The following is a 56,319-nucleotide window of genomic DNA, read 5'->3' as shown; positions in this document are numbered from 1 at the left end:
GACCTCCGCTCCGATCCCCCACGGGCCTCTGCGCACATTCGGCCGCATCAAGTCGCGACCGGTGAAGCCGCGCCAGCAGGCCCTGCTCGACACCCTGCTGCCCGAAATCGCCGTACCCGAAGCGCCGTTCGAGCCGCGCGACCTGGCGCCCGAGACCACCGAGACCTGGCTGGAGATCGGCTTTGGCGGCGGCGAGCACATGGCCGCCCAGGCCGGCCGTCATCCGCACGCCCTGATCCTGGGCGCCGAGCCCTTCGTCAACGGCGTGGCCAGCGCGGTCCGTCACATCGAGGAGCAGGCGCTCAAGAACGTCCGCATCCACGAGGGCGACGCCCGCGACGTGATCGGCTGGCTGCCCGACGCCTGCCTGACGCGGGTCTTCATCATGTTCCCCGATCCCTGGCACAAGGCGCGGCACAACAAGCGCCGCTTGATCCAGCCGGCGGTGGTCACCGAACTGGCGCGGGTGCTGAAGCCCGGCGGTCGCCTGCGGTTCGCCACCGACTGGGCCGACTATGCCGAGTGGACGATCGAGCGGGCTCTGGCCGATCCGGCCTTCCGCTTCGAAAGCGAGACGGCCGACCGCAACGCCCCGCCCGCTGACCATGTGACCACTCGCTACGAGGAAAAGAAGCTCGGCGACTGCGCGCCGGTCTTCCTGGATTTCGTGCGGGTCTGATCGACCGCGCGTCTGCTAAGCTTGCCCCCGGCCCGCGTCATGACGGGCGGGGGAGGCGACCATGAACTGGATTGTCGAGCACTATCAGAGCGTTCTGGTGGTCAGCGGGCTGCTGACCCTGACCATGCTGCAATTTGTCTTCGCGCCGACCCGCTCGCAGCGCTCGACCTATGGCGAGGCTCTGGAAGGGCCATTGGCCGATGTCGTGGTGCGGGGCTGGGGTCTGCTGATCAGTCTGACCGGCGGCATGCTGGTCTGGGCGGCGTTTCATCCCGAGACCCGGCCGCTGGCCGTCGGCGTCGCGGTGATCAGCAAGGTCTTCTATATGGGATCGCTGGTCGCCAAGGGCGGCCGGTTTCTCAAGGGCTTCGGCGGCGTGACCGTGCTGGTCGACGCGGTCATGGTCGCCCTGCTCGTGACCGGCCTGATGGCCGGTCACGCAGGCTAGTTCAGACTAGTAGTTGTCGTCGTGGCGCTTGATCGCCGCGCGGATGATGTCGGCGGTTTCTTCCAGATCGGCCCAGCCGGTGATCTTGGTCGACTTGCCCTTTTCCAGGTCCTTGTAGTGCTGGAAGAAGTGGGCGATCTGCTCGGTGAGGATCACCGGCAGGTCGCGCCAGCTGTTCACGCCTGTATAGAAGGGGTGCAGCTTGTCGACCGGCACGGCCAGGATCTTTTCGTCCGAGCCGGCTTCATCGACCATCATCAGCGTGCCGATCGGACGGCAGCGGATGATCGCGCCCGGCACGACCGGGGTCGGACCCACGACCATGATGTCGGCGGGGTCGCCGTCATCGGCCAGGGTGTGCGGGATGAAGCCGTAGTTGGCCGGATAGAACATCGCCGTGTGCAGGAAGCGGTCGACCATCAGGGCGCCGCTGGCCTTGTCGATCTCGTACTTCACCGGTTCGCCGCCCTGCGGGATCTCGATGACAGCGTTGAGGTCGTAGGGCGGGTTCACGCCCGTGGCGATCTTTGAGAGGTCCATTGTGACTCTTCTTTGGGGGAGAGGTCCGCGGGGAGGCGGTCCTGCGCGGCGACTGTATAGGCTACAAGTGTTGCGCTGCGAAAGAGGCCGCGCGCGCCGGCCTGTCCCGAGGCCCCGTCGCGGGGGCTTCCAACGCCTCGCCTATCGCGCTATATAGCTCCTACATCGTCCGTCAGCGCTGAGTGCGCTTTCGAGCGGCGGCCCGAAAGGCTGCCGCTTTTTCTTTGGCTGTTTGGCGCCCGCGCCTGCCGGCCCTGTTTTGAGTTGAGAAATCCGTTGCGCGGCAAGACGCAGGAAGACCGTGATCTGATCGAAATTCTCGATCCCGTGGCCGAGACCGTCGGCTTCGAGATCGTCCGTCTGCGCCTGATGGGTGGGGCCGAGACGCGTCGCCTGCAGATCATGGCCGAGCGTCCGATGCAGGCCGACGGTTCGGGCGGCGACATGAATGTCGAGGATTGCGCCAAGCTGTCGCGCGCCGTGTCCGAGATCCTGGACGCCGCCGATCCGATCAGCGGCGAATATACCCTGGAAGTCTCCAGCCCGGGCGTGGATCGCCCGCTGACGCGACTGAAGGATTTCGACGACTATGCCGGCCTGGAGGTCCGCATCGAGCTGGATCGCGTCGCCGAGGGCCGCAAGCGCTTCAAGGGCGAGCTGGCCGGCGTCGAGGACGGCCAGGTGGGCCTGAACATCGAGGGCGAGGACGACACCACCGTCTATTTCCCGTTCGAATGGCTGGTCGACGCCAAGCTGGTGCTGACCGACGCCCTGATGAAGCGGGGCGCTGAACAGCGCGCCGCCCGCGTCGCAGCCGACGGCGAAGACGCAGACGAAGATGACGTCGCCGCCGACGGTGGAGACGCTGACTCCGAAGATCTCGGCGACGACGCCGAAGACGAAGATTTTGACCTGTCCGAAAGTGAAGAGGACTGACCATGGCCATCGGCATTTCCGCCAACCGGCTCGAGCTGCTGCAGATCGCTGACGCGGTCGCGCGCGAAAAAGGCATCGAGAAGGAAGTCGTCATCGAGGCGATCGAGGACGCCCTGCAGAAGGCGGCTCGCGCCCGTTACGGCGCCGAGCACGACATCCGGGTGAAGATCGACACCAAGACCGGTGAGACCTCGCAGAAGCGCATCATCACCGTGGTCGGGGACGACCAGGAGATCGAGGGCGAAATCGGTCAGGTCCAGCTGTCGATCGCCAAGCGCACCTGGCGCGACGCCGAAATCGGCAAGGTCTATGAAGAAGACCTGCCGCCGTTCGAGATCGGCCGCGTCCAGACCCAGATGGCCCGCCAGGTCGTCATGCACAAGGTTCGCGAAGCCGAGCGCGAGCGCCAGTACGACGAGTACAAGGATCGCGCCGGCGAGATCGTCAACGGCAGCGTCAAGCGCGTCGAATACGGCAATGTCATCGTCGATCTGGGCCGTGGCGAAGGCATCATGCGCCGCGACCAGTCGATCCCGCGCGAGAACTTCAACGTCGGCGACCGCATCCGCGCCTACATCTACGACGTCCGTCGCGAGACCAAGGGCCCGCAGATCATGCTGTCGCGCGCCCACGGCGGCTTCATGGCCAAGCTGTTCGCGCAGGAAGTGCCGGAAGTCTATGACGGCGTCATCGAGATCCGCGCCGTGGCCCGCGATCCGGGTTCGCGCGCCAAGATGGCCGTGATCTCCAATGACGGTTCGATCGACCCCGTCGGCGCCTGCGTCGGCATGCGCGGTTCGCGCGTGCAGGCGGTGGTGGCCGAGCTGCAGGGCGAAAAGATCGACATCATCCAGTGGTCCGAGGACGAGGCGACCTTCATCGTCAACGCCCTGGCCCCGGCCGAGGTCTCCAAGGTCGTCATGGACGAGGAAGACGAGCGCGTCGAAGTCGTGGTGCCCGATGAGCAGCTGTCGCTGGCCATCGGCCGTCGCGGCCAGAACGTTCGCCTCGCCTCGCAGCTGACCGGCTGGCAGATCGACATCATGACGGAAAGCCAGGAGAGCGAGCGCCGTCAGAAGCAGTTCACCGAGACCACGGCCCTGTTCCAGGAAGCCCTGGACGTCGACGAGGTCATCGCCCAGCTGCTGGTCACCGAAGGCTTCGCCGCGGTGGAAGACGTGGCCTATGTCGAGCCGCACGAGATCGCGGCCATCGAAGGCTTCGACGACGAGACCGCCGACGAACTGCAGACCCGGGCCCGCGAATTCCTCGAAAAGGAAGCCGCCGCCCTGGACGCCAAGCGCGTCGCGTACGGCGTCGAGGATGCCGTGCTCGAGATCGAGGGTGTCACCCTGGCCATGGCCGTGGCCCTGGGCGAAGGCGATGTGAAGACCGTCGAGGATCTGGCCGGTCTGGTGCCCGACGACATGCGCGGCTGGTTCGAAACCAAGGACGGCGCCCGTGTTCGCGAGCCGGGTATCCTGGAAAGCTTCAACCTGTCCCCCGAAGACGCCGAAGCGCTGATCATGCGCGCCCGGATCGTCATGGGCTGGGTCGAGGCCCCGCCGGAGCCGGAATACGAAGAGATCGAGGAAGAGGTCGAGTACGCCGAGGGCGAAGCCGAGACGGACGTCGAAGCCGAGGCTGAAGCTGAAACGCCGGCCGAAGCCGTCGAAGAGACGCAGGACTAGAAAACGCTTCGGCCCTTCCGGTTTTCCGGGAGGGCCGAGGTCTTTCAGAGCCACATGAACCCAGAGCCCCAAGATCCTGTCGCTGAGATTGACGATGTCCCCGTCGATCCCAACGCCCCCAAGACCCATGCCGAGGCCCTCCGCCTTCGCAAGGACGTCGTGCTGGGCGAGGCGACCGACGAGAGCAAGCTGATCCGCTTCGTCGAAGGTCCGGGCGGGATCGTGGTGCCCGATCTGGCGCGCAAGCTGCCGGGCCGGGGGATCTGGGTCGGCGCCGACCGCGACTCCGTGACGCTGGCGGCCAAGAAGGGCCTGTTCTCGCGTTCGGCCAAGACCAAGCTGACGGCCCCCGCCGACCTGGCCAACCAGGTCGAGGCCTTGCTGGCCAAGCGGGTTCTGGACGGTCTGGGCCTTGCGCGCCGGGCCGGAAACATTATCTCGGGCTTTGAAAAGGTCGTCGCCGCGCTGAATTCCGGCAAGACGGCCTGGCTGATCGAGGCGTCCGACGGCGCCGACGACGGTCGCCGAAAGATGCTGACCGCCGTCTACAAGGCCCCGAATAATCCCCGAATCCTCGGGATGTTCACATCCGACGAATTGGGTTTGGCCTTAGGCGGCGAGAATGTGATACACACGGCGCTTCTTGCCGGGCGCGGCACTGATCGCTGGACTTTAGACGTCGAGCGGTTATCAGGCTTCCGCCCGCTACTCCCTCCGACCTGGTCGGCGAGTTGGCGCGAGGAGCCCTAGGGCCTTTCGATTGAACCGGCATGGCCGGTCTGATCGCAAGGCTCTGGATATTTGAGGTGGCGCGACCCGTCAGGGTCGGGCCCGTGAGTGAAGGGTCGGGAAACGAGCTTCCTTCGTGGGAGTACGTCCAGGCCCCTTTCTCACATGGAACGAACGGTTTTTGGCCGGGTCCTCCCGGCGGAAGTACAAGCGAGCGCATGAGCGACGAGAACGATAACGGTCGGCCCGGCACCCCTGGTGGGCGCGCGCCCATCACACTGAAGCCCCGCCAGGGCTCGGTGAGCGCCGGCGTGGTGAAGCAAAGCTTCAGCCACGGCCGCACCAAGACGGTAGTGGTCGAAACCAAGCGGACCCGTCCGCACGCCGCGCCGGCCGGTAACCTGGCCGCGCCGTCCTCGGCCGAGCGCCGTCACACCAACGAGCCGCGCCCGTCCCAGTCTTCGGGCGGTGGCGGCGGTTCGGCAGGGGGCCTCTCGCAAGACGAGATGCGCGCCCGCCAACGCGCCATCGAGGCGGCTCGCGAGAACCAGGACCGTCAGGCGACGCAACGCGCCGCCGATGACGCCCGGGCTCGCGCCGCTGAAGCCGCGGCTCGCGACGCAGCGGCCAAGGCCGCCGCGGCTGCTGCGGCCGCCAAGGCCGCCGCCGAACCGGCCCCCGCGCCGACCCCGGCGCCGGCCGCTCCGGTCGCCGCCGCTCCGGCGGCTCCGGCTCCCGTGGCCCAGGCTCCGGCGCCCGTCGCGCCGGCGGTTCCGGTCGCTGCTGCTCCGGTCGCCTCGGCGCCCGCCGCGCCGCGCGCCGAGGCTCCGCGTCCTGCTGCGGCTTCGCCCAGCCAGACCCGGACCTACGAGCCCAGCCGCGAACGTCGCGACGACCGCACGTCGACCACCACCTATCGTCCGCCTGCCGGCGAGCGCCCCCCGCAGGGTGATCGTCCGCAGGGTGACCGGCCGTTCAACCAGCGCGCCCCGCGCCAGGACGGTCCCTACAACCAGCGCGCCCCGCGTCCCGACGCGGCGCCCCGCGCCGATGCGGCCCCGCGTGGCCCGCGTCCGGAAGGCGGTTTCCGCAACGATCGTCCGCAGGGCGACCGGCCCCAGGGTGATCGTCCGCAGGGCGATCGTCCGACCCAAACTGTCCGCTATTCGGCCCTGGCTCCGCGCCCGGCGCCCGGCGCCCGTCCGGGTCCCGGTGGTCCGCCGCGCGGTCCGCGTCCCGGCGTTCCCGCGGCCGCTCCGGCGACCCCGGAAGTCCAGCGCGCCATGCGTTCGGCTCCGCGTCCCGGCGGCGAAGTCAGCCGTCGTCCCGAGGACGACGATGATCGCCGCAAGGCCGCCGCCCCCGGCAAGGCCGTGTCGCGCGCCAAGGGCGCGCCGATCCGCCGCGAAGGCCGCCTGACGATCCAGACCGTGGCCGGCGATGGAGACTCCGCCGACCGCATGCGTTCGCTGGCCTCGGTTCGCCGGGCCCGGGAACGTGAAAAGGAAAAGCGTCGCGGCGGTCCCGCCGATGTGGTGAAGGTCAGCCGCGAAGTGATCATCCCCGACGTCATCACCGTTCAGGAGCTGTCCAACCGGATGGCCGTGCGCGGCGTGGAAATCATCAAGTTCCTGATGCGTCAGGGCGTGATGCTGAAGATCAACGACGTCATCGACAATGACACCGCCGAGCTGGTGGCGACCGAATTTGGTCACACCGTGCGCCGCGTGTCGGAAGCCGACGTCGAAGAAGGCTTCATCGGCGCCGAGGACATCGACGATCACCTGGAGTCGCGGCCCCCGGTGGTCACGGTCATGGGTCACGTCGACCACGGCAAGACCAGCCTGCTGGACGCGCTGCGCAAGGCCGATGTGGCCGGCGGCGAGCACGGCGGCATCACCCAGCACATCGGCGCCTACCAGGTTCGCCTGGACGGCGGCGAGAAGATCACCTTCCTCGACACTCCCGGCCACGCCGCCTTCTCGCAGATGCGGGCGCGCGGCGCCAACATCACCGACCTGGTGATCCTGGTCGTGGCCGGCGACGACGGCGTGATGCCCCAGACCATCGAGGCCATCAAACACGCCCGCGCCGCCGAGGTGCCGATCATCGTGGCCGTCAACAAGATGGACAAGCCGGGTTCCGACTCGACGCGGGTCATCAATGAACTGCTGCAGCACGAAATCGTCGTCGAAAGCCTGGGTGGCGACACCCAGATCGTCGAGGTCTCGGCCAAGACCGGCCAGGGCCTGGACGAGCTGATCGAACGCATCACCCTGCTGGCCGAAGTGCTCGACCTGAAGGCCAACCCCGACCGCGTCGCCGACGGCGTCGTGATCGAGGCCAAGCTCGACAAGGGTCGCGGCGCGGTTTCGACCGTGCTGGTCAAGCGCGGCACGCTGAAGCGCGGCGACATCGTCGTGGCCGGGAGCCAGTTCGGCCGGGTTCGCGCCCTGCTGAACGAGCGTAACGAGCAACTGACCGAAGCCGGTCCCGCCACCCCGGTCGAGATCCTCGGCCTGGACGGCGTGCCTTCGCCTGGCGACCCCTTCGCGGTCGTCGAGAACGAGGCCCGCGCGCGCGAGCTGACCGAGTACCGCATCCGCCTGAAGCGTGAGAAGTCACTGCATCCGGTCGGCGCGGGCGCCACCAGCATGGCCGACATGATGGCCAAGCTGCAGGACAAGAAGTACCGCGAACTGCCGCTGGTCATCAAAGCCGACGTGCAGGGCTCGGCCGAAGCGATCATCGGTTCGCTGGACGCCATGTCGACCGACGAGGTCCGCGCGCGGATCATCCTGTCGGGCGCCGGCGCGATCAGCGAAAGCGACGTCATGCTGGCCAAGGGCGCCGGCGCGCCGCTCATCGGCTTCAACGTCCGGGCCTCGGCCCAGGCGCGGGCGCTGGCCGAGCGCGAAGGTGTCGAGATCCGCTACTACGCGATCATCTACGACCTGCTGGACGACATCAAAGGCGTGCTCTCGGGCATGCTGGCGCCGATCCAGCGCGAAACCTTCCTGGGCAACGCCGAAGTGCTGCAAGCCTTCGACATCTCCAAGGTCGGCAAGGTCGCCGGTTGCCGCGTCACCGAAGGTGTCGTGCGCAAGGGCGCCAAGGTCCGGATCATCCGCAACGACATCGTCGTTCTGGAACTGGGCACGCTGCAGACCCTCAAGCGCTTCAAGGACGAGGTCCCCGAGGTCCCGTCTGGCCAAGAGTGCGGCATGATGTTCGCCGGCTTCCAGGACATCAAGGTCGGCGACACCATCGAGTGCTTCACCGTCGAGGAGATCAAGCGCCAGCTCGACTAGGGCCAGCCTTGAACTTCAAAACCATCGGAAAGGCGCGGATCGCAAGGTCCGCGCCTTTTTCGTTTTTGGTCGGTGAACTCGACGGAAAAGGCGCGGCGTGGCAAGATAATCGCCTGTTGGAGCCTGGACATGAACCAGATCACGGTCGGAACATGGGGTGAGGCCATGGCCTCAGGCGGCCTGCGTGACGCGGGGCGCGCCGCGGGCCTGGTCGATGGCGAGCGGGTTGAGATCGAAGCCAAGGACGGTGACATCGTCATTCGCCGCGCCAAAAAGGTCCCGGTCAAAGGCAGTCCTGAAGCGCTGGCGGCCGTCGAGAGGTTGATCGAGAACAGCCGTGGCGTGACGCTGGGCGATGCGACGATCCGGGAACTGATCGAAGAGGGTCGGCGCGGGTGATCTTGGTGCTCGACGCCTCGATGACCATGGCGGCGATCTTTGATGACGAAAACAACTCGGCTGCCCAAGACGTTATGCGTGCGGTCGGTCGGGAAGGCGCGATCGTACCGTCCTTGTGGCGTCTCGAAACGGCCAACGTGTTGAGAAACTCGGTCAGGCGCGGTCGCTGCGACGCCGCGTTCGCGGATCGTGCTTTGCAGATCCTGTCTGATCTTCCGATAGCCATCGATGCGGAGACTGACACGCACGCCTGGGGCGCGACGGTCGAGGTTTCGCGCGCGGAAAACCTGACCCTTTATGACGCCGCCTATCTCGAACTCGCGATTCGACTGAAAGCGACCTTGGCCACTTGCGATGCCGAACTGATCGCCGCCGCCGGTCGCCGTGGCCTCGACGTTCTCACAGGCTGAAACTCACTGGACTGGAATTCGCCCAATTCCGGCGCTACGCCTTCAGCATGCGTATCAAAGCCCTTCTCGTCCTGACCGTCGCGGCCCTCTCGCTGAGCGCCTGCGCCACGGCTGACCGCTATGACGCGGCCGGCGACGTCCATGCCCTGCTGACGGCGATCCGCGACCGCGACCGGGCGGCTTTCGACGCCCGGGTCGATCGCCAGGCGCTGAAATACGAGATCGAGGCGCGGCTGATGGACGAAGCCCGCCGGCGCAAGGCCGACAACAGCCTGATGGCCATCGCCGCCGCCCTGGCCGGTCCGGCCGCCGATATCGCCGGCGAGGCCCTGATCCGGCCCGAGACCTTCCGCGCCGCCGCGAACTATTACGGCTACACGCCCGACCGCCCGCTGCCGGGCCGCATCGCCATCGCCAGCGCCCTGCGCCCGGCCGGCGACGGCCGGGTCTGCGCCGCCAAGAAGGACGGCCCCTGCCTGCTGACCTTCACCCGCGACGGCTCGGTCTGGCGGCTGAGCGGCTTTGATCCGCAAGCGGCGAACCTGCATTTCAAGCGGTAGGATCTTGGCTTCTCAAAATCCCGCTCTCCCCGGCGAAAGCCGGGGCCCAGATCGAGCCCACGAGCGCTCGCGTTGGTGGCTGGGCCTGCGGGCGCGACATACCCAAACGCTCCGGATGAATCTGGGCCCCGGCCTTCGCCGGGGAGAGCGGATGTGGGGTGTGGCTATTGCCGTGCTGGCAGCCACTCTGGCCACGACCGCCCACGCCGAGCGGCGGATGTTCTCGTACGACCCGATCTCGGCCGACGCCAAACGGCTGACCGGGGCCGGGCTGACCGTGCTGTTCGACCAGGGGCTGATGGGCGCCAAACCCATCAAGGTGCTGGCCACCGGCGTTCCGGCCCAGGGCCTGCTGATCAAGGGCAAGGATCGCGATCTCGGCCCCAAGGGGCTGGCGGGTCTCGAGGGCGTCGACGCCGATGCGGCTCTGTACGAGATCGACCCCAAGGCCGAGCAGGGCAGGGTCTATATCCGCGCCTTCTGCCCCGGCGCGACGCGCCTGTGGCTGAGCTTTAGCCGTATCGCCGTGCGCCGCGACCTCCGGATTCAGGCCCTGGGCGACGACCCCAAGGCGACCGGCCAGGCCCGGGTGTGCGGCACGCTGGATTTTTCCTGGCGCGGGGAATGGAAACTGCCGGACGGTCATCGTCCCGACCCGATGGAAGACTGGACCGACAACCTGAACGGCGTTCGCTAGGGCCGCTAAAGCTGTCATCCCGGCCGCAGCGCAGCGGAGAGCCGGGACCGCAACAGGCTCGGCGTTTCCGGCGGTCCCGGCTCGGCGCGCTTCGCGCTTGGCCGGGATGACAACGAGAAGGATGTCGGCCAAGCTCACGTCCAACGACACGGGGGTGGAACGATGACCAGCGCGCTGGACGGCTTTACGCGTTTCGAATTCGATGACGGCCGGTGGACCCGCGAGGTCTACAGGATCGGAACCGGTCCCGCCGTCATCGTCATCCACGAGATTCCCGGCCTGCATCCCGGCGTGCTGGCCTTCGCCCGCGATGTGGCGGCGGCGGGCATGACGGTCTTCTGTCCCAGCCTGTTCGGCGAGCCGGCCAAGCCCGTCAGCACCGGCTACGCCCTGGGCGTCATCGCCAAGACGCTGTGCGTGCGCCGCGAGTTCACCGCCTGGGCGACGGATCGTTCCAGCCCCATCGTCGACTGGCTGCGGTCCCTGGCCCGGCAGGTCCACAAGGAGTGTGGCGGCAAGGGCGTCGGCGCGGTGGGCATGTGCTTCACCGGCGGCTTCGCCCTGGCGATGATGACCGAGCCGTCGGTGGTGGCCCCGGTGCTGTCGCAGCCGTCCCTGCCGTTCGGCAAGAAGGGCAGGGGTTCGATCACTTGCTCAGCCGTGGAGATCGCCTGCGCCCGAACCCGTTTCGAGACCGAAGACCTGTCTATGCTGGCCCTGCGGTTTACGTCCGACAAGCTGGTGCCCGATGAGCGCTTCGAGACCCTGAAGCGTGAGTTCGGCGACCGGGTCGAGACGGTGGAGCTGGCCGACGCCGACGCGGCGCCGGGCGTTCCCATGGCCCCGCACTCGGTCCTGACCCTGCACCTGAACCGCGCCGACCCGCTGGGCCCGACCATGCAGACCCGCGACAAGGTGATCGCGTTCTTCAAGGCGCGGACTGGGGCTTAGGGGTGGATGCTCCCCGTAAAGGGTGGGCGCCGCCTGTGGAACCACAACCAAAAAGCTGTCATCCCGGACAAGCGAAGCGCAGATCCGGGACCGCCGGAAGCGCTGAGTTCAGGCGTCGGTCCCGGATCGGCGCGCTGCGCGCTTGTCCGGGATGACAGCCGTTTTTGGTCACATGCAATAGCTCTCCCCCGGAGGGGGAGGATCACCCCGCGCTGGACTTATCGCCCCCACAAGCCTAGACACCGCGCCTTGATTTTCCCCCGCGCTCCGGTGTTCGATCCGCCGGCCGGGCTGTAAGGACATCGCGCCATGAAGCGCCATACCGACAAGACTCCCAAGCCGGCCTCCACGGGCCCGTCGCAGCGCCAGCTTCGCGCGGGCGAGCTGATCCGCCACGCCCTGGTCGACATCCTGCGCCATGAAGACCTGCAGGACCCGGCCCTGATCAATGTCTCGGTGACGGTGACGGAAGTGCGGCTGACCCCGGACCTGCGCCACGCGGTCTGTTTCGTCGAGCCCCTGGGCGCCGGCATCGCGCCCAAGATCGACCGCGAGGCCTCGTCGCCGTCGCGGATCGCCGTCGAGCTGGGCAGCCCCGAGGTGGTGGTCGCGGGCCTCAACCGCGTGGCCAAGTTCCTGCGCGGCCGGCTTGGCAAGACCATCGACATGAAGTTCACGCCCGACCTGAAGTTCATCCACGACGAGAGCTTCAACTCGGCCGCCTATATGAACCGCCTGTTCGACAACCCGGTGGTGCAGCAGGACCTGCGCCGCCTGTCCGATGTGGTCGAGGACGAGGAAGACTGAGCGTGGCCCGCCGCAAGAAGGGCGATCCCGTTTCGGGCTGGCTGTGCCTGGACAAGCCCTATGACCTGACCTCGACCAGCGCTGTTTCCCGCGTCCGCCGGGCCTTCAACGCCCAGAAGGGCGGCCACGCCGGCACCCTGGATCCGCTGGCCACCGGCATCCTGCCCATCGCCCTGGGCGAGGCGACCAAGACCGTTCCGTTCCTGGTCGACGCCGACAAGGCCTATCGCTTCACCATCCAGTGGGGTCGCAACACCACCACCCTGGACCGCGAGGGCGAGACGACGGGCACGAGCGACGTGCGCCCGACCCGCGACGCGGTCGAGGCCGTGCTGGCCGAGTTCGTCGGCGAGGTCGACCAGATCCCGCCCAACTATTCGGCCATCAAGGTGGACGGCGAGCGCGCCTATGATCTGGCCCGCGACGGGGTCGAGTTCGAGCTGGCGACGCGCAAGGTGACGATCCACAGCTTGCGCGTGCTGGACGCCCCCGACGTCGACCACGTCGTGCTGGAGATGGAATGCGGCAAGGGCACCTATGTCCGCGCCGTGGTCCGCGACCTGGCCGCCCGGCTGGGAACCTGCGGCCATGTCGACCAGCTTCGCCGGACGCGGGTCGGCCAGTTCACGGAAGACGCGGCGATATCGCTGGAAACTCTCGAGAATTTGAGCTATGAGGCCCGCCTGTCGGAGGCATTGCTTCCGGTCGAGACCGCGCTGGACGACATCCCGGCGCTGGCCGTGACCGATGAAGACGCCTTCCGGCTTGCGCAAGGACGCGCCATCGTTCTGCTCCCAAGGCAGGTTGAAACGCTGAAAGCCGAGCTCACGCCCGGCGATCGAACCGTTTCCGCCATGGTGGGAGAGAGGCTGGTGGCCTTGTGCGAGATGCGCGCCGGACGGCTCAATCCGGTGCGGGTCTTTCAACTCACCTGAGCGGAGACAGCACGATGTCGATCACTGCCGAGCGCAAGACCGCTCTTATCGCCGAACACGCCCGCACCGAGGGTGACACCGGCAGCGCCGAAGTCCAGGTCGCGATCCTCTCCGAGCGCATCGCCAACCTGACCGAACACTTCAAGACCCACAAGAAGGACAACCACAGCCGTCGTGGTCTGTTGATGATGGTTTCCCAGCGTCGCAGCCTCCTCGACCACCTGAAGAAGTCCGATCTGGGCCGTTATTCGGCTCTCATCGAAAAGCTGGGTCTGCGCCGCTAGTTCTGGCGCAGTCGGCCGCCTCGCTCACGCGGGGCGGCCGAACGCTTTTCTGGCCTACCGTTTCAAGACAGGCCGAAACGGAAGGTTGCTGCGGAACCGCCTCATGCGGCTCCGAACATGTAAGCCGGAGATCACGATCCCCGGACGCCTGTCGAACTGGATGAGGAATACTCGGGACCGCCATTCGGCCGCCCGCCCCTGTCCGTCCTGAAGGAAATGGGTCCTTCGGAACCGAAAGAAGCAAAAATGTTCGAAATCATGCGCAAGACGATCGAGTGGGGCGGCAAGACGCTGGTCCTCGAAACCGGTCGCATCGCCCGTCAGGCTGACGGCGCCGTTCTGGCCACCATGGGCGAAACCGTCGTCCTGGCCACCGCCGTGTTCGCCAAGAAAGCCAAGCCCGGCCAGGACTTCTTCCCCCTGACCGTCAACTACATCGAGAAGACCTACGCCGCGGGCAAGATCCCGGGCGGCTTCTTCAAGCGCGAAGGTCGTCCGTCGGAAAAGGAAACCCTGGTTTCCCGCCTGATCGACCGTCCGATCCGCCCCCTGTTCGTCAAGGGCTTCAAGAACGAAGTCCAGGTCGTCTGCACCGTGCTGCAGCATGACCTCGAGAACGATCCCGACATCGTCGCCATGGTCGCCGCCTCGGCCGCCCTGGTGATCTCCGGCGCCCCGTTCATGGGCCCCATCGGCGGCTGCCGCGTGGGCTACGTCAACGGCGAATACGTGCTGAACCCGACGCTCGACGAGCTGAAGGAAAGCAAGATGGACCTGGTCGTGGCCGGCACCGCCGACGCCGTGATGATGGTCGAATCCGAAATCCAGGAGCTCTCGGAAGAGATCGTTCTGGGCGGCGTCACCTTCGCCCACAAGTCGATCCAGCCGGTCATCGACGGCATCATCGAACTGGCCGAACACGCCGCCAAGGAACCCTTCGACTTCCAGCCGGAAGACACCGACGCCCTGAAGGCCGAAGTGAAGAAGGCCGTCGGCAAGGATCTGGCCGAAGCCTACACGATCCGCGCCAAGGGCGACCGCGTCGCCGCCCTGTCGGCCGCCAAGTCCAAGGCCGTCGACACCTTCGCCAAGAGCGACACCAACCCGGCCGGCATCGATCCGCTGAAGCTGATCTCGGTGTTCAAGGAACTGGAAGCCGACATCGTCCGTCGCTCCATCCTCGACACCGGCATCCGCATCGACGGCCGCACCGTCGACAAGGTCCGTCCGATCCTGGGTGAAGTCGGCATCCTGCCGCGCACCCACGGCTCGGCCCTGTTCACGCGCGGCGAAACCCAAGCCATCGTTGTGGCCACCCTGGGCACCGGCGACGACGAGCAGTTCATCGACGCCCTGGAAGGCACCTACAAGGAAGCCTTCCTGCTGCACTACAACTTCCCTCCCTTCTCGGTCGGTGAAACCGGTCGGATGGGCAGCCCCGGCCGCCGCGAAATCGGCCACGGCAAGCTGGCCTGGCGCGCCCTGCGCCCGATGCTGCCGGCCAAGGAAGACTTCCCCTACACCATCCGCCTGGTCTCCGAGATCACCGAGTCGAACGGCTCGTCCTCGATGGCCACGGTCTGCGGCGCCTCGCTGGCCATGATGGACGCGGGCGTTCCGCTGATCCGTCCGGTCTCGGGCATCGCCATGGGCCTGATCCTCGAAAAGGACGGCTTCGCCGTTCTGTCCGACATCCTGGGCGACGAAGATCACCTGGGCGACATGGACTTCAAGGTGGCCGGCACCAGCGAGGGTCTCACCTCGCTGCAGATGGACATCAAGATCGCCGGCATCACCGAAGAGATCATGAAGCAAGCGCTGGCCCAGGCTAAGGGCGGCCGCGAGCACATCCTCGGCGAGATGAACAAGGCGATGGATGCGCCTCGTGAAGAAGTCGGCGACTACGCGCCGAAGATCGAAACCATCACCATCCCGACCGACAAGATCCGGGAAGTGATCGGCACCGGCGGCAAGGTGATCCGCGAGATCGTCGCCACCACCGGCGCCAAGGTCGACATCAACGACGAAGGCACGGTCAAGGTTTCGGCCTCGGACGGCGCCAAGATCAAGGCCGCCATCGACTGGATCAAGTCGATCACGCAGGAAGCTGAAGTCGGCGCGATCTATGACGGCAAGGTCGTCAAGGTCGTCGATTTCGGCGCCTTCGTGAACTTCTTCGGCGCCAAGGACGGCCTCGTCCACGTCAGCCAGATCAGCAACGAACGCGTCGCCAAGCCGTCGGACGTGCTGAAGGAAGGCCAGATCGTCAAAGTGAAGCTTCTCGGCTTCGACGATCGTGGCAAGACCAAGCTGTCGATGAAGGTTGTCGACCAGGAAACTGGCGAAGACCTGTCCAAGAAGGAAGCGGCGGCCGAAGAGGCGTAAGCCTTTTCAGCCCGGTTTTTCCGGACGGAATGCAGCGGGCGGCTCCGAAAGGGGCCGCCCGTTTTGCGTTGGGGGGGCTGTTCCGGTCGTTAAGGGGCCAGCCAAAGGCAGGGTAGGCCGTAGTCATCAGGGCGCATCCTGAGTCGAAGCGGTCCGTCTTCGGCCTCAAACAGCAAGGCAGTGATCTCCCCAACGCCAGGTGCATCGATGGCTGGGCGGCGCAGTGTGATCATGGCTTCCGCCGCGCCTCCCAGCAGCTTGCAATGCCGGATTGGCTCTTGGGGGTAGAGTTGGGAAATTCGCGACCGCGCCTCAGCCTCGCTGTTGAAGACCCCGACAGCAGATAGAATTTCGCGCCTGTCCTCATGGGTATGGAGCTCAAAGCGAAAGCTTGCCCATCCCTGGCTAAGCTTCGCCGCCAACAGCGTGATGGGGGTGGCATCGCAAACGGGCACAAGCAGCTCGGTGGCCAGCAGCAAATCCTCAACCGTCAGATCGCTTGAGATATCGGTCATGCTGATGGTTCGTCTCCGACTTGGGTCGCCCGCCGACCTCCAGGGTCGGTGCGATCCTTACATCTCTTGGAGGCTGCAGCGTGCCGAGGCGTACAGGTCTGTCAAGGACGGCCCTGCGGGCCGCCGCTCCGCGGCGACGCGAGAGCGTCGTCCTTGAGAGACCTGTACGCCTCGGCGATCGTCTCGCCGTGAGATGTAAGGATGGCTGTGCCCGCGAGGGGCGGATGGGCTAATGCGGTCATCTCCCTCTCACATCCGTCATTCCCGCCCTTGTGGCGGGAACCCCTCTGTCCGCCGCAGGTGCGGGAGGGGCGAAGTGCGCGCGCACTTCGCTGGCGCTTCACGTGACAGCTGAACCAGGGGTTCCCGCCACAAGGGCGGGAATGACGGTGGGTGTAGTGACGGCGGTGGGCTAGGCGGCCCTACCGCCGCGCCTCGGTCGCCATCCGCACCGCCAGACCGCCCAGCACGCTGGCCATCAGCCAGCGCTGCACCAGCACCCAGACCGGCCGCCCGGCCAGGAAGGTCGCGATAGACCCCGCCGCCAGGCAGATCAGGCCGTTGATGGTCAGGCTGATGACGATCTGGCTGCCGCCCAGCACGAGGGACTGGCCCAGCACCGCGCCGCGATGCGGGTCGATGAACTGCGGCAGCAGCGACAGGTAGAGCATCGCCGCCTTGGGGTTCAGCAGGTTGGTCAGGAAACCCATGGCCATCAGCCGGGCGGGCGGATCCTTCGGCAGCTCGCGCACCTGGAACGGCGCGGCGCCGCCCGGGCGGATCGCCTGCCAGGCCAGCCAGCCCAGATACAGCGCCCCGCCGAACCGCAGCACGTCATAGGCGATGGGCGCGGCCATCAGCAGGGCGGTGATGCCCAGCGCCGCGCACAGCAGATAGACGACAAAGCCCGCCGCCGTGCCGGCCAGCGACACCAGCCCAGCCATGGGCCCCTGGCTGATCGCGCGGCTGACCAGATACAGCATGTTGGGCCCAGGCGTCAGGGCCATGCCCAGGCAGATGAGGCAGAAGGCGATCCAGGTGTGGGCGTGGGGCATGGGCGCGGCTCCATATCGACAGGTGGGGCGCCCAGGCGAACGGCTCTGCTGTGGTCCGCGCTTCCCGAGGGTGCTCCCTCTGATCGCCAGTCGCGCGGACGGGGGCAAGCTACACCGTGTTTCGTCCGGCGACCACGGGGATTGGGATCGCGCCGTCCCCGGATGGGGACGGGGATTTGAAACCTTCTCCCAGAGGGAGAAGGAGGGGCCCGCGCCGCAGGCGTGGGAGGATGAGGGGTTTGCGAAGCCCTTCCGGACAAGGCAGGATCCCAGGTGCGACAACGGTTGGCGGTGTAACCCCTCACCCTCCCACGCAAGCGTGGGTCCCTCCCTCTCCCTCTGGGAGAGGGTCGAAGGAATGGGGACCGGCATGGGCGTCCAGCAAACTTATCCGACGCGCTGAAACCTCCCGTATTCTGTACCCACCTCGTCGCAGGGAAAGGGCGCAAGGCCAGCGACCATTGCGGCGGCGGGGGGTGATCGAGCGGGGACAGGCGGGCGTAATGGCTCGCGGCCCGGCGTGAACGCTATTCACGCCGCCCGTCTGGGGCTGGGAGCGTAAGAGGCGTCACAATACCGCCCAAGCGCAGGCTCCTGTGAACCGGTCACGCGGAGCGGACGGCTTCGTCGAAACGGTATTTTTTCAAACTCATCCGGACGTGGTCCGGACGCTCCGCGACCCTTTCCATCCCTTCAGCGAGAGATCGCGTGAGGCTGCGACGCCGTGAGCCCCACACCTCCGTTATCTTGAGAATGATTATCATTGCGTCTCCGCAACGGCGCCGCTAAGAACGCCTCGCAATATCAGGAGGGGCGCGAGGGATCGTCGCCCCGCTGGGGACAGGATCGAACTATGCGTAACTCGAACATTCGCGGCATTGTTGGCCGTCAACGTCGCGCCCTGGGCGCGGCCGCCGTCGCCGGCGTCGCCGGCCTGACCCTGGGCGCGGGCCTGGCCCATGCCGCCGAGATGGGGGCCGCCGAGGTCGAGGCGCCGATGGCCACCGCCGCGACGCCCGCCAACAGCGCCGACGCCACCGAAGTGACCGGCGTCAAGGTCGACGGCAAGAGGGCCACCGACGTCCAGTCGGGCAAGTACACCGCGCCGCTGGTCGATACGCCGCGCTCGATCACGGTGATTTCCAGCAAGATCATCGAGCAGACCGCCGCCACCTCGCTGCAGGACATCCTGCGCACCTCGCCGGGCATCACCTTCGGCGCGGGCGAGGGTGGTCAGCCGCTGGCCGACCGTCCGTTCATCCGGGGCCAGGCCTCGGGCAACAACGTCTTCGTCGACGGCATCCGCGACGCCGGCGGCCAGACCCGCGAAGTCTTCAACCTGGAACAGGTGGAAGTCATCAAGGGTCCGGACTCGGTCTATAGCGGCCGCGGCTCGGGCGGCGGCAGCATCAATCTGGGCTCCAAGTCGCCCAAGCCGACCAGCTTCATGCGCGGTTCGGTCGCCGGCGGCACCGACGCCTATGTGCGGGGCACGGCCGACGCCAACTACGCCTTCGGCGAGACGGCGGCCTTCCGCCTGAACCTGATGTACACCCAGGGCGACACGCCGGGCCGCGACAGCGTCGACTTCAAGCGCTGGGGCGTGGCCCCGTCGCTGGCCTTCGGCATCGGAACCGACACCCAGGTCACGGCCAGCTACTACCACCTCGACACCGACCAGGACCCCGACTACGGCATCCCCCTGGCCTCCAAGCGCACCTGGGGCGTGGCGGGGACGGACAGCCGCGCGCGTCCCGCCGACGGCATCCTCGATGTGTCCCCCGACGCCTATTATGGCCTGTCGGCGCGCGACTTCATGAAGACCAAGGCCGATATCGCCACCCTGGTGGTCAACCACCAGATCAATGACGACTTCTCGGTTCGCCAGGCGGTCCGCTATTCGAAGACCATCAATGACTACATCGTCTCCAATCCGGGCGATGGCGGCGCGGCGCAGTTCGTGGCCGGCGAATGGTGGATGAAGCGCGGCACCAAGGCCCGCTACAACCCCGCCACCACGATCGCGGCGGTCACCGACTTCACCGGCAAGTTCAATGTCGGCTCGATCCAGAACGCCTTCAATGTCGGCGTCGAGCTGTCGCGCGAGGTCAATGAGAACGCCAGCTACGTGATCTACACCACGTCCGGATCGGCCTGCCCGACGGGCTTCACAAACAACGCGACCACGGCCGGCATCGGTGACTGCACGCGTCTGTACGCCCCCAATCCGGGCGACGCCTGGGCGGGCGTCATCACCCGCGCGCCTTCGGCCCGCACCGTGACCAAGACCGCCGCGCTCTATGCGTTCGACACCATCAGCCTGACCGACAAGCTGCTGGTCAATCTGGGCGCCCGCTATGACGACTATTCGACCAGCGGCCTGAACGTCGCGGCCACCAGCGCCAAAGGCGTCATCACCGGCGTCACCTATACCGGCGTGGCCAAGGCCAGCTGGGACTTCTTCAACTACCAGGTCGGCCTGGTCTACAAGCCGACCCCGTCCAGCAGCCTCTACACCTCCTATTCGACCTCCTCGACGCCTCCGGGCATCGCCGGCGGCGACCAGAGCACCTCGGGTTCGGTGGGCACGGGGAACCTCGCCACCACCCAGCTGAAGCCGGAGGAAACCACCAGCTACGAGCTGGGCGCCAAGTGGAACCTGTTCCAGGACACCCTGGCCCTGTCGGGCGCGGTGTTCCGCACCGAGCGGAAGAACGCCCAGATCCAGATTGAATCGGGCCTCTACGCTCAGGTCGGCGAGGCCCTGGTCCAGGGCGTCGAGCTGGGCTTCTCGGGCAATGTCACGCCCAAGTGGCAGGTGTTCGGCGGCTATACCTACATGGATAGCGAGCTGGTGCGCGGCGCCTACAACAACGTCAACCAGGGTGATCCGCTGGCCAACACGCCCGAGCACAGCTTCAGCCTGTTCTCGACCTATCGCGTGACCCGCGCCATCGCGCTGGGCGGCGGCGCCTACTACGTCTCCGACAGCTTCGGCGGCAACCAGGGCGGGGCCGGCGGCGGCGCCAACAAGGTCTATGCCCCGGCCTATACCCGCTATGACGCCTTCGCCTCGTGGGCGATGAACGACCGCATCGACCTGCAGCTCAATGTCCAGAACCTGACAGACGAGCGCTACATCCTGCGCACCAACGGCGTCCACCACGCCGATCCGGCGCCGGCCCGTCAGGCGATGCTGACCGTCAACGTCAAGTACTGAGACTCCCCTCTCGCTTGACGTTCCGCCCCGTCCGGCAGGCCTATGCCGGACGGGGCGCTTCCCTGTCCGGCCCACGGAACCCTCGCCATGATGCTGCAGATCCCCGAAGTCCTGACCAAGGCCCAGGTGGCCGAGTGCCGGGCGATCATGGACGCCGCGCCCTGGGCGGACGGCAACATGACCTCGGGCTTCCAGGCGGCCCTGGCCAAGCAGAACCAGCAGCTGCCCCAGACCGGCGAGGCGGCCAAGGCGGTGGGGGCCGTCATCGTGGCGGCGCTGGAGCGCAATCCGCTGTTCGTGTCGGCCGCCCTGCCGCGCACCATCCTGTCGCCGATGTTCAACCGCTATGGCCAGGGCATGGGGTTTGGCGACCACATCGACAACTCGGTGCGCCGCGATCCGGTCACCGGCCAGACCCTGCGCACCGACCTGTCGGCGACGCTGTTCCTGTCCGAACCCGACGACTATGACGGCGGCGAGCTGGTGGTCGACGACCTGTACGGCAGCCACTCGGTCAAGCTGGGCGCCGGCGACTTGATCCTCTATCCGGCCTCCAGCCTGCATCATGTGACGCCGGTGACGCGGGGAACCCGCACGGCCAGCTTTTTCTGGATCCAGAGCCTGGTGCGCGAGGACTCCCGCCGGGCGCTGCTGCTGGACATGGACGTCGCCATCCAGCGCCTGTCCCAGGCCGTGGGCGCGGCCGATCCGTCGATCCTGGCCCTGACCGGAACCTATCACAACCTGCTGCGGCAGTGGGCGGAGGTCTGAGATCGGCACTCAACGATCGCGCTCGACGAACATTGATGTGCGACGCCAACCATAAGTTTACCAATGGCCCCCCACGATCCGCCCGCGATCTTCCGGAGCCCCGATGTCTTCGTCCTCGTCTTCCGACGCGACCTTGCTCGCGCCCTCGCCCTTCGGCGAGGCGGAAGCCGCGCAGTGGTTTTTCGCCAACGCCAAGGACCTGTTCGCGGTCGTCACGCCGGACGGCCGCTTCGCCGTGGTCAATCCGGCCTGGACGACCCTGACCGGATGGTCGTGCGAGGAGCTGATCGGCCAGCCCTGCATCCGGTTCGTCCATGCCGAAAGCTTGGCCGAACTGATCGATACGGGCCGGCGCATCCGGGAAACCGGCTTTACGGTCAACCGCCTGCGGGTGATGTGCAAGGACGGCGATTCGGTCTGGCTGGAGGGGCGGTCCCATCTGGGGCCTGGCGGTGAACTGGTCGGGACGCTGCACGACGTCTCGCTGGAGGTCAGCGCCGACCGCACCCGCGAGATCCTGGCCGACGCGGCCGGCATCGGGCTGTGGAGCTATGAGCCGGTCAGCGAGCGTATCCAATGGTCGCCCGACGCCCTGACGGCCACCGGCCTGGCCTCGGAGGATCTGGACAGCGCCGACGCCTTTCTGGCGCGCCTCGACGCCGAGCAGCGCCAGTCGGTCTTCGACACCTTTCGAGCCGCTGTCCGCTCGGGCGAGCCGGGGGCGGTGGAGTTTCGGCTGCGCGGTCGCGACGACCAGTGGTTCACCCTGCGCACTACCTATCGCGCCGAGCCCCTGGACGGCGGCCTGTTCACGCTGAAGGGCATTTCACAGAACATCACCGACCTGGTCCGCAGCCGTGACGCGGCCCTGTGGGGCGAACGTCGGGCCCGGCAGCTGGTCGAGGAAGCGCCCTTCGCGGTGGCGGTCTACGACCTCGACCTGCGGCTGCGCCTGGTTAGTCCGCGTTTCCTCGACGTCTTCAAGTCGACCGAAGCCGAGGTGATCGGCAAGTCGCTGCAGGAACTGACCAACGGCGGGCGCCGCCGGTTTGTCTCGGCGGTGACCCGCGCCCTGTCCGGCGAGGTGGTCAGCCGCCGCGAAGATCGCCTTCACGACGCTGAGGGGCTGGAACATACCCTGCGCTGGGAGGCCCGCCCTTGGCGCGACGCGTCCGGCGAGATCGTCGGCGTCATCACCTATATGGACGACGTCACGGCCCTGGCCGACGCCCGGCGCGAGGCGCGGGTCAACGCCCGCCGGCTGCGCACGGCCCTGGGGGCGGCGCGGGCGGGGGTCTATGAGATCGACCATGTCAGCCAGTCGTTCTGGGGCTCGCCGGAGTTCCATCGCATCATTGGTCGCCGGATTGTCTATGAGGACGTCCAGAACGGCCTGTGGCCGATGGTCGATCCGATCGAACTGTCGAAGATCCAGGAGCGGGCGGCGGCCTGGCGAAGCGCCGGCTGCGCCGAGCCCCTGGAGGTCGACGTGCCCATCTTCAACGGTGCGGGCGAGCGGCGCTGGATGCGGCTCTTTCATGAGGTCCGTCGCGCGGCCGATGGCCAGGCCCGAAAGGCGTTCGGCCTGATCTTCGACATCGACGAGCGCAAACACGCGGAACTGGCCCTGGTCGCGGCCGAGCGCGAGGCCCAGGCGGCCAGCGAGGCCAAGGCCCAGTTCCTGGCCAATATGAGTCACGAGATCCGCACGCCGATGAACGGGGTGCTGGGCGTCATGCATCTGCTCAAGCGCCAGGACCTGCCGGGCGACGCCTCCGAACTGCTGGGCCAGGCCCTGGCCTGCGGCCAGATGCTGTCGACCCTGCTGGACGATGTGATCGACATCTCGCGGATCGAGGCCGGCCGGCTGGAGATTCATCACGAGGCGGTCGATCCCCGCGAACTGCTGAGCGGCGTGGGGCGGCTGATGGCGGGCCAGGCCGAGCACAAGGGCCTGACCCTCAAGATCGACGCGCCGGATCTGGGCTGGATCAGCACCGACCCCACCCGTCTGCGTCAGGCGCTGTTCAACCTGATTGGCAACGCCGTGAAGTTCACCCTGCGGGGCTCGGTCACGGTGCGGGCGCGGCGCGTCGACGCCGCAGTCGGGCCGCAGATCGCCTTCGACATCATCGACACTGGCGTGGGCGTTCCCACCGAGGTCCAGGCGCGCCTGTTCGAGCGCTTCGAGCAGGGCGACGCCAGCACCACCCGGCGCTTCGGCGGGTCTGGCCTTGGCCTGGCGATTACCCGTCGGCTGGCCCAGATGCTGGGCGGCGAGGTCGTCTTCCAGTCGCAGGCGGGCGTTGGATCGCGCTTCACCCTGACCATCGCCGCGCCGGCCGCCCTCGCGCCGTCGGCGACGCCGCAGGCCTGTCCCGACATCCTGGCGGGTCTGCGGATCCTGCTGGTCGAGGACAACCCCACCAACCAGCTGGTCGCCTCACGGATCCTGCAGCAGCTGGGGGCGGTGGTTCACACGGCCGATGATGGCCTGTCCGGTGTGGAAGCGACGCGCGACGGGGCCTTCGACCTGGTGCTGATGGATGTTCAGATGCCCGGGATCGACGGGCTGGAGGCGGCGCGCCGCATCCGCGCCCTGCCGGGCCCGGCGGGCCTGACGCCGATCATCGCCCTGACCGCCAATGTCATGGCTCACCAGCGCGCCACCTATCAGGCCGCCGGCATGAACGGGGTCGCCGCCAAGCCGATTTCGCCCACGGCCCTGGTCACGGAAATCCTGCGCCTGGCCGATGAAGGTCCGATTTCAGAGACCGCCGTCGCCTGAGTTTCCCCGACGAACGAACCGCGCTAAAGCTGCCCGCGAAGAGAGCGTGACGGCTCCAGGGGGAACAGAATGACCGACCAGACGAAGCAGGAAGACGGCGCCTCGATGCGGACCGTCGTGGCGGCCTCGTCGGCCGGAACCGCGTTCGAATGGTACGACTTCTTCATCTTCGGCAGCCTGGCCCAGGTCATTTCCAAGACCTTCTTCACCGGCTTGCCGGACGCCGCCGGCTATATCGCCGCCCTGGCCCTGTTCGGCGTCGGTTTCGCGTTCCGGCCGCTGGGCGCGCTGGTGTTCGGCAAGATCGGCGACCAGGCCGGCCGCAAGGGCGCCTTCCTGGCCACGGTGCTGCTGATGGGCGGCGCGACCTTCGCCATCGCCTTCCTGCCGACCTACCAGCAGGCGGGGATCATCTCGCCGATCCTGCTGATCATCCTGCGCTGCGTTCAGGGCTTCGCCCTGGGCGGGGAGTATGGCGGCGCCGCGATCTATGTCGCCGAGCACTCGCCGCCCAACAAGCGCGGCTGGTCGACCTCGTGGGTGCAGACCTCGGCGGCCTTCGGCCTGTTCGGCGCCCTGCTGGTGATCATGGCCACCCGCGCCGTCGTCGGGATCGAGGCGTTCGACGCCTGGGGCTGGCGGATCCCGTTCGCCGTCTCGATCGGCCTGCTGGGCGTCTCGGTCTGGATGCGCCTGAAGCTCACCGAAAGCCCCGCCTTCGCCAAGATGAAGGAAGAGGGCGAGGCCTCGAATGCGCCCTATGCCGAAGCCTTCGGCCAGTGGAAGAACATGAAGCTGGTCATCCTGGCCTTCCTGTCGATGATGTGCGCCCAGGGCGCCGTCTGGTACACCGCCTTCTTCTACAGCCAGACCTTCATGGAGAAGTTCCTGAAGGTCGATCCGGTCACCATCAACGCCCTGATGATGACGGCCACGGCGGTCAGCGCGGTGTTCTACGTCGTCTTTGGCTGGCTGTCGGACAAGGTGGGCCGCAAGCCGGTCATGCTGGCCGGCATGACCCTGGCCCTGGCCTTCTATTTCCCGGGCTTCCACCTGCTGGAGCGCGCCGCCAATCCCGCCCTCGCCGAGGCTTCGGCCCGGTCGCCGGTCTCGGTGGTCGCTGATCCGAAGGACTGCGCCCTGCAGTTTGATCCCGTCGGCAAGGCGGCGTTCGTTTCGTCGTGCGACATCGTCAAGAGCGCCCTGGCCAATGCCGGGGTCTCGTATGACAACCAGAAGGCTCCGGCCGGAACCCAGGCGGTGATGAAGGTCGGCGACGTCGTGGTCGCCTCGCCCAGCGCCCAGGGCCTGTCCAAGGCCGAGACCAAGGCGGTGAAGACCGCGACCGAAGCGAAGATCAAGGCGGCGCTGACCCAGGCCGGCTATCCGGCCAAGGCCGACCCGGCGCGAATGAACATGCCGGGCATGTTCGGCGTGCTGTTCGTCTTCGTGATCGCCGCGACCGCGCTGTTCGGGCCGCTGGCCGCCTGTCTGGTCGAGCTGTTCCCGACCCGGGTGCGCTACACCGCCCTGTCGCTGCCCTATCACATCGGCACGGGCTGGGTCGGCGGCTTCGTGCCGTTCTTCGCCTTCGCCATCGTTACGGCGGTCGGCAACATCTATGCGGGCCTTTGGTACCCGGTGTTCTTCACCCTGGTCAGCGTGCTGACGACCCTGTTCCTCCTGCCCGAGACCAAGGGTCGGCCGCTCGACGAAGTCTAGGACGCGGGCGCCGACAGCAGGACCTCGACCGCGACGCCGGCCGAGGTCAGGGCCTGGACCAGGGCCGGCTCGACTGGTCCGGTGATCAGCCGAACGACCTGGCGGCCTTCGGCTGCCAGCTGGATCAGGCGCTCGGCGCTGGCCTCGTGCGGCGCGATCCGCTCGACGTCGCGGCGGGCCATGGTCAGGATCTGCGGATCGACATCCTCGTCGAAGACCATGGCGTCGGAGGCCGCCAAAGCGCGCACGGCGCGCAGGGTCAGCAGGTCCGAGGGCCCCTTGCCGGCGATGAAGCGCACGCGGCCCTTGCGGGCTGAGCCCTTGGCCAGGGCTTCGCGGAACAGGCGCCCGGCGGTTTCCATGTCGCCCGACATCGCCGCCTGGGCGGCCTCGCCCGACGTGGCGTCGCGCAGGAAAGCGCGGCGTTCATGCATGGCGGGCAGGGTCTTGCGCACCTCTTCCTGAAACCGGCGGAGCAGGGCCGCGACGCGGCCGGCGCCTTCTGGCACCTGGGCTTCGATGCTGTTGCGCAGCATGGTGGCCAGCACGGGGGCCGAGCCGCCGGTGCCCACGGCCGCCACGACCTCGCCCCGGTCGATGACCGCCGGGGTGTTGAAGTCGCACAGGGCCGGCTTGTCGACCACATTGACCAGCACCCGCGCCGCGCGGGCGGCGGCGGCGGCGGCCTGGACGAAGACCTCGTCCTCGCTGGCGATGAAGGCCAGCACCGCGCCGGCATAGGAGCCGGGCAGGAAGGCGGCGTGGCCGTCGATGCGCACCAGCGTGGCCGGCGAGCCCTCGAACAGGCGCGCCTTGTTATCGGCGCCGTCGCCGGAGCCGGCGATCACCACCTTGCGGCCGGCGAGTGGGAAATAGGCGGGAAAGCTGTCCAAGAGGGTCCCCTCAGCGGGCCTGGCAATTGTCATAAGGTCCACCCGGGAATCCCGAGAGGCGGGCGCTGTCGCCCTTGCCCCAGATCTCAAACGCGCCCTTGGCGTAGCGCGCGCCGGAGGCCGAGCGCGCCAGGGGCAGGGTCTTGGTCACGCCGCCGGCCGAGACAATGGCCTTCCTGCCGTTGGCCGGATAGGTCGCCTCGAAGCTCTTGCCCCTGGCGCAGCCATAGGTCACCGGCGTGGTGATGGCCGGTCCCGGCTGGCCGGTGGCGCAGGCCGAAAGGACCAGGCCGACCACGGTCAAGGCAAGCACAAGGCGGCGCAAGGTCAACTCCAGGGGCGGCGGCCGCGAAGCAGGCGGCGTGGTGAGCATAGTCGGTTTCGCGGTCGCTTCGCGCCCCCTCTCATCGCCCGGCTCCAGCTTTCGCACGATCGGTTTCAACCGCGCCGCGAAAGACGGCGCTCGCCGGTGAAATATTGCTGGTCGCCACCGGTGTGAACAGTGTTAGGTTTGGGCTTCTAGCAGGGTCGCGCCCCGGCCCGAGCTCGGTTGGAGGCGAAGACATATGGCCGCGACTCTCGACGTGAACGGCAAGGCGGTGACGGTCCAGGCCGATCCCGCGACACCCCTGCTCTGGGTCCTGCGGGACGAGCTGGGCCTGACCGGAACCAAGTTCGGCTGCGGAGTCGCCCAGTGCGGCGCCTGCACGGTGCATGTGGACGGCCAGCCGATCCGGTCGTGCGTCACCCCCATCGAGGGCCTTGTCGGCGTCAAGATCACCACCATCGAAGGCCTGGGCGGATCGCATCCGTTGCAGCAGGCCTGGGTCAAGCACGACGTGCCGCAGTGCGGCTACTGCCAGTCGGGTCAGATCATGTCGGCCGCCGCCCTGATCGAGCAGAACAAGGCGCCCAGCGACGAGCAGATCGACGAGGCCATGAGCGGCAATATCTGTCGCTGCGGCACCTATCAGCGCATCCGCGCCGCCATCAAGGACGCCGCGGGCCTGCCGCCGTCGACCACTGCAGCGGTCGGCCTGCCGCACACCGACATCGATGAAGCCATCGCCGCCGCCACCGGCGCGACCAGCCGTGGAGCCGGCCGATGAACGGACCCATGAACAAGTTCGGCGCCCAGGACGCCGTCAGCCGCCGCGACGTGGTGGTCGGCGCGGCCCTGGTCGGCGGCGCCCTGGTGGTCGGCTGCTCGCCGGCCGACATCATGAGCGCCGGCTCCAAGGTCGAGGTCGGCGCCTTCGGGCCCTTCATCAAGGTCGCGGCCGACGGCGCCGTGACGGTGATCTCCAAACATATCGAGTTCGGCCAGGGCAACCATGCCGGCCTGGCGGCCATCGTCGCCGAGGAGCTGGACGCCGACTGGACGCGGGTCATGGTCGAGCAGGCCCCGGCCAACGCCAAGCTCTATGCCAACGGCACCGCCGGGGTGCAGCTGACCGGCGGCTCGTCGGCGATTTCCAATTCCTGGGATCAGCTGCGCAAGGCCGGCGCCGCCACACGGGCGATGTTCGTCCAGGCCGCCGCGACCAGGTGGAGCGTTCCTGCCGGCGAGATCGCCGTCAAGGACAGCGTCGTCAGCCACAAGTCGGGCAAGACCGCCGGCTTCGGCGAGCTGTTGACCGACGCCGCCAAGATCACGCCGATCGCCAACCCGCCTCTGAAGGATCCCAAGACCTTCACCCTGATCGGCACCGACCGGGTGCGCCGCAAGGACTCGCAGGCCAAGAGCGACGGCACGGCGCGCTTCACCCAGGATGTCCGCCTGCCCGACATGCTGATCGCCATGGTCGCCCATGCGCCGCGCTTTGGCGGCAAGATCAAAAGCTTCGATGCGGCCGAGGCCAAAAAGGTCCCGGGCGTTGTCGACGTCTTCGAGATCCCGACCGGCGTCGCGGTGGTGGCCCAGTCCACCTATGCCGCCCGCATGGGCCGCGAGGCGCTGAAGCTGGAATGGAACGAGGACAAGGCCGAGAAGCGTAGCTCATCGGCCATTGCGTCGTCCTTCCGCGACATCGCCGCCGGCAAGGGCCCGGCCGACCTGAGATGGGAAGGCTTCGATTCCAAGGGCGACGCGGCGGTCATCGGTAACGCCAAGGGCGCCAGGGTGTTCGAGGCGACCTATGAGTTCCCCTATCTGGCCCACGCCACCATGGAGCCGATGAACTGCGTCGCGGCCGTGGACGGCTCCAAGGTCAAGCTGACCTTTGGTTCGCAGGGTCAGACCCTGGACCAGCTGAACGCGGCCAAGATCGTCGGGACCCTGCCGGGCTCGGTCGAGATCGAGACCCTGTTCGCCGGCGGCTCGTTTGGCCGGCGCGCCACCTTCCAGTCCGATTATACCGCCGAATGCGTCCACATCGCCAAGAAGGTCGGCAAGGGCCGGCCGGTGAAACTGGTCTGGACCCGCGAGGACGACATGCGCGCCGGCTATTTCCGGCCGCTGGTGGTGCACGCCGTCAAGATCAGCCTCGACAAGGACGGCTATCCGGCCGCCTGGCGCCACCGCATCGTCAGCCAGTCGATCATGAAGGGCTCGCCGATGGGCGGCAAAGGCCCGGACCAGACCGCCATCGAGGGTACGGCCGGCTCGCCCTATCTGAAGGCCACGCCGATCGTCGACGCCCAGCTCGCCTTGCCTGACGTGGGCGTGCCGGTGCTGTGGTGGCGTTCGGTGGGCGCGACCCACACCGCCTTCGTCATGGAGCACACCATCGACCAGCTGGCCCGCAAGGCTGGCAAGGATCCGGTTGAGTATCGCCGGGCGCTCTACGCCAAGGCCGGCGCCGACCGGCATCTGGCGGCGCTGAACCTGGCCATGGAAAAGGCCGGCCCCGCGCCGACCGCCGGCTGGAGCCGGGGCGTGGCGGTGCATGAGAGCTTCGGCTCGGTGGTCGCCCAGGTGGCCGAGGTCAAGCTGGTCGACGGCGCGCCCAAGGTCGGCCGCGTGGTCACCGCCATCGACTGTGGCGTGGCCATCTCGCCCGACCAGATCGCCGCCCAGATGGAAGGTGGAACCTGCTACGGCCTCTCGGCGGCGTTGTTCGGCGAGATCACCCTGACCGACGGCGCGGTCGATCAGACCAATTTCGACGGCTATCGCGTTCTGCGCTTCAACGAGGCCCCGACGGTCGAGACCTATATCGTCGCGTCGGGCAATGCGCCCAGCGGCGTGGGCGAGCCGGGCACGCCGGTGATCGCGCCCGCCGTGGCCAACGCCCTGCTGGCCGCGACGAGCAAGCCGACCGCGCGCCTGCCCTTTACGACGACAGCCTGATCTTGTGACGTCCAGCGCATCGCTTGCGCTGGACGTCGCGCGAAGCTGGCCGCATGCTGTCGTCATGGTGGAACCCGGCGATACCGCAGGCTTTGAACGTCTGACTCCGCGTGAGCGGGAGATCCTGCGTCTGATCGCCAGCCATCTGCAGTCCAAGGAAATCGCCCGGCTGCTCAGCCTCTCGCCCAAGACGGTCGAGATGCACGTGCTCAGCGCGCGTCGCCGCCTGTCTGGCCTCAGCCGCCGTGACGCGGCCCTGGCCTTCATGGCCTGGGAGGCGACGGACCCCGGCAATGACTACCGTAGGCAATCAGGCGACCTAGCCCTGGCCGCGGCGCGGGTCTCTTCTCACCGGACAGGTGGGAACGATCATGAACGACAATCAGATCCGGGACACGGCGCGGATGCGCCCGGAGGGCTCGGGCTTCTTCATCGCCAGCTGGCAGTCGCTGGAAGAGGGGCTGACCCTGCTGGCGGGAACGCCGGAACGGGGCCGGCTGGTTTCCGAGACGGTGTCGGCCCTCAGGAAGTCGCAGACGGCGGGCGATCCGCCGTCCAAGCTTCTGCTGCGCGTGCTGGCGGCGACAGCCTTTCTGTCGGACGACCGGCCGCTGCGCAACGAGCAGGAAGGAGCTGGCGCGATGACCTGACTCCCCTGCAATGGCTGGGCCTCATCGTTGGGCTGGCGATCCTGGGCGGACTTCTGCTCGGCGCCCTGACCACCGGAGCCCACGACTTCCTCTACGCCCTCCAGCGGTTCCGCGAGGGTTGGAGCCCGCCGCCCGCCCGCTAGCGACGGGGGCGAAATCCCAGAAATCGAGATCTTGAACGCGCGGATGACCTCCGCGTGACCGGAGAGTCTTGCATGAAACGGAGCGATGCGGCCCGCGCCGGGGCCCAGAAACTGATGCGCGCCGAGGCGGCGATCGACGCGGCCCTGCGCGAAACGGCCGAGCTGGTCGGCCTGCTGCCGACCCTGCGGCTGGAGGCCAATCTGTCGGCGGTGATCGGGCAGGACGCGGTGGACGACCTGGGCGAGACCCTGGCCCACATCCTCTCGGCGCGCCGCACCATCATTCGCGCCCACAACGGCCTGCAGGCGGTGCGCGAGCAGATCGGCTGCCGCACGGTGTCTGTCGGCCAAATGGACAAGCCGCCGGATGTGCCCCGCACGAGCGGCCTCCATGCGGTTGACGGCGGTCGGGCGGCATGATCCTGCCCTTCTCTATCGGTGCAGCTTACGGCATGGTCGCGCGCCAGTTCGCGTCGGGACCATGCCGTGTACCAAACCCTCGCCCCGTGGATTTCCCTCAGCGTCGCCGTGCTGGTCTGCGGCTTCGCCCTCTGGAAGGGCGATCGCTGGGCCCGGGTCGCGGCGGCGGTCTATCTGGCCGGCTGGATCGCGACGCCGTTCGCCCAGATCCGCGATCCCCTCAGCCCCGAATGGGGTGTCATGATCATCGATGCGGTGGTCATGATCCTGCTGGTCTGGGTCTCCCTGAGGGCGCGCCGGCTCTGGAGCGTGTTCGCGGCGGCCTGCCAGATGATGGCCGTGGCCTCGCATGTCGTGTCGATCATCGACCTGCGCATCTACATCGCCACGGTTGTCGTAGGCCTGACCCTGCTCAGCTACGGCGTGCTGGTCGCCCTGCTGGTTGCGACACTCTCGGCCGTCCGGGCCCGGCGGGTCGCCCATGAGCGGGACCTTCGTCCATGACGTCTCCGCCGAGGAGATCGCCGAATTCACCCGCGGCCTCAATGCGCTGGGACCTCAGCAGCGCCGCATCCTGGCCGTCCTGATCCCGCGCCTGATCGCGTTGGAAGAACGCGGCGACCCGGAAGGGGCGATCCGCATCATCGACGAGATCCGCACCATTCTTCTCGAGCGCCGGCGGACCTGCCACTAGGGGCGGTTCAGGTCCTCGGGCCGGTCGACGTCGAACAGAACGCCGGGATCGTCCGTCTCGACGGCGGTGAAACGCTCGCCGGCCTGACGGATCAGCGCCTGGGCCCCGACATCGCCGTCGAGGTCTCGAAGGGCCGGAATCCAGTCGCCGCCGAACAGCACGGGATGACCGCGCTGGCCCGCATGGACCGGCGCGGCGATGCCGCCCCGTCCGCCCAGAGCGCGGACCAGGGCCGGCGCAATCCCGGGGCCGACCCTCGGCATGTCGCCCAGGAACACGAAGACGCCGTCGATGTCGGCGGGCACGGCCCGGGCGGCTGCGGCCAGCGACGCGCCCATGCCCCGGGTAGGATCGGCGACCCTGACCACACGCAGGTCGGCGTCCTCGACCAGTCCCAGGAGGGTGGTTTCCAGCGCGGCGTCGTCACCGATCGCGACCACGACCGATAGTGCGGGGCTTTCGAGAGCGGCGTTCAGCGCTCCGGCGATCAGGGGGCGACCCCGAAACGGCGCCAGCAGCTTGCCGCCGCCGAAGCGGGCGCCCAGGCCGGCGGCCAGGACGATCGCCTCGAACCTTCCGCTTTTGCTTTCCGCCATGTCGCCCAACGCCTATCCTGTGCCCAGACATGACGCCCTATGACGACAGCCCCACGCAAGCGGCCCTGGCCGCGCCCCGTCTGATCGACGGTTTCGGCCGCGCCGTCACCTATCTTCGGGTGTCGGTCACCGACCGCTGCGACCTGCGCTGCGTCTATTGCATGGCCGAGCACATGACCTTCCTGCCCAAGGCGCAGGTGCTGACGCTCGAGGAGCTGGACCGCGTCGCCTCCGCCTTCATCGGCCTGGGGGTGCGCAAGCTGCGGCTGACCGGCGGCGAGCCGCTGGTGCGCAAGGGCTTCATGGAGCTGGTCGCCTGCCTGTCGCGCCACCTGCGATCGGGGGCGCTGGACGAGCTGACCCTGACCACCAACGGCACCCAGCTGGCCAGATATGCCGACGATCTGGCCCGCCATGGCGTGCGGCGGATCAATGTGTCGCTCGACACCCTCAAGCCCGACCTGTTCAGGCGGCTGACCCGGGGCGGCGACGTCGTCCAGGTGATCGGCGGGATCGACGCGGCCCTGGCGGCCGGCATTGCGGTCAAGATAAACGCTGTGGCCCTCAAGCACGACAATGCCGCCGAGCTGCCGGACCTGATCACCTGGGCCCACCAGCGCGGCTGCGACATGACCCTGATCGAGACCATGCCGCTCGGCGAGATCGACGAGGATCGCACCGACCAGTACCTGTCGCTGAAGGACGTGCGGCGCGACCTGGCCTCGTTCTGGACCCTGGAAGACCTTGCCTACGCCACCGGCGGTCCGGCCCGCTACACCCGCATCGCCGAGACCGGCGGGCGGCTGGGCTTCATCACCCCGCTCAGCCACAATTTCTGCGAGGCCTGCAATCGGGTGCGCCTGACCTGCACCGGCACCCTGCACACCTGCCTGGGCCGCGATGACGCCTCGGACCTGCGGGCCGTGATCCGCGCCGGCGCGACCGACGCCCAGCTGGAGCAGGCGATCTTCGCCGCGATCGGGTCCAAGCCGGAAGGCCACGACTTCCAGATCGCCGGCGCGCGGCCGGCCGTGGCGCGCCACATGTCCACGACGGGCGGCTGACCGATGGCGCGGGTGCTGCTGTTTGGACGCCTGGCCGACCAGGCCGGCTGGCGCGACCGGGCCTTTGAGGCCACCTCGCTTACGGCGTTGCGCGGCCTGATCGCCCACGACGATCCTGACCTCGCTCAGGCCCTGAGCGGCCCGGGCGTCCAGGTGGCCGTCGACAAGACCGTGGTGCGCGGTGAGGCGGCGTTGCTGGCCGCCACCGAGGTCGCCTTTCTGCCGCCGATGAGCGGCGGATGATCACCCTCACCGCAGAGCCGTTCGAGCCCGGCGCCCTGCTGACGGAATTCTGCGCCGGACGCGACGAGACCGGCGCTGTGGCCAGCTTCGTTGGTCTGGCCCGCGCCGAGCAGGGCCAGGCGGCGGCGCTGGAGCTGGAGGCCTATCCCGGCTTCACCGACGTGGCGATTTCCGAGTTCGCCGAGACAGCCAGGGCGCGCTTCGCCCTGCAGGACTACCGCATCGTCCACCGCACCGGCCGCATCGGTCCCGGCGAGGCGATCGTCTTCGTGGCCACCGCCGCCGGCCACCGCCGTGAGGCCTTCGAGGCCTGCGACTTCCTGATGGACTGGCTGAAAAGCCGGGCGCCGTTCTGGAAGAAGGAACACGGCCCGAACGGCGCCCGCTGGATCGAGCCGACGGACCGCGATAGGACCGACGCCAAGCGTTGGGATCAGGAGTAGATCATGTCTGCAGCAGGCCTCACCCCCGGCGGCGGGATCAAGCCGGACCTTCCGTTCACGCCGGTGCGCGTGGCGATCCTGACCATTTCCGACACCCGCGACGAGGAAAGCGACACCTCCGGCCAGGTGCTGGTCGATCGCGTCAAGGCGGCCGGCCATGAGCTGGGCGGCCGGGCGGTGGTCCGCGACGACATCCCGCAGATCCGCGACCAGGTCAGAAACTGGATCGCCGGCGGCCAGGTCGACGCCATCGTCACCACCGGCGGCACCGGCCTGACCGGTCGCGACGTGACGGTCGAGGCGCTGGAGCCGCTGTTCAACAAGAAGATCGACGGCTTCTCGGTGATCTTCCACATGGTCAGCTACGCCTCGGTGGGCCTGTCGACCCTGCAGTCGCGGGCCACGGCCGGCCTGATCGACGGCGTCTTCGTGTTCTGCCTGCCGGGCAGCAACGGCGCGGTGCGCGACGGCTGGGACAAGGTCATTTCCGCCCAGCTCGACAGCCGCCACAAGCCCTGCAACATGGTCGAGCTGATGCCTCGGCTGCTCGAACAGTGAGCAAGCTTACCCACATCGACGAGCAGGGCCGGGCCCGCATGGTCGATGTCTCGGGCAAACCCGAGACGGCCCGCGAGGCGGTGGCCGTAGGCTTCGTGCGGATGAGCCCCGAGACCCTGGCGCTGGCCGTCTCGGGAACCGGCCGCAAGGGCGATGTCCGCGCCGTGGCCGAGATCGCCGGGGTCATGGCGGCCAAGCAGACCTCGAACCTGATCCCCCTGTGCCACCCGCTGGCCCTGTCCAAGGTGGTGGTCGAGGTCGAGCCGGGCGAGGGCGGTCTGGCCGTCACCGCCCGGGTCAAGACCACCGGCCCGACCGGCGTCGAGATGGAGGCCCTGACCGCCGTCTCGATGGCCTGCCTGACGATCTACGACATGCTGAAAGCCGCCGAGAAGGGCATGGTCATCGAGGCCGTGCGTCTGGTCGAGAAGACGGGCGGCAAGTCGGGGGACTGGACGGCCTAATAATCCCCGCTCTCCCCGGCGAAAGCCGGGGCCCAGATTCATCCAGAGCCTTTGGGGATGATCCGCTTTCAGCCTCAACCGAGCCTGGAAACCCTGTGGGTTCGATCTGGGCCCCGGCTTTCGCCGGGGAGGCGGATCGGGGTTCACGCCTCCACCGCCCGCCGCTCCAGCGCCGGCTGCCCGTGCCGCGCCGCCATGATCTCGCCGATCACCGCCACCGCCACCTCGAACGGGGCCTTGCCGCCGAGGTCCAGACCGATCGGCGCGCGCAGCTTGGCGAGATCCTGATCGGTCAGCCCCGCCGCCTTCAGGCGTTCAATCCGCTCGCCCAGCCGACGCCGGGCGCCCAGCAGGCCGACATAGGGCGCGTCGGAGGGCAGGGCGGCGAGCAGGGCGGCGTGGTCGATGTCCAGGTCGTGGCCGCAGATGGCGACGAAGGTCCAGGCGTCCAGGCCGAGGTCGGCCAGGGCGTCGGTGGCCGCGTCCCGGCTATAGGTCACGCCGGCCAGGGGCGGTGGCGCGGCGGGGCCCTTGGGCCGGATCAGGAAGGTTTCGAAGCCTGATTGCGCGCCCAGGCTGGCCACGGCCAGGGCCGTCGGGTCGCCACCGACCACCACCAGACGCGGCGCGGGCTCATAGGCCCGCTCGAAGGCGCCGGGCCAGGGCGCCATCGGCTCTTCCATGCACTGGCGTCGTTCGCCGTCGCTGACCCAGAACGCCGGAAATCGGCAGTCGGCCAGACGCAGCAGTGTCGCGGCTGCCGGATCATCGGGAGCGATGCGCTCGACCAGGATCTCGATCCGCGCGCCGCACAGCAGCCGGATGTCGGGCCAGGGGCTGCCCTCGCCATAGATCAGCCGCCGGGGCGCGCCGTCTTCGAGACAGGCCAGGGCGTGGCCCTCGACATCGGCCTCGATGCAGCCGCCGGACAGAAAACCGGAAACAATATTTTTTCCGAACACCATTTGCGTCCCGACCGGACGCGGGCCGCCGCCGCCCAGGGCGACAATGGTGGCGAGGGCCGTCGGACCCGCCAAAAGCCCGGCCCGCAAGGCGGGGCGGGCGTCGTCGGCCATGCCGTGGAGGGGCCAGTCGGCGGCCGTTTGAAAGCTGTTCATCCCCCCGACTTTAACCCCTCGGCAAGGTTCCAGAAACGCCTTCTTCAAACCTTGCCGCGTAGGGTCACCGAACACAGGTGTCGTTCCTTACGGATGGTCATGCCCATTTCGGTCTCAAAGCTTGGTCTCGCGGCCGCCCAGTTCGGGCTCGATGGCATGACGTCGTCGCCGCGCGGCCGCTCGCCTGAAGCCGAAGCCCGCGACATCCTCAACATCGCCCACCGCTCAAACCTGTCGGTTCTGGACGTCTCGGGCGTCTATGGCCGCGCCGAATCCATTCTGGGCGACCTCATTCCCCGTCCGGTCAATTTCCGCGTCACCCTGTCGACCGCCCGCGCGGACCGGGGTCCTGACTTTGTCGAGGCCGAGGCCCGCAGCAGCCTGCGTCGCCTGGGCCTGGAACGCGCCGACGCCATCATCGTCCACTCGCCTTCGGACCTGTTCGGCCCGCACGGCGCGGCCCTGTGGGACCGCCTGGCCCGCCTGCGCGACGAGGGCCTGTTCCAGAAGATCGGCGTCTCGGCCCACGCCAGCGACGATCCGGTCGGCGTGGCCCGTCGCTTCAAGCCCGACATTCTTCAAGCTCCGGCGTCTTTGCTCGACCAGCGCCTGCTGGCCGATGGCTCCCTGGCCCGCATCGCCGGCCTGGGCGTCGAGGTGCAACTGCGCTCGATCTTCCTCAATGGCCTGCTGTTCCTGCCGCCCGATCGCGTGCCGGCCCAGCTGAAGGGCGCCTCGGGTCGTCTGTCGCGCGTGCGACGGATGATCGCCGAGGGCCGCTCCGATCCTCTGCAGGCCGCTCTGGGTTTCGCCTTGTCGCGTCCCGAAGCCAGCGCCGTCCTGGTGGGCGTCACCTCCGCCGCCGAGCTCTCGGCCGTGGTCGCCGCCGCTTCCAGCCCGCCGCCGGATCTGGACTGGGACGACATGGCCATCGACGACCCGGTCGCCCTCGATCCGCGGCGTTGGGTCGCTTAGGCGACTCCCCGAATCAATCCCGACAGTACCAAGCCTGCCCAGCTCTGGCGGCCGCGCGCGCCCCGGAACATGGTTTATGGCGCGTAAGTCTTTGATTCACTCGACTTTTATCATTCACAGCTAGGCTATGCGGAACAACAGCTTTCAGGGGAGAGCGACGTGATCCTTACCGTCCTGCAGGCCCGCATGGGTTCCCGCCGCCTTCCCGGCAAGGCCATGGCCACGCTCCAGGGCGAGCCGATGATCATCCGGCAGCTGGAGCGCCTGCGCAGCGCCCGCTGTCCCAGCAAGATCATCGTCGCCACCAGCAACGACCCCTCCGACGACGCCCTTGCCGGCTTCGTGGTCTCGCGCGGCTATGCCGTGCATCGCGGGGCGGGGGTCGACATCCTCGACCGCATCGCCCGCTGCGCCGAAGCCATCAGCTCGGTCAGCCATGTGGTGCGGATCAAGGGCGACGCGCCGTTCGTCGATCCCGGCATTGTGGACGAGGCCGTTCGCCTGGCCCTGGCCAGCGGCGCCGCCTACACGTCCAACCAGGTCCAGCGCACCTATCCGGCCGGTCTCGAGGTCGAGGTGATCACCGCCAACGCCCTGCGCGTCGCGGCCGCCGAGGCCCGCGACCCGACGGCCCGCGTGTCGCCGACCGCTGCCATCCGCAACGATCCCGCCCGTTTCAGCCAGGCCCACCTGAAGGCCCGCCGCGACTGGTCGCATCTGGACTGGCGGGTCAAGACCGCCGCCGACCTGGCCTTCGCCCGGTCGATCTACAACGCCCTGCATCCGGTCGATCCCGGCTTCTGCATGACCGACGTGCTGGACCTGGTGGAAAGCCACCAGGACCTGACGCGGTTCGCGGCCTGATCCGACCTTTCGGGCAAGAAAAAGGGCGCCGAGCGGATTCGCTCGGCGCCCTTTTCATGTCCGGGATCTACTTCCAGGCGCCGTAGGGATCGACCGACGGCTTGCCCAGCGCCTGCGCGACGGCCGGGTGGGTCAGCTCGCCCTTCAGCACATTGAGACCGCGCGCCAGATGGACGTTGGTCTTCAGGGCGTCCAGGCCGTGGTCGGCCAGGGCCAGGCCGAACGGCAGGGTGGCGTTGCCCAGGGCTTCGGACGAGGTGCGCGGCGCGGCGCCGGGCATGTTGGCCACGCAGTAGTGCACCACGCCGTCGACCGTGTAGGTCGGCTCGGCGTGGGTGGTCGGCTTGCTGGTCTCGAAACAGCCGCCCTGGTCGATCGAGACGTCCACCAGCACCGAGCCCGGCTTCATCTGCTTGAGGTGCTCGCGACGCACCAGCTTGGGGGCGGCGGCGCCGGCGGTCAGTACGGCGCCGATGATCACGTCGGCTTTCAGGATCTCTTCTTCCACGGCCGCGAAGGTCGAATAGCGGGTCAGGATGCGGCCCTGATAGAGGTCGTCCAGCTCGCGCATGCGCGGGATGGAGCGTTCCAGCACCACCACCTCCGCGCCCAGGCCGGCGGCCATGCGCGCGGCGTTGGAGCCGACCACGCCGCCGCCCAGCACGGCCACGCGGGCCGGGGGCACGCCGGGCACGCCGCAGAGCAGCAGGCCCATGCCGCCATTGTGTTTGAGCAGGGTCTCGGCGGCGGAGAACACAGCGATCCGGCCGGCCACTTCCGACATCGGCGCCAGCAGCGGCAGGCCGCCGCGCGCGTCGGTCACGGTCTCATAGGCGATGGCCGCGCAGCCGCTCTTCAGCAGGCCTTCGGTCTGGGCCGGATCGGGCGCCAGGTGCAGATAGGTGAACAGGATGTGGCGGGGCTCAAGCTTCTCCCACTCGATCTTCTGCGGTTCCTTGACCTTGATGATCATGTCCGCGCCGGAAAACACGGCCGCTGCGTCGGCGGCGATGGTCGCGCCGGCCTTCAGGTAGTCAGCGTCGGAATAGCCCGCGCCGAGACCGGCGCCGGACTGGACGAGCACGCTGTGGCCATGGCCGACATATTCGCGAACGGCCGTGGGGGTGAGCCCGACCCGGTGTTCGCCCGGTTTGATCTCTGAAGGGACGCCGACGCGCATGATGATTTCCTCCTGAAGGACTTTATGCCGGTTTACGCCTCTCGGCCCGCAGGTTCCTTGGGCATTTCATGCGGTGAGAACTATGATATGCAGGAATCTTGCGTCACCACGGTGAAACATGAAGAAACCCGCCATCGACCTCGATGCTTTCGATCGCAAGCTCCTGACCCTGCTCCAGCGACGCGGCCGCGCCAGCTATGTGGAAATGGCCGAGGCGGTGAATCTTTCCGAGTCCGCGTGCCTTCGCCGGGTGCGGGCGCTGGAGGAGGCCGGGGTGATCGGCCGCTACGCCGCCGTGATCGACGAGCGCGCCGTGGGCCTGCCGCTCAGCGTCTTCGTCACCGTCACCCTGTCGTCCCAGGCGGAGGCGACCCTGAGCGCCTTCGAGAAGGCCATAGCCAGTGTCCGCGAGGTGGCCGAGTGCTATCTGATGACCGGTGGCTCGGACTATCTGCTGCGGTTGGTGGTGCGCGATGTGGACGATCTGGAGCGCATCCACGCCCAGGAACTGACGCGGATCCCCGGTGTCGTGCGGGTCAGCTCCAGCATCGCCCTGCGCACCGTGGTCAAGCGCGCTGAATTGCCGCTGTGACGGCGCCTCAAATACCTACGGTCGGTTAACCTTGTCTCTCTAGTCCTTGGCCTGACAGACAACCCGCGTCGGGGGACGAGATGGTTTCGAGAAGACTTTTGCTGGGCGCCCTGGCGTCCGGACTGGCCAGCGCGCCGCTGGCCGCCTTCGCCGAGGGCGACGACCATCACGCGCCGGCGCCGCGCAAGGCCGCGCCACGCCCCAGGGCGGCGGCCCCGGCGCATGCCGCGCCCGAGCCGGTGCGATCCACCGTCGCCGAATATCCCAAGCCCGCCGAAACCCATGCGCCCGAGGTTCTGATCGATCCCAATGAGGCCCTGGGTCGTCTCAAGCACGGCAACGCCATCTTCGCCCGGGGCGGCGCCAGCATGGCCCTGCCCAGCTGGGCGCGGATCAATGAGCTGTCCAACGGCCAGAAGCCCTTCGCCGTCATCGTGGGCTGCTCCGACAGCCGCGTGCCGCCCGAACTGGTCTTCGACTGCACCCTGGGCGAGCTGTTCGTGGTCCGCACCGCCGGCTCGACCGTCAGCCGCGAGGGCCTGGGCTCGATCCTCTACGCCGTCGAGCATCTGGGCGCCCCGCTGGTCGTTGTCCTGGGCCACACCAAGTGCGGCGCGGTCGGTGCGGCGGTGGATGTCGCCACCAAGCACGCCCACCTGCACGGCGCCCTGTTCGACATGGCCCTGCCCATCCTGCCGGCCGTGATCGAGGCCGAGGAAAGCCATCCGGCCGACCTGCAGGACGCCGCGATCCGCCAGAACGCCAAGAACATCGCCGACCGCCTGAAGACCGCCGATGAGGCCTTCAGCAGCCGCATCGCGGCGGGCCGGCTCAAGGTGGTCTCGGCCGTCTACAGCCTGCAGACCGGCCAGGTCGAATTCATGGGCTAAGGCCCCGTTGACCCGCCCCCCCGCTTCACGTCACATCGATTTTCGAACGTGGTGAACCGGGGGATTGTGGAATGTCGATGGACGAGACGCCGCCCGCGAGCGGTTCAGACGCCCCGACGCCCGTTTCCCAGCCCACGCTGATCGAGCGCCTGAGGGCGCGCTGGTCCGCTGATGCGCGCGTGCGCATGGCGGCCATCGCGGCCGGCGCCCTCGTCATCGGTTTCGGCGGCGGCCTGCTGACCGGCAAGGCCGGCGAGCTGGGCTGGTTCGGCGGAAACAAGAGCGCCGTCGCCTCGGCCCCGGTCAAGGGCGAGGCCTGGTCGCTGTTCGGCAAGCCCCGGTCGGCGGGCGCCCCGCGTCGCGGCATCCCCAAGCCCGAAGGCTTCGCCGTCTGGCAGAGCCGCATCGACAGCTCCGGCCAGGACCCGATGGCCTGCGTGCGGATGAGCAAGGCGCTGGATCCGTCCAAGGCCTATGCCGACTATGTGCTGATCTCGCCCGATATCGGCCGCACGCCCGCCGTGCGGGTCAAGGGCGACGAACTGTGCGTCGGCGGGGTCGGCTTCACCGATCACCGCGTCACCCTGCTCAAGGGCCTGCCCGGCAAGGGCGGCGAGACCCTGGCCACGAATGCCGATGTCGACTTCACGTTTGGTGAAAAGCCTCCTTATGTCGGCTTCGCCGGCGACGGCGTGATCCTGCCGCGCGACGACGCCGACGGGGTGGGCATCGAGACCATCAATGTCCAGACCCTGGCCATCGAGGTCTGGCGCGTCGCCGACCGCAATCTGGTCCGCAAGTCGATCAGCGCGCCCGATCCCACCGGCGAAGGCGACTGGGCCGGCGACTATGGCGACGACAGCGTGGGCGAGGACGGCCGCCGGGTCTGGAAGGGCGTCGTGCAGGTCACCGGCGCGGCCGGCCAGAAGGCCACGACCGTCTTCCCGCTGGGCGCCGTGCTGAAGGACATGAAGGCCGGCGGCTATGTGATCAAGGCGCGCGACGCCTCGGGCGGTCGCGACCCCGACTCCGAAGGCGACACGCCGCCCGCCCAGGCCCGCCGCTGGATCATGTTCACCGACATGGCGATGATCGCCTATGACGGCTCCGAATCCCTCGACGTGGTGGTCCGCTCGCTGAAGAGCGCCAAGACCCTGTCGGGAGTCCGCGTGGCCCTGGTGGCCAAGGACGGTGAAGACCTGGCCGAGGCCAAGAGCGACGCCGACGGCCGGGTGCGCTTCCTGCGTCCGCTGCTGAACGGCGAAGGCTCCGAGCGGGCCAAGATGGTTATGGCCTATGGACCGCAGGGCGACCTGGCGGTGCTGGACCTGGACCGCTCGCCGGTCGACCTGTCCAAGCAGGGCGTGGGCGGGCGCGAGGGCGCCACCGCCGGCCGTTCGACCCGCACCGATATCGACGGCTATCTCTATGCCGACCGCGGCATCTATCGGCCCGGCGAGACCGTCCACCTGACCGCCATGGTTCGCGACCGCCTGGCCAAGGCCGTCAACGACCGCAAGGGCGAGATCATCGTCAAGCGGCCCTCGGGCGTGGAGTTCAAGCGCTATCCGTTCAGCAACGCCAATGCCGGCGCCGTGCTGGCCGACATCGCCCTGCCGCGCTCGGCGCCGCGCGGGCGCTGGGTGGCCGAACTGAAGATCGAGGGCATCGAGGCGGCCTCGGGCAGCCTGACCTTCAGCGTCGAGGATTTCGCGCCGCAACGCCTGGCCGTCACCGCCACGGGCCAGGAGTCCATTCCGCTGGGCGTGGGCGAGACCCGCAAGGTCGATGTCTCGGCCCGCTTCCTCTATGGCGCGCCGGGCGCCGGCCTGCAGACGCAGGGCGAGGCGCGGCTGCGCGCCGATGCCGATCCGTTCCCCGCCTTCAAGGACTATGTCTGGGGCGACGCCGACAAGCCGTTCGAGGAGAAGTTCCTGGAGCTGGGCACGACGGTCACCGACGGCGAGGGCCGCGCCGTGCTGTCCGTCGCCAGCGATCTGGCCGGTGACACGGCCCAGCCGCTGGTCGCCGCCGTCACCACCTCGGTGTTCGAGCCGGGCGGCCGTCCGGTGCGCGAAGGCCTGGACCTGAAGGTCCGCGCCAAGCCGCTGTATTTCGGGGTCAAGGTCGATCAGGGTCAGGCCGCAAAGGGCGACCCGCCGATCAGCCTGAACATCATCGCCGTCAACGCCGCCGGCAAGCGGGTGGGCGCGACCGCGACCTACACCCTGATCAGCGAGAACTGGGACTATGACTGGTTCCAGCAGGACGGCCGCTGGCAGTGGCGGCGCACCAGCCGCGACGCGGTGGTGGCCAAGGCTACGGTCAACATCGGCGCCGGCGATCCGGCCCGCTTCACGCGCCGCCTGGGCTGGGGCGACTATCGCCTGGTGGTCGAGGGCGCCGATGGCTCCCGCACTGTCACCCGCTTCGCCGCCGGCTGGGGCTCGCCCGCCAAGGACGCCGAGGCGCCGGACTTCGTGCGCGTCAGCGCCGGGACCAAGGCTTACGTGCAGGGCGATACGGTCGAGATCACGCTCAAGCCGCCCTATGCCGGCGAGGCTCAGATCGCCGTCGCCACCGACCGCCTGATCGACCTGAAGACCGTCACCGTCGGCGAGAACGGCACGACTGTGCGCCTGAAGACCTCGGCCGCCTGGGGCGGCGGGGCCTATGTGATGGTCAGCGTCATCCAGCCGCGCGACCCGGTCGCCTCGCCCAAGCCCCGCCGCGCCCTGGGCCTCGTTTATGTGCCGCTGGATCCCAAGAGCCGGAAGCTGACCGTCGATCTGGGCACGCCGGTGAAGATCGACTCCAAGGCCCCGGTCGAGATCCCCGTGGCGGTGAAGGGCCTGGGCCTTGGCCAGCGCGCCCACGTCACCATCGCGGCGGTGGACGAGGGCATACTGCGCCTGACCCGTCAGGACAGTCCCGATCCGGTGAAATGGTACTTCGGCAAGCGGGCCCTGGGCGTCGACTATCGCGACGACTATGGCCGTCTGCTCGATCCGAACCTGGGCGCGCCGGCCAATGTCAATTTCGGCGCCGACGAGGTAGGCGGCGAGGGCCTGACCGTCACCCCGATCAAGACCGTGGCCCTGTGGTCGGGCGTGGTCGAGACCGGCCTGGACGGCAAGGCGGTGGTCAAGCTGCCGGCCGCCGACTTCAACGGCGAGCTGCGCCTGATGGCCGTGGCCTGGACCGACACCGCCGTGGGTTCGGGCTCCAAGCCCCTGACCGTGCGCCAGCCGGTGGTGGCCGACCTCAACCTGCCGCGCTTCCTGGCCCCCGGCGACAAGGCCATGGCCACGCTGGAACTGCACAATGTCGAGGGCAAACCCGGCGCCTATACCGCCGAGGCCTTCTCGTCGGGCGGACTGAAGGTGGCGTTCAGGAAGGTGTTCCAGCTGATCCTGGGTCAGCGGATCGCCGAAAAGATCCCCTTCCTGGCGCCCGACGTCACCGGCATCGGCAAGATCGGCTTCAAGGTGGCCGGGCCCGGCTTCGCGACCAGTAAGGATTATCCGATCCAGACCCGCCTGGGCTGGGGCGATATCGTCCGCACGACAACCGAGCTGCAGCAGCCCGGCGCGGCCTATACGCCCTCCTACGCCCTGATGAGCGGACTGGCGGCCGGGGACGTGACGCTGCAGGTCAGCTATTCGCCGTTCAAGGGCTTCGACCCGGCGGCCATCGCGGTGGCCCTGCAACGCTATCCCTATGGCTGCACCGAGCAGCTGGTCTCGACCGCCTATCCGCTGCTGTACGCCCAGAGCCTGACCAGTGATCCCAAGCTGAAACGCACCCCAGCGGCCCTGGCCGGCGCGGTGGGCAAGCTGCTGGACCGTCAGACCCTCGACGGCGCCTTCGGGCTCTGGCGGGTGGGCGACGGCGAAGCCGACGCCTGGCTGGGCGCCTATACGACCGACTTCCTGCTGGAAGCCCGGGCCCAGGGCGTGGCGGTGCCGGACGCGGCCATCGACAAGGCCATGAACGCCATGCGCCAGATCAGCCGCCCCGACGGCTGGGCCTCGGTCTCCTACCGGATGGAGTATCCCGAATGGTGGGCGGCGACGCCCGAGCAGTCGAAGAAGGCCACCGAACGCATGCGCCGCCGGGCCTCGGCCTATGCCCTCTATGTGATGGCCAAGGGCGGTCGGGGCGACCTGGCCCGCCTGCGCTGGTGGCACGACGTGCAGATGAAGGACGAGGACCAGCCCATGGCCAAGGCCTATGTCGCCGCCGGCCTGGCCCGGATGGGCGACAACGCCCGGGCCCGCTCGGCCATGCGCCAGGCGGTCAAGTCGCTGGGCTATCGCGACGATCAGGACTGGTACCAGAGCCCGCTGCGCGACGTGGCGGGGCTGACCGCTCTGGCCGTCGAGTCCGGTCAGGGCGACATCGCCCGCCAGTTGCAGGGCCGCCTCGAAAACGTGGTCAAGGATCCCGACGCCCTCAACACCCAGGAACAGGCGGCGGTGCTGCACGCGGCCTTCGCCCTGCTGAAGGCGGCCGGCCCGATCTCGATCGATGCCAAGGGGGCCGTGGCCCTGCCGCCGGCCGGTGGCGCGCCGCGCTGGGCGGTGGGCAAGCTGGCCGACAGCCGGTTCACCAACACCGGCAAGGGCGCGCTGTGGCGCACGGTCAGCGTGCGCGGCACGCCGACCGCCGCGCCGGGCGCCGAGGCCAACGGCCTGTTCGTCAGCAAGCGCCTGCTGTCGATGACCGGCGCGGCGGTGGATCCCGCCGCGATCCGTCAGGGCGACCGGATCATCGTGCTGGTCTCCGGCCGCTCGATGCAGGCCCGCTCGACCGCTCTTGTGGTCGACGACGCCCTGCCGGCTGGCTTCGAGATCGAGACCACGCTCGGCGCCGACGACGCCCAGAACGGCCCGTACCGGTTCCTGGGCGAGCTGACCGGCGCCGACGTGCAGGAAAGCCGCGACGACCGCTTCATCGCGGCCATGGACCTGGAGGGCAACAAGCCCTTCGCCCTGGCCTATGTGGCGCGGGCGGTGACGCCGGGTGAGTTCTTCCTGCCGGGCGCGGTGGCCAAGGACATGTACCGCCCCAGCCTCAATGCGCGGTCGGACGCCGGCCGGGCGGTGATCGCGCCGGGGCAGTAGTGATGTCGTATGTGTGCCCCCTTCCCCCTTTGATGGGGGAAGGGTTGGGGATGGGGGTGACAGCGTTTCCAGTTGAGGCGCGGCCTTCGTGAAATCGTCCGACGCTGTCACCCCCACTCCCGACCTCTCCCCCATCAAGGGGGAGAGGAGAGCGAAATACGTTCCGCTGCTGTCAAAGGCGCTCGTCGGCTTCCTCACCGTCCAGGTCGTCCTCGCCACCCTCAGCGCCGTCTTTCCGCCGGACATGGCCCGCGCCCGGCAGTCCTCGCCGGTGGCGCTGGACCGGCGCGGCGCGTGGCTGCGGGCCCTGCCGGTGGAAGATGGCCGCTGGCGGATCCGGGCCGACCTCGACCGCACCGACCAGACCTTCCAGAAGCGCCTGATCGCGGTGGAGGACGGGCGGTTCTACAGCCATCTGGGCGTTGATCCGCTGGCGGTGGTTCGGGCGTTCGGCTCGGCGGTGGTCCATGGCCGTCCGACCTCGGGCGCCTCGACCCTGACCATGCAGACCGCGCGCCTGCTGGAGCCGCGTCCGCGCAATCTGGGCGCCAAGCTGATCGAGATGATCCGCGCCGTGCAGCTGGAATCGCGGCTGACCAAGCGCCAGACCCTGGCCCTCTACCTGACCCTGGCCCCCTATGGCGGAAACCTGGAAGGCGTGCGCGCCGCCAGCCTGGCCTATTTCGGTCAGGAGCCCTCAAGCCTGACCGACGGCCAGCAGGCCCTGCTGATCGCCTTGCCGCAGTCGCCTGAAGCCCGCCGGCCCGACCGTCGGCCCGAGGCGGCGCGGCTGGCCCGGCGGGCGGTGCTGGACAAGATGGTCCGGGCCGGGGTGCTCACCGAAGCCGCCGCGCTGGAAGCCGAGGGCGAACCCCTGCCGCGCCGGGCGCCGTTTCCGGCCCTGGCCTGGAACGTGGCGGGCGAGCTGGCCCGCGCGGCGCCCAGCTCTCAGGCCAGCGTGATCACCACCCTCGACGCCGACCTGCAGGCGCGGCTGGAGCCCATGGCCGCCGCCATCGCGGCCTCGCAAGGGGCCGACGCGACGGCCGCGATCCTGGTGGTGGAAATCAAGGGCCGGGCCGTACGCGCCGCCGTCGGCTCGGCGGGGCGCGAGCGGGCCGGGGGCTGGGTGGATATGACCCGCGCCCTGCGCTCGCCGGGCTCTGCCCTCAAGCCCTTCATCTACGCTATGGCCATGGATGACGGGCTGGTCGCCGCCGACACCCAGCTGACCGACAGCGCCACCCGCTTCGCCGACTATCAGCCCGAGAACTTCGACCGGGTGTTCCACGACAAGGTCACGGTGCGCGAGGCCCTGACCCATTCGCTGAACGTCCCGGCCGTGGCGACCCTGGAACGCCTGGGTCCCGAGGCCTTCGCCGGCCGCATCGAGGCGGTCGGCGCTCACCTCGCGCGGCCGAAGTCGGAGCTGAAGGCAGCCGGCCTGGCCCTGGCCCTGGGCGGGGAGGGGATCACCCTGCGCGACCTGGCCCTGCTCTACGCCGCCCTCGGCGACGGCGGCCTCGCCAAACCGCTGGCCTGGACCGAGGCTGACGCCCGGCTGCGGGAAAAGTCCGGCGGAACCCGGCTGGTGCGGCCCGAGGCGGCCCGGCAGGTGCTGGACATCCTGCGCGAGGCCCCCGCGCCGCGCGGCCGGGCGCCCTCGGCCCTGACCCGGGGCGGGCCCGCCATGGCCTTCAAGACCGGCACCTCCTACGGCTTCCGGGACGCGGTGGCGGCCGGGGTGGTCGGCGGCTATGCGATCATCGTCTGGACGGGCCGCGCCGATGGCGGCGCGCGCGGCGGCCTGACCGGACGCGACGCCGCCCTGCCGCTCTTGTTTGACGTCGCCGACGTGGTGGGTGCTCCGGCCGCCGCACCGCGCCCGATCGCGCCGAAGCTGGCGCCAGAGGCGCTGCAGACCCTGCGCGCGCAATCCGAGGGGCCACGGCTGATCTTCCCGCCGGACGGCGCGGCCGTACAGGTCGAGGCGCTGGGGCCAGGGTCGCGTGGACTGGTGCTGGCGGCCGGCGGCGAGGACCTGACCTGGTATGTCGCCGGGACGCCGCTGGCGGCTGATCCGGTCAGCGGCCGGGTGGTCTGGAAGCCGGCCGCGCCGGGGTTCTACCGGCTGTCGGTGGTGGACGGGCAGGGGCGCAAGGCGAGCGCGCGGGTGCGGATCAAGGCGGGGTAGAGCCTTACTCCACCCTCCGCTCTTCCCGGCGAAAGCCGGGACCCAGATTCACCCGGAGCGGTTTGGGTGTTCGCGCCAACAGCCTAGCCGGATCATCGACGCTCAGGGTTCGATCTGGGCCCCGGCCTTCGCCGGGGAGAGCGGAGAATTTAAGGGCGTATCTAGATCACCCCGCCGGCCACCCGCTCATAATCTTCAAGGCTGGAAATCCCGACGTTCAGGTCGTTCACCAGCCCGTTGGCCAGCGAATAGACCCAGCCATGCACGGCCAGCGACTGGCCGCGCGCCCAGGCGTCCTGCACGAAGACGTCCGAGGCCACGTTGCGCACCTGGCGGATGACGTTTAGCTCGCACAGGCGGTTGAGCTTTTCCTTCTCGCCGGGCAGGGCGTCCAGCTCGTGCTTGTGCTCGGCATGGACCTCGCGGATCGGGTGCAGCCAGTGGTCGACCAGGCCGCGCCGCTGGCCGTCGATGGCCGCCGCCACGCCGCCGCAGCCATAGTGGCCGACGACCATCACGTGCTTGACCTTGATCACGTCGACCGCGAACTGCAGCACGCTCAGATAGTTGGCGTCCTGCGGCGGGGCCAGGTTGGCGACGTTGCGGTGGACGAACAGCTCGCCGGGATCAAGGCCCACGATCTCATTGGCCGGCACGCGGCTATCGCTGCAGCCGATCCACAGATATTCCGGGCTCTGCTGGTTTTCGAGCCGCTTGAAGAACTGCGGATCAACCTGCGTCTTGCCCTTCGACCAGGCGGCGTTATTGGCCTTCAAGTCCTCAAGCATGCTGTTTCCTCAGGCCTTTTGGGCGTCGGGTTGAAGGTTGGGATGGGCGGCGGCGATGGCCGGGTGTTCCAGCGCCCGGGCCACGGCGGCGCTGATCGCCGGGAACGGCGTCATGTCCACATGGAAGCGGGCGGCGTTATAGACCTGCGGGACCAGGCAGCAGTCGGCCAGGCCCGGCGTGTCGCCGAACGCATAGCCCTTGCCGTGCCGGGCCACCATCGGCTCCAGCGCCGCGAAGCCGTCGGTGATCCAGCGCTGGGCCCAGGCGTCGCGGCCGTCCTGGTCGACGCCAAGGCCGGTCAGGGCGCGCAGGATGCGCAGGTTGTTCACCGGGTGGATGTCGCAGGCGACGATCTCGGCCATGGCCCGCACCGTGGCGCGATCGAACGGGTCGGACGGCAGGAGCAACGCGCCCGGAACCGCCTCGTCCAGCCATTCCAGGATCGCCAGGCTCTGGGTCAGGCGACGACCATCCACCTCGAGGGTCGGCACCAGGGCCTGGGCGTTCAGGGCGCGATAGGCCTCGCCCTGATGCTGGCTCGACACCAGGTCCACGGGCTGGACGGCGTAGTCCAGGCCCTTGAGGTTCAGGCCGATCCGCACCCGATAGGGCGCGCTGGCCCGCCAGGCGCTGTGCAGGATGAGCTTCATGGCGCGGTCCTAGGCCAGGGTGAAGGACAGTTTGCCGACGCCCTCGACCTCACCCTCCACCCTGTCGCCGCGCACGATGGCGCCGACGCCCTCGGGGGTGCCGGTGAAGATCAGGTCGCCGGCTTCCAGCCGCCACAGCTGGCTGGCCTTGGCGATCACCTCGGCGACGTTCCAGATCATGTCGGCGAGCTCGCCGCGCTGCTTTTCGACGCCATTGACCGACAGGAAGATCGCGCCTTCCGGCGGCAGGCCGCTCATCGGGCGGATCGCCGAGATCGGCGCGCTGGCGTCGAAGGCCTTGCCCGCTTCCCACGGATGGCCCTTGGCCTTGGCGGCGTTCTGCAGGTCGCGGCGCGTCAGGTCGACGCCGACCGCATAGCCGAAGACAAGTTCAATGGCCTGCTCGGGGGTGAGGTTCTCGCCGCCGGCCTTCAGGGCCGCGACCAGCTCGATCTCGTGATGCAGGTCCGCCGTCGCCGACGGATAGGGCACGGTCGCCGGCAGGGGGACGACGGCGTCGGCCGGCTTGGCGAAGAAGAACGGCGGATCGCGCGTATCGGCGCCCATTTCGCGGGCGTGGGCGGCGTAGTTGCGGCCTACGCACAGGATGCGGCGCACGGGGAAGACGTCGGTCGATCCCTCGACCGGGACCACGGGAACGGCGGGCGGGGGGAAGGGGTACGTCGTCATGGGGCCTGATTAGCGCCAAACCGCGCGCTTCAAAAGCGTCCTGACCAAGGTTATCGCGTATCAGAAATCATCCTGGCGCCGGGGACGCTTAAACGTTCTTTCACTTGCCCCCGTCCGCGCCGTCGAGTCATGACGGGTGTGGGGAACACTGGGCGTCTTTCCATGCGGGGGCTGTGAGCGCGCGAATGTTGATCATCGAGAACCTGACTCACGTCTACGGGAACGGCGTTCGCGCCCTGGACGAGGTCAGCCTGACCATACCGCGCGGCATGTACGGCCTGCTGGGCCCGAACGGCGCGGGCAAGTCGACCCTGATGCGCACCATCGCCACCCTGCAGGCCCCGACCTCCGGCCATATCCGCTTCGGCGACATCGACGTGCTGAAGACGCCCGAGCTTCTGCGCCGCACCCTGGGCTATCTGCCGCAGGATTTCGGCGTCTATCCGCGGGTCTCGGCCTACGACATGCTCGACCACATGGCGGTGCTCAAGGGCATCAGCGGCGCGAAGGAACGCAAGGAAACCGTCGAGAGCCTGCTGAGCCAGGTCAATCTGTGGGGCGTGCGCAAGAAGGCCCTGGCCGGGTTCTCGGGCGGCATGCGCCAGCGCTTCGGCATCGCCCAGGCCCTGATCGGCGATCCGCGCCTGATCATCGTCGACGAGCCCACCGCCGGCCTCGACCCCGAAGAGCGCAACCGCTTCCTCAACCTGCTGGCCGAGATCGGCGAGAACGTGGTGGTGATCCTGTCGACCCACATCGTCGAGGACGTGTCGGACCTGTGCCCGGCCATGGCGATCATCTGCGACGGCCGCATCGTCAAGCAGGGCGCGCCCAATGATCTGGTGGTCCAGCTGGCCGGCCGGGTCTGGCGCAAGACCATCGACAAGGCCGAACTGGAAGCCGCCAAGGCCCAGTATCAGGTGATCTCCACCCGCCTGCTGGGCGGCCGCACGGTGATCCACATCCTGGCCGACAGCGATCCCGGCGACGGCTTCACCGCCGTCGAGGGCGGTCTGGAGGATGTCTATTTCTCGACCCTGTCCACCACCCGCCGCGCGGCGTAGGAGGACCGGAAGATGTTTGGCAAGATCGCGGGCTTCGAGCTCCGCTACCAGCTGAAGTCGCCCGTCTTCTGGGTGGTGGCGACGGTGTTCTTCCTGCTGACCTTCGGGGCGGCGACGGTCGACAACATCCGCATCGGCGGCGGCGCCTCGGTTCACAAGAACGCCCCGTTCGCCATCGCCCAGACCCACCTGATCCTGTCGATCTTCTACATGTTCGTGACCACGGCCTTCGTGGCCAATGTGGTGGTGCGCGACGACGAGACGGGTTTTGGGCCGATCCTGCGCTCCACCCGGATCGGCAAGTTCGACTATCTCTATGGCCGCTTCACGGGCGCCTTCCTGGCCGCGGCGATCTCGTTCCTGGCCGTGCCCCTGGCGATCTTCATCGGCTCGTTCATGCCGTGGGTGGATCGAGAGCTGCTGGGCCCCAATATCCTCGAAGCCTATCTGTTCTCGTATTTCGCCCTGGCCCTGCCGGCGATCCTGCTCACCTCGGCCATCTTCTTCGCCCTGGCCACCGTGACCCGCTCGATGATGTGGACCTATGTCGGCGTTATCGCCTTCATGGTCATCTGGGTGATTTCGCGCATCGCGCTGGATCGTCCGGAATTCGCGACCGCCACGGCGCTCTGGGACCCCCTGGGTCAGTCGGCCTATCGCCTGGTCACCAAATACTGGACGGCCACCGAGCGGAACGCGGTCACGCCGGCCCTGACCGGCGTCCTGCTGTTCAACCGCCTCTTCGCCCTGGCCCTGTCGGCGGGTTTCCTGACGGCCGCCTACTGGCTGTTCCAGATCCAGTCGGCCGAGCTGGCCGGCGACCGCAAGGTCAAGGCCAGGACGGGCCCGGCGCCGATCGAGATCCTGCCGGCCGCGCCCAGCGCGCCGATCGTTCCGCGCTATGACCGCCAGACGGCCTGGGCCCAGCTGAGGGTCCGCACGCGCCTGGACATGGGCCAGGTATTCAAGAGCCCGGCCTATTTCGTGCTGCTGGCCCTGGGCCTGTTCAACGCCATGGGCGCCCTGTGGTTCGCGACCGAAGCCGGGCGCTATGGCGGCGAGATCTATCCGCTTACGCGCGTGCTGCTGACGCCGCTGATGGGGTCGTTTGGCCTGATCCCGATGATCATCGCCATCTACTATTCGGGCGAACTGGTCTGGCGCGAGCGCGAGCGAAAGACCCACGAGATCATCGACGCCACCCCGGTTCCGGACTGGGCCTTTGTCGCCCCCAAGACCCTGGCCATTTCACTGGTCCTGGTCTCGACCCTGCTGGTCAGCGTGCTGGCGGCGATCATCAGCCAGCTGGCCCACGGCTACACCAACCTGGAGCTTGGCAAGTACCTGCTGTGGTACGTGCTGCCGCAGTCGGTCGACTGGATCCTGCTGGCGGTGCTGGCGGTGTTCCTGCAGGCGGTCAGCCCGCACAAGTTCATCGGTTGGGGCCTGATGGTGATCTACATCGTCGCCACCATCACGCTGGGCAACCTCGGTTTCGAGAGCAAGCTCTACGCCTACGGCTCGGTCACCGACACGCCGTTCTCGGACATGAACGGCCAGGGCAAGTTCTGGATCGGGGCCTGGTGGCTGCGGCTGTACTGGACCGCCTTCGCGGTGGTCCTGACGGTGCTGTCCTATGGCCTGTGGCGTCGCGGAACCGAGAGCCGGCTATGGCCGCGCCTGGTGCGTCTGCCGGGCCGCATGACCGGCAAGGCCGGCCTGACCCTGGGTCTCGCCCTGGCCGTGTTCGCGGCCAGCGGCGTCTATATCTACGTCAACACCCATGTCTGGAACCCCTACCGGACCCAGATCGACAACGAGAAATGGCAGGCCGATTACGAAAAGACCCTGCTGCCGTTCGAGACCCTGCCGCAGCCCAAGATCGTGGCCATGACCCTGGACGTGGACATCTATCCCGATGAACCGCGCGTCAGCACCAAGGGCGCCTATGTCATCGAGAACAAGACGAACGGTCCGCTGAAGGAAATCCATGTCCGCTTCGACCGCGACCTGAAGGTCAAGGGCCTGTCGATCGAGGGGGCGTGGGCCCGGAAGACCTATGACCGGTTCAACTACCGGATCTTCGCCTTCGACACGCCGATGGTTCCGGGCGAGCGGCGCAAGATGAGCTTCATCACCGAACGCTCGCAGAAGGGCTTCCCCAACAGCGGCGCGGAAACCCGCGTGGTGGCCAACGGGACCTTCATCAACAACTTCGAGATCGCGCCGATCCTGGGCATGGCCCGTGACGGCCTGCTGGTTGATCGCGCCAAGCGCCGCAAATATGGCCTGCCGCCCGAGCGGCGCATGGCCAGGCTGGGCGATGTGGCCTCGATGCAGTTCAACGGCCTGCGCAAGGACGCCGATTTCGTCAGCGCCGACATCACGGTGACCACCGACGCCGACCAGACGCCGATCGCGCCGGGCTACAAGGTGTCCGAAGACGTCTGGTCGCTGCGGGACGACATCAAGGGTCCGGCGAAAGGCGAGGGGGATCGTCGCACGGTCCGCTTCGTCACCGAGGCGCCGATCATGCCGTTCCTGTCGATCCAGTCGGCTCGCTACGCCGTGTCGAAAGAGACCTACAAGGGCGTCGATCTGGCGGTCTATTACGACCCGCAGCACGCCTGGAACATCGAGCGGATGAAGAGCGCGATGAAGGGCTCTCTGGACTATATGCAGTCCGAGTTCAGCCCGTATCAGTTCCGCCAGATGCGGTTCCTGGAATTCCCCGACTACGCCCAGTTCGCCCAGGCCTATGCCGGAACCATGCCGTGGTCGGAGGGCCTGTTCTTCATCTCCGACTACAGGAACCCCGAAAAGATCGACATGATCACCTATGTCGGGGCCCACGAGATCGGCCACCAGTGGTGGGCCCATCAGGTGATCGGCGCCGACCAGCAGGGCAGCACGATGCTGAGCGAGACCTTCGCCCAGTATTCGGCCCTGATGGTGATGAAGCGGATGTATGGCGAGGCCCAGATCCGCAGGTTCCTGAAGTTCGAGCTGGACAGCTATCTGCGGGCGCGGGGCGGTGATCCGCTGGAGGAGCAGCCGCTCTACAAGGTCGAGAACCAGGACTACATCCACTACCGCAAGGGCGCGCTGGTCATGTACCGGCTGCAGCGCGAGATCGGCGAGGCGGCGGTCAACCGCGCCCTGCGCCGGCTGATCGCCGACCACGCCTTCAAGGGCGCGCCCTATCCCACCACGCTGGACTTTATGCGGGCCATCCGCGCCGAGGCCCCGGCCGACAAGCAGGCCCTGATCACCGATCTTTTTGAACGGATCACGCTCTACGACATCAAGACCAAGGCCGCGTCGGTGAAGACGCGCGCCGATGGTCGGTTTGACGTCACGCTGACCATCGACGCCAGGAAGATGTACGCCGACGGCAAGGGCAAGGAGACGCCGGCGTCGCTGAACGAGACCATGGACATCGGCCTGTTTACCGCCGAGCCCGGCAAGAAGGACTTCAAGGCGGGCAATGTCGTGCTCTATGAGCGTCGACCGATCCGCTCGGGCGTCCAGACCCTGACCTTCACGGTCGACAGGGCGCCGAAGTTCGCGGGGGTCGATCCCTACAACACGGTCATCGACCGCAATGGCGACGACAACACGATCAAGGTCGGCGGATGAGCGAGGGCGGGCTGAAGCTGGATGCGGCGGCGTTCAACGCCTTCCTGCAGCGCGCCTTCCCCGAAGGCGATCCGGCGTCCCTGCCCGAAGCGATCGAGGCGTCCGAGGGGCGCGTCCTGATGCGGCAGGCCTTTGCGGCCCGACAGCTGCGGCCCGGCGGGGTGATCTCGGGGCCGACGCTGATGGCCATGGCCGACACCGCCGCCTATGCGGCGATCCTGACCCATATCGGAGAGGTTCCGATGGCGGTCACGACCTCGCTGACGATCCATTTCCTGAGAGGCTGCAAGCCGGGTGACCTCTATGCCGAGGCCACCCTGCTCAAGCTTGGCCGCCGCATCGCGACGGTCGATGTCCTGATGTGGACGGAATCGCGCGAGCGAGCCGCCGCCAAGGCGACGGTCGCCTACGCGATTCCCTAAACCTCGTGACTAGTTCACGAAGCCCTTCTTGAGACCCTCGGCCATGTTCAGGTGCTCCTGAACGGTCGGGGCCGTGGCGGCGGCGAAGGCCTTGATGGCGGGGGTGTCGCCGTCCTGGGCGTAGCGCTGCAGCAGGTTCAGCATCGCCTGATGGGCGTCGACCTGGCTGTCGGCGTACTTCTTGTCGAAGTCCTCGTTGCTGGCCTTGGTCAGGTCGTCCAGGTCATCCTGCATGTCCTTGGACAGCATCGTCGGCACGGTGATCGCCGCGCCGGAGGCCGCGATGGCGGCCTTCAGGCTGTCGCCGGTCTTGGCGTGAGCGTCGGCCATCTTGGTGGCGAAGGCCTTGACCTCGGCATTGGTCGAGCGCGAGGCGGCCAGCTTGGCGGCTTCGATCTCGAACAGGTTCATGTCGGCGGCCTTCATGGCGAAGACGTCGGCCTTGGTTTCGTCGGCCATCGTGGGAATGGTGGCGGCGGGGTTGGCGTCCGGGGTCGCGGCCTGCTCGGCCGGCGTCGCGGCGCCCTGGGTTTCGGTCTTGTCACCACAGGCGGCGAGGCTGAGGGCGGCGAAGGCGGCGCCGACGATGAGGAGTTGACGGGTCATGGCTGTCTTTCCCTGCGCGTTTTTTTAGAGGATTGAAATCTGGTCAGCGTCGCGCGGCGCCGTATGACTGTAAGAACATCACGGGGCCGTGATCGGTTCCAAAAGACTTGGGGAAGATCGACATGGCGCAGGCGCCGCTGACCGGACTGCGGGTCATCGAAATGGGCTCGCTGATCGCGGGGCCGTTCTGTGGCCAGATCCTGGGCGACTTCGGCGCCGAGGTGATC

Annotated in this window: 52 protein-coding genes, 4 pseudogenes and 1 riboswitch (2 of these 57 running past the window's edge); of the genes and pseudogenes, 42 read left to right on the top strand and 14 right to left on the bottom strand. The window is 68.1% G+C overall.

The features are described from left to right. Together trmB and ACW17V_RS19395 are read left to right on the top strand one after the other, a co-directional pair. Positions 1-679 carry the 3' portion of a tRNA (guanosine(46)-N7)-methyltransferase TrmB gene (trmB, locus tag ACW17V_RS19400; RefSeq protein ID WP_492106661.1) on the top strand. The gene continues 2 nt to the left of window position 1, outside the view, so the window shows 679 of its 681 coding nt (coding positions 3-681); the start codon is cut by the window's left edge — 1 of its three bases falls inside, at position 1; its stop codon occupies positions 677-679. 61 nt (positions 680-740) lie between these two features. Then, positions 741-1,127, top strand: coding sequence for a hypothetical protein (locus tag ACW17V_RS19395; protein WP_492106660.1), 387 nt, complete (start codon positions 741-743; stop codon positions 1,125-1,127). A gap of 6 nt (positions 1,128-1,133) precedes the next feature. On the opposite strand, the gene ppa is transcribed toward ACW17V_RS19395, so the two are convergent. Continuing rightward, positions 1,134-1,667, bottom strand: a complete 534-nt coding sequence (gene ppa / locus ACW17V_RS19390) for an inorganic diphosphatase (RefSeq protein ID WP_062142568.1) — start codon at positions 1,665-1,667, stop codon at positions 1,134-1,136. A 276-nt stretch (positions 1,668-1,943) separates the two neighbouring features. Between ppa and rimP the strand changes: the two genes are divergently transcribed. The 13 genes from rimP (at position 1,944) to pnp (ending at position 15,762) form a co-directional block, all read left to right on the top strand. Then, entirely contained in the window at positions 1,944-2,603 is a 660-nt protein-coding gene (gene rimP / locus ACW17V_RS19385; RefSeq protein WP_492106659.1) for a ribosome maturation factor RimP, read from the top strand. 2 nt (positions 2,604-2,605) lie between these two features. Continuing rightward, on the top strand, positions 2,606-4,294 hold the full coding sequence (nusA, locus tag ACW17V_RS19380; protein ID WP_492106658.1) for a transcription termination factor NusA: 1,689 nt from the start codon (positions 2,606-2,608) through the stop codon (positions 4,292-4,294). Between the two features lie 54 nt (positions 4,295-4,348). Beyond that, positions 4,349-5,044: an RNA-binding protein gene (locus tag ACW17V_RS19375; RefSeq protein WP_492106657.1), complete on the top strand. Its 696-nt coding sequence runs from the start codon at positions 4,349-4,351 to the stop codon at positions 5,042-5,044. 197 nt (positions 5,045-5,241) lie between these two features. Further along, positions 5,242-8,334 (top strand): translation initiation factor IF-2, encoded by a 3,093-nt coding sequence (infB, locus tag ACW17V_RS19370; RefSeq protein WP_492106656.1) that lies wholly within the window; start codon positions 5,242-5,244, stop codon positions 8,332-8,334. A gap of 129 nt (positions 8,335-8,463) precedes the next feature. Beyond that, on the top strand, positions 8,464-8,733 hold the full coding sequence (locus ACW17V_RS19365; RefSeq protein ID WP_492106655.1) for a hypothetical protein: 270 nt from the start codon (positions 8,464-8,466) through the stop codon (positions 8,731-8,733). Positions 8,734-8,738: 5 nt separating this feature from the next. Then, on the top strand, positions 8,739-9,143 hold the full coding sequence (locus ACW17V_RS19360; RefSeq protein ID WP_492108834.1) for a type II toxin-antitoxin system VapC family toxin: 405 nt from the start codon (positions 8,739-8,741) through the stop codon (positions 9,141-9,143). A gap of 47 nt (positions 9,144-9,190) precedes the next feature. Continuing rightward, positions 9,191-9,703, top strand: coding sequence for a DUF2939 domain-containing protein (locus tag ACW17V_RS19355; protein ID WP_492106654.1), 513 nt, complete (start codon positions 9,191-9,193; stop codon positions 9,701-9,703). A gap of 151 nt (positions 9,704-9,854) precedes the next feature. Continuing rightward, positions 9,855-10,400, top strand: coding sequence for a hypothetical protein (locus ACW17V_RS19350; protein WP_492106653.1), 546 nt, complete (start codon positions 9,855-9,857; stop codon positions 10,398-10,400). A 162-nt stretch (positions 10,401-10,562) separates the two neighbouring features. Further along, the gene (locus tag ACW17V_RS19345; RefSeq protein WP_492106652.1) at positions 10,563-11,351 is read left to right on the top strand and encodes a dienelactone hydrolase family protein; all 789 of its coding nucleotides are present in this window, start codon (positions 10,563-10,565) and stop codon (positions 11,349-11,351) included. 309 nt (positions 11,352-11,660) lie between these two features. Then, positions 11,661-12,158 (top strand): 30S ribosome-binding factor RbfA, encoded by a 498-nt coding sequence (rbfA, locus tag ACW17V_RS19340; protein ID WP_492106651.1) that lies wholly within the window; start codon positions 11,661-11,663, stop codon positions 12,156-12,158. Between the two features lie 2 nt (positions 12,159-12,160). Next, positions 12,161-13,093, top strand: coding sequence for a tRNA pseudouridine(55) synthase TruB (truB, locus tag ACW17V_RS19335; protein WP_492106650.1), 933 nt, complete (start codon positions 12,161-12,163; stop codon positions 13,091-13,093). A gap of 14 nt (positions 13,094-13,107) precedes the next feature. Further along, complete coding sequence (rpsO, locus tag ACW17V_RS19330; protein ID WP_012284136.1) at positions 13,108-13,377, top strand: 30S ribosomal protein S15; 270 nt, start codon at positions 13,108-13,110, stop codon at positions 13,375-13,377. Positions 13,378-13,623: 246 nt separating this feature from the next. After that, complete coding sequence (gene pnp / locus ACW17V_RS19325) at positions 13,624-15,762, top strand: polyribonucleotide nucleotidyltransferase (RefSeq protein ID WP_492106649.1); 2,139 nt, start codon at positions 13,624-13,626, stop codon at positions 15,760-15,762. A gap of 89 nt (positions 15,763-15,851) precedes the next feature. Here the strand turns inward: pnp and ACW17V_RS19320 are convergent, their stop codons facing one another. Next, positions 15,852-16,277, bottom strand: a complete 426-nt coding sequence (locus ACW17V_RS19320) for a hypothetical protein (RefSeq protein WP_492106648.1) — start codon at positions 16,275-16,277, stop codon at positions 15,852-15,854. Between the two features lie 201 nt (positions 16,278-16,478). Between ACW17V_RS19320 and ACW17V_RS19315 the strand changes: the two are divergent. Beyond that, a pseudogene (locus ACW17V_RS19315) lies at positions 16,479-16,672 on the top strand (hypothetical protein); the annotation flags it as partial. A 27-nt stretch (positions 16,673-16,699) separates the two neighbouring features. On the opposite strand, the gene ACW17V_RS19310 reads toward ACW17V_RS19315, so the two are convergent. The 3 genes and pseudogenes from ACW17V_RS19310 to ACW17V_RS19300 all read right to left on the bottom strand — a co-directional run. Beyond that, positions 16,700-17,332 (bottom strand): LysE family translocator, encoded by a 633-nt coding sequence (locus ACW17V_RS19310; protein WP_492106647.1) that lies wholly within the window; start codon positions 17,330-17,332, stop codon positions 16,700-16,702. Positions 17,333-17,354: 22 nt separating this feature from the next. After that, positions 17,355-17,436: riboswitch (ZMP/ZTP riboswitch) on the bottom strand. Between the two features lie 197 nt (positions 17,437-17,633). Next, positions 17,634-17,830, bottom strand: a pseudogene (locus tag ACW17V_RS19305) (hypothetical protein); the annotation flags it as partial. Between the two features lie 99 nt (positions 17,831-17,929). Beyond that, a pseudogene (locus tag ACW17V_RS19300) lies at positions 17,930-18,021 on the bottom strand (hypothetical protein); the annotation flags it as partial. Positions 18,022-18,185: 164 nt separating this feature from the next. Between ACW17V_RS19300 and ACW17V_RS19295 the strand changes: the two are divergent. The 4 genes from ACW17V_RS19295 to ACW17V_RS19280 all read left to right on the top strand — a co-directional run bounded on the left by ACW17V_RS19295 (position 18,186) and on the right by ACW17V_RS19280 (position 25,833). Continuing rightward, positions 18,186-20,552 (top strand): TonB-dependent receptor, encoded by a 2,367-nt coding sequence (locus ACW17V_RS19295; protein ID WP_492106646.1) that lies wholly within the window; start codon positions 18,186-18,188, stop codon positions 20,550-20,552. 87 nt (positions 20,553-20,639) lie between these two features. Continuing rightward, positions 20,640-21,323: a Fe2+-dependent dioxygenase gene (locus ACW17V_RS19290; RefSeq protein WP_492106645.1), complete on the top strand. Its 684-nt coding sequence runs from the start codon at positions 20,640-20,642 to the stop codon at positions 21,321-21,323. 103 nt (positions 21,324-21,426) lie between these two features. Beyond that, complete coding sequence (locus ACW17V_RS19285; protein WP_492106644.1) at positions 21,427-24,111, top strand: PAS domain S-box protein; 2,685 nt, start codon at positions 21,427-21,429, stop codon at positions 24,109-24,111. Between the two features lie 69 nt (positions 24,112-24,180). Then, positions 24,181-25,833, top strand: coding sequence for an MFS transporter (locus ACW17V_RS19280; protein ID WP_492106643.1), 1,653 nt, complete (start codon positions 24,181-24,183; stop codon positions 25,831-25,833). Here the strand turns inward: ACW17V_RS19280 and ACW17V_RS19275 are convergent. Beyond that, positions 25,830-26,726, bottom strand: coding sequence for an NAD(P)-dependent oxidoreductase (locus tag ACW17V_RS19275; protein WP_492106642.1), 897 nt, complete (start codon positions 26,724-26,726; stop codon positions 25,830-25,832). The two genes, ACW17V_RS19280 and ACW17V_RS19275, sit on opposite strands and share 4 nt — an antisense overlap. A gap of 10 nt (positions 26,727-26,736) precedes the next feature. Beyond that, positions 26,737-27,051 (bottom strand): MliC family protein, encoded by a 315-nt coding sequence (locus ACW17V_RS19270; RefSeq protein WP_492106641.1) that lies wholly within the window; start codon positions 27,049-27,051, stop codon positions 26,737-26,739. Between the two features lie 241 nt (positions 27,052-27,292). Between ACW17V_RS19270 and ACW17V_RS19265 the strand changes: the two genes are divergently transcribed. From ACW17V_RS19265 to ACW17V_RS19235, 7 genes and pseudogenes are all read left to right on the top strand, one after another. After that, a complete protein-coding gene (locus tag ACW17V_RS19265) occupies positions 27,293-27,835 on the top strand; it encodes a (2Fe-2S)-binding protein (protein WP_492106640.1) in 543 nt (180 codons plus the stop codon). Next, positions 27,832-30,018, top strand: a complete 2,187-nt coding sequence (locus ACW17V_RS19260; RefSeq protein ID WP_492106639.1) for a xanthine dehydrogenase family protein molybdopterin-binding subunit — start codon at positions 27,832-27,834, stop codon at positions 30,016-30,018. Before ACW17V_RS19265 ends, ACW17V_RS19260 begins: the two co-directional genes overlap by 4 nt. 64 nt (positions 30,019-30,082) lie before the next feature. Next, positions 30,083-30,217 (top strand): annotated as a pseudogene (locus ACW17V_RS19255) (LuxR C-terminal-related transcriptional regulator); the annotation flags it as partial. A 172-nt stretch (positions 30,218-30,389) separates the two neighbouring features. Further along, positions 30,390-30,668, top strand: a complete 279-nt coding sequence (locus tag ACW17V_RS19250; RefSeq protein WP_492106638.1) for a hypothetical protein — start codon at positions 30,390-30,392, stop codon at positions 30,666-30,668. Between the two features lie 215 nt (positions 30,669-30,883). Beyond that, a complete protein-coding gene (locus ACW17V_RS19245) occupies positions 30,884-31,231 on the top strand; it encodes a hypothetical protein (RefSeq protein ID WP_492106637.1) in 348 nt (115 codons plus the stop codon). 66 nt (positions 31,232-31,297) lie between these two features. Continuing rightward, the gene (locus ACW17V_RS19240) at positions 31,298-31,735 is read left to right on the top strand and encodes a hypothetical protein (protein ID WP_492106636.1); all 438 of its coding nucleotides are present in this window, start codon (positions 31,298-31,300) and stop codon (positions 31,733-31,735) included. Beyond that, complete coding sequence (locus tag ACW17V_RS19235; RefSeq protein ID WP_492106635.1) at positions 31,713-31,925, top strand: hypothetical protein; 213 nt, start codon at positions 31,713-31,715, stop codon at positions 31,923-31,925. The genes ACW17V_RS19240 and ACW17V_RS19235 overlap by 23 nt, the downstream gene beginning before the upstream one ends. Here the strand turns inward: ACW17V_RS19235 and ACW17V_RS19230 are convergent. Continuing rightward, positions 31,922-32,521: a nucleotidyltransferase family protein gene (locus ACW17V_RS19230; RefSeq protein WP_492106634.1), complete on the bottom strand. Its 600-nt coding sequence runs from the start codon at positions 32,519-32,521 to the stop codon at positions 31,922-31,924. The genes ACW17V_RS19235 and ACW17V_RS19230 overlap by 4 nt on opposite strands. A gap of 29 nt (positions 32,522-32,550) precedes the next feature. On the opposite strand from ACW17V_RS19230, the gene moaA reads away from it, so the two are divergent. The 5 genes from moaA to moaC are packed head-to-tail and all read left to right on the top strand — an operon-like array spanning position 32,551 to position 35,293. Next, positions 32,551-33,585 carry a GTP 3',8-cyclase MoaA gene (gene moaA, locus ACW17V_RS19225; RefSeq protein WP_492106633.1) on the top strand — a complete coding sequence of 345 codons (1,035 nt, stop codon included), beginning with the start codon at positions 32,551-32,553 and terminating at the stop codon, positions 33,583-33,585. 3 nt (positions 33,586-33,588) lie between these two features. Continuing rightward, positions 33,589-33,828: a MoaD/ThiS family protein gene (locus ACW17V_RS19220; protein ID WP_492106632.1), complete on the top strand. Its 240-nt coding sequence runs from the start codon at positions 33,589-33,591 to the stop codon at positions 33,826-33,828. Next, entirely contained in the window at positions 33,825-34,271 is a 447-nt protein-coding gene (locus ACW17V_RS19215; RefSeq protein WP_492106631.1) for a molybdenum cofactor biosynthesis protein MoaE, read from the top strand. Before ACW17V_RS19220 ends, ACW17V_RS19215 begins: the two co-directional genes overlap by 4 nt. Positions 34,272-34,274: 3 nt before the next feature. Continuing rightward, positions 34,275-34,829, top strand: coding sequence for a molybdenum cofactor biosynthesis protein B (gene moaB / locus ACW17V_RS19210; RefSeq protein ID WP_492056134.1), 555 nt, complete (start codon positions 34,275-34,277; stop codon positions 34,827-34,829). After that, the gene (gene moaC / locus ACW17V_RS19205) at positions 34,826-35,293 is read left to right on the top strand and encodes a cyclic pyranopterin monophosphate synthase MoaC (protein WP_492106630.1); all 468 of its coding nucleotides are present in this window, start codon (positions 34,826-34,828) and stop codon (positions 35,291-35,293) included. The genes moaB and moaC overlap by 4 nt, the downstream gene beginning before the upstream one ends. A 143-nt stretch (positions 35,294-35,436) precedes the next feature. Here moaC and ACW17V_RS19200 read toward each other — a convergent pair whose 3' ends face one another. Continuing rightward, positions 35,437-36,411, bottom strand: a complete 975-nt coding sequence (locus ACW17V_RS19200) for an XdhC family protein (protein ID WP_492106629.1) — start codon at positions 36,409-36,411, stop codon at positions 35,437-35,439. Positions 36,412-36,510: 99 nt separating this feature from the next. On the opposite strand from ACW17V_RS19200, the gene ACW17V_RS19195 reads away from it, so the two are divergent. Further along, complete coding sequence (locus ACW17V_RS19195; protein ID WP_492106628.1) at positions 36,511-37,386, top strand: bifunctional regulator KidO; 876 nt, start codon at positions 36,511-36,513, stop codon at positions 37,384-37,386. A 159-nt stretch (positions 37,387-37,545) separates the two neighbouring features. Further along, positions 37,546-38,250: a glycosyltransferase family protein gene (locus ACW17V_RS19190; protein WP_492106627.1), complete on the top strand. Its 705-nt coding sequence runs from the start codon at positions 37,546-37,548 to the stop codon at positions 38,248-38,250. Between the two features lie 67 nt (positions 38,251-38,317). Here ACW17V_RS19190 and ald read toward each other — a convergent pair whose 3' ends face one another. After that, positions 38,318-39,430: an alanine dehydrogenase gene (ald, locus tag ACW17V_RS19185; RefSeq protein WP_492106626.1), complete on the bottom strand. Its 1,113-nt coding sequence runs from the start codon at positions 39,428-39,430 to the stop codon at positions 38,318-38,320. Between the two features lie 118 nt (positions 39,431-39,548). On the opposite strand from ald, the gene ACW17V_RS19180 reads away from it, so the two are divergent. From ACW17V_RS19180 to pbpC, 4 genes are all read left to right on the top strand, one after another. Continuing rightward, positions 39,549-40,022 (top strand): Lrp/AsnC family transcriptional regulator, encoded by a 474-nt coding sequence (locus tag ACW17V_RS19180; RefSeq protein ID WP_492106625.1) that lies wholly within the window; start codon positions 39,549-39,551, stop codon positions 40,020-40,022. A gap of 80 nt (positions 40,023-40,102) precedes the next feature. Next, positions 40,103-40,912: a carbonic anhydrase gene (locus ACW17V_RS19175; protein WP_492106624.1), complete on the top strand. Its 810-nt coding sequence runs from the start codon at positions 40,103-40,105 to the stop codon at positions 40,910-40,912. 185 nt (positions 40,913-41,097) lie between these two features. Next, positions 41,098-46,038 (top strand): alpha-2-macroglobulin family protein, encoded by a 4,941-nt coding sequence (locus ACW17V_RS19170; protein WP_492108833.1) that lies wholly within the window; start codon positions 41,098-41,100, stop codon positions 46,036-46,038. Positions 46,039-46,171: 133 nt separating this feature from the next. Next, the gene (gene pbpC, locus ACW17V_RS19165; RefSeq protein WP_492108832.1) at positions 46,172-48,232 is read left to right on the top strand and encodes a penicillin-binding protein 1C; all 2,061 of its coding nucleotides are present in this window, start codon (positions 46,172-46,174) and stop codon (positions 48,230-48,232) included. A 161-nt stretch (positions 48,233-48,393) separates the two neighbouring features. Here pbpC and ACW17V_RS19160 read toward each other — a convergent pair whose 3' ends face one another. The 3 genes from ACW17V_RS19160 to ACW17V_RS19150 are packed head-to-tail and all read right to left on the bottom strand — an operon-like array spanning position 48,394 to position 50,361. Next, complete coding sequence (locus ACW17V_RS19160) at positions 48,394-49,020, bottom strand: carbonic anhydrase (RefSeq protein WP_492106623.1); 627 nt, start codon at positions 49,018-49,020, stop codon at positions 48,394-48,396. A gap of 9 nt (positions 49,021-49,029) precedes the next feature. Further along, the gene (maiA, locus tag ACW17V_RS19155; protein WP_492106622.1) at positions 49,030-49,671 is read right to left on the bottom strand and encodes a maleylacetoacetate isomerase; all 642 of its coding nucleotides are present in this window, start codon (positions 49,669-49,671) and stop codon (positions 49,030-49,032) included. A 9-nt stretch (positions 49,672-49,680) separates the two neighbouring features. Next, positions 49,681-50,361 (bottom strand): fumarylacetoacetate hydrolase family protein, encoded by a 681-nt coding sequence (locus ACW17V_RS19150; RefSeq protein ID WP_492106621.1) that lies wholly within the window; start codon positions 50,359-50,361, stop codon positions 49,681-49,683. A 185-nt stretch (positions 50,362-50,546) separates the two neighbouring features. Between ACW17V_RS19150 and ACW17V_RS19145 the strand changes: the two genes are divergently transcribed. From ACW17V_RS19145 to ACW17V_RS19135, 3 genes are read left to right on the top strand one after another with little or no spacing between them, the layout of a single operon-like run. Then, positions 50,547-51,425 (top strand): ABC transporter ATP-binding protein, encoded by an 879-nt coding sequence (locus ACW17V_RS19145; RefSeq protein ID WP_492106620.1) that lies wholly within the window; start codon positions 50,547-50,549, stop codon positions 51,423-51,425. Positions 51,426-51,437: 12 nt separating this feature from the next. Next, a complete protein-coding gene (locus ACW17V_RS19140; RefSeq protein ID WP_492106619.1) occupies positions 51,438-55,064 on the top strand; it encodes an ABC transporter permease/M1 family aminopeptidase in 3,627 nt (1,208 codons plus the stop codon). Beyond that, on the top strand, positions 55,061-55,486 hold the full coding sequence (locus tag ACW17V_RS19135; RefSeq protein WP_492106618.1) for a PaaI family thioesterase: 426 nt from the start codon (positions 55,061-55,063) through the stop codon (positions 55,484-55,486). Before ACW17V_RS19140 ends, ACW17V_RS19135 begins: the two co-directional genes overlap by 4 nt. Before the next feature lie 9 nt (positions 55,487-55,495). On the opposite strand, the gene ACW17V_RS19130 is transcribed toward ACW17V_RS19135, so the two are convergent. After that, entirely contained in the window at positions 55,496-56,092 is a 597-nt protein-coding gene (locus tag ACW17V_RS19130; protein ID WP_492106617.1) for a DUF4142 domain-containing protein, read from the bottom strand. A gap of 122 nt (positions 56,093-56,214) precedes the next feature. Between ACW17V_RS19130 and ACW17V_RS19125 the strand changes: the two genes are divergently transcribed. Further along, on the top strand, positions 56,215-56,319 hold the beginning of the coding sequence (locus ACW17V_RS19125) for a CaiB/BaiF CoA transferase family protein (protein ID WP_492106616.1). The gene runs 1,092 nt beyond the window's last position; the window shows 105 of its 1,197 coding nt (coding positions 1-105); the start codon lies at positions 56,215-56,217; its stop codon lies beyond the right edge, outside the window.

The sequence above is a fragment of the Caulobacter sp. FV2ye17ST genome (assembly GCF_058680955.1).
This window is presented reverse-complemented; position numbering and strand designations above follow the sequence as displayed.

Bases quoted from the DNA above. Each gene is read 5' to 3' on its own strand.
- ACW17V_RS19395 (WP_492106660.1), top strand. From the start codon at position 741: ATGAACTGGATTGTCGAGCACTATCAGAGCGTTCTGGTGGTCAGCGGG.
- ppa (WP_062142568.1), bottom strand. From the start codon at position 1,667: ATGGACCTCTCAAAGATCGCCACGGGCGTGAACCCGCCCTACGACCTC.
- nusA (WP_492106658.1), top strand. From the start codon at position 2,606: ATGGCCATCGGCATTTCCGCCAACCGGCTCGAGCTGCTGCAGATCGCT.
- ACW17V_RS19375 (WP_492106657.1), top strand. From the start codon at position 4,349: ATGAACCCAGAGCCCCAAGATCCTGTCGCTGAGATTGACGATGTCCCC.
- infB (WP_492106656.1), top strand. From the start codon at position 5,242: ATGAGCGACGAGAACGATAACGGTCGGCCCGGCACCCCTGGTGGGCGC.
- ACW17V_RS19365 (WP_492106655.1), top strand. From the start codon at position 8,464: ATGAACCAGATCACGGTCGGAACATGGGGTGAGGCCATGGCCTCAGGC.
- ACW17V_RS19355 (WP_492106654.1), top strand. From the start codon at position 9,191: ATGCGTATCAAAGCCCTTCTCGTCCTGACCGTCGCGGCCCTCTCGCTG.
- ACW17V_RS19350 (WP_492106653.1), top strand. From the start codon at position 9,855: ATGTGGGGTGTGGCTATTGCCGTGCTGGCAGCCACTCTGGCCACGACC.
- ACW17V_RS19345 (WP_492106652.1), top strand. From the start codon at position 10,563: ATGACCAGCGCGCTGGACGGCTTTACGCGTTTCGAATTCGATGACGGC.
- rbfA (WP_492106651.1), top strand. From the start codon at position 11,661: ATGAAGCGCCATACCGACAAGACTCCCAAGCCGGCCTCCACGGGCCCG.
- rpsO (WP_012284136.1), top strand. From the start codon at position 13,108: ATGTCGATCACTGCCGAGCGCAAGACCGCTCTTATCGCCGAACACGCC.
- pnp (WP_492106649.1), top strand. From the start codon at position 13,624: ATGTTCGAAATCATGCGCAAGACGATCGAGTGGGGCGGCAAGACGCTG.
- ACW17V_RS19320 (WP_492106648.1), bottom strand. From the start codon at position 16,277: ATGACCGATATCTCAAGCGATCTGACGGTTGAGGATTTGCTGCTGGCC.
- ACW17V_RS19310 (WP_492106647.1), bottom strand. From the start codon at position 17,332: ATGCCCCACGCCCACACCTGGATCGCCTTCTGCCTCATCTGCCTGGGC.
- ACW17V_RS19295 (WP_492106646.1), top strand. From the start codon at position 18,186: ATGCGTAACTCGAACATTCGCGGCATTGTTGGCCGTCAACGTCGCGCC.
- ACW17V_RS19290 (WP_492106645.1), top strand. From the start codon at position 20,640: ATGATGCTGCAGATCCCCGAAGTCCTGACCAAGGCCCAGGTGGCCGAG.
- ACW17V_RS19285 (WP_492106644.1), top strand. From the start codon at position 21,427: ATGTCTTCGTCCTCGTCTTCCGACGCGACCTTGCTCGCGCCCTCGCCC.
- ACW17V_RS19280 (WP_492106643.1), top strand. From the start codon at position 24,181: ATGACCGACCAGACGAAGCAGGAAGACGGCGCCTCGATGCGGACCGTC.
- ACW17V_RS19265 (WP_492106640.1), top strand. From the start codon at position 27,293: ATGGCCGCGACTCTCGACGTGAACGGCAAGGCGGTGACGGTCCAGGCC.
- ACW17V_RS19260 (WP_492106639.1), top strand. From the start codon at position 27,832: ATGAACGGACCCATGAACAAGTTCGGCGCCCAGGACGCCGTCAGCCGC.
- ACW17V_RS19250 (WP_492106638.1), top strand. From the start codon at position 30,390: ATGAACGACAATCAGATCCGGGACACGGCGCGGATGCGCCCGGAGGGC.
- ACW17V_RS19245 (WP_492106637.1), top strand. From the start codon at position 30,884: ATGAAACGGAGCGATGCGGCCCGCGCCGGGGCCCAGAAACTGATGCGC.
- ACW17V_RS19235 (WP_492106635.1), top strand. From the start codon at position 31,713: ATGAGCGGGACCTTCGTCCATGACGTCTCCGCCGAGGAGATCGCCGAA.
- ACW17V_RS19230 (WP_492106634.1), bottom strand. From the start codon at position 32,521: ATGGCGGAAAGCAAAAGCGGAAGGTTCGAGGCGATCGTCCTGGCCGCC.
- moaA (WP_492106633.1), top strand. From the start codon at position 32,551: ATGACGCCCTATGACGACAGCCCCACGCAAGCGGCCCTGGCCGCGCCC.
- ACW17V_RS19220 (WP_492106632.1), top strand. From the start codon at position 33,589: ATGGCGCGGGTGCTGCTGTTTGGACGCCTGGCCGACCAGGCCGGCTGG.
- ACW17V_RS19215 (WP_492106631.1), top strand. From the start codon at position 33,825: ATGATCACCCTCACCGCAGAGCCGTTCGAGCCCGGCGCCCTGCTGACG.
- moaB (WP_492056134.1), top strand. From the start codon at position 34,275: ATGTCTGCAGCAGGCCTCACCCCCGGCGGCGGGATCAAGCCGGACCTT.
- ACW17V_RS19200 (WP_492106629.1), bottom strand. From the start codon at position 36,411: ATGAACAGCTTTCAAACGGCCGCCGACTGGCCCCTCCACGGCATGGCC.
- ACW17V_RS19195 (WP_492106628.1), top strand. From the start codon at position 36,511: ATGCCCATTTCGGTCTCAAAGCTTGGTCTCGCGGCCGCCCAGTTCGGG.
- ald (WP_492106626.1), bottom strand. From the start codon at position 39,430: ATGCGCGTCGGCGTCCCTTCAGAGATCAAACCGGGCGAACACCGGGTC.
- ACW17V_RS19180 (WP_492106625.1), top strand. From the start codon at position 39,549: ATGAAGAAACCCGCCATCGACCTCGATGCTTTCGATCGCAAGCTCCTG.
- ACW17V_RS19175 (WP_492106624.1), top strand. From the start codon at position 40,103: ATGGTTTCGAGAAGACTTTTGCTGGGCGCCCTGGCGTCCGGACTGGCC.
- ACW17V_RS19170 (WP_492108833.1), top strand. From the start codon at position 41,098: ATGGCGGCCATCGCGGCCGGCGCCCTCGTCATCGGTTTCGGCGGCGGC.
- ACW17V_RS19160 (WP_492106623.1), bottom strand. From the start codon at position 49,020: ATGCTTGAGGACTTGAAGGCCAATAACGCCGCCTGGTCGAAGGGCAAG.
- maiA (WP_492106622.1), bottom strand. From the start codon at position 49,671: ATGAAGCTCATCCTGCACAGCGCCTGGCGGGCCAGCGCGCCCTATCGG.
- ACW17V_RS19150 (WP_492106621.1), bottom strand. From the start codon at position 50,361: ATGACGACGTACCCCTTCCCCCCGCCCGCCGTTCCCGTGGTCCCGGTC.
- ACW17V_RS19145 (WP_492106620.1), top strand. From the start codon at position 50,547: ATGTTGATCATCGAGAACCTGACTCACGTCTACGGGAACGGCGTTCGC.
- ACW17V_RS19140 (WP_492106619.1), top strand. From the start codon at position 51,438: ATGTTTGGCAAGATCGCGGGCTTCGAGCTCCGCTACCAGCTGAAGTCG.
- ACW17V_RS19135 (WP_492106618.1), top strand. From the start codon at position 55,061: ATGAGCGAGGGCGGGCTGAAGCTGGATGCGGCGGCGTTCAACGCCTTC.
- ACW17V_RS19130 (WP_492106617.1), bottom strand. From the start codon at position 56,092: ATGACCCGTCAACTCCTCATCGTCGGCGCCGCCTTCGCCGCCCTCAGC.